This is a genomic window from Polaromonas sp. YR568, from assembly GCF_943369675.1.
Classification (GTDB): Bacteria; Pseudomonadota; Gammaproteobacteria; order Burkholderiales; family Burkholderiaceae_C; genus Polaromonas.
Window position 1 is genome coordinate 1 of sequence record NZ_CALROB020000038.1, and the last position, 50,881, is coordinate 50,881.

At 63.1% G+C, this 50,881-nt stretch carries 54 protein-coding genes and 1 pseudogene; 35 read left to right on the top strand and 20 right to left on the bottom strand.

Annotated features, from left to right (window positions below):
• The 5 genes and pseudogenes from ACLV8F_RS18705 to ACLV8F_RS18725 all read right to left on the bottom strand — a co-directional run.
• A pseudogene (locus ACLV8F_RS18705) lies at positions 1-93 on the bottom strand (tripartite tricarboxylate transporter TctB family protein); the annotation flags it as partial.
• 172 nt (positions 94-265) lie between these two features.
• On the bottom strand, positions 266-2,068 hold the full coding sequence (locus tag ACLV8F_RS18710) for a GspE/PulE family protein (RefSeq protein WP_411885705.1): 1,803 nt from the start codon (positions 2,066-2,068) through the stop codon (positions 266-268).
• A 53-nt stretch (positions 2,069-2,121) separates the two neighbouring features.
• Positions 2,122-2,901 carry a spermidine synthase gene (locus ACLV8F_RS18715; protein ID WP_411885706.1) on the bottom strand — a complete coding sequence of 260 codons (780 nt, stop codon included), beginning with the start codon at positions 2,899-2,901 and terminating at the stop codon, positions 2,122-2,124.
• Complete coding sequence (locus ACLV8F_RS18720) at positions 2,901-3,410, bottom strand: DNA-deoxyinosine glycosylase (protein ID WP_411885707.1); 510 nt, start codon at positions 3,408-3,410, stop codon at positions 2,901-2,903. Before ACLV8F_RS18720 ends, ACLV8F_RS18715 begins: the two co-directional genes overlap by 1 nt.
• Positions 3,407-4,252, bottom strand: a complete 846-nt coding sequence (locus ACLV8F_RS18725; RefSeq protein WP_411885708.1) for a TatD family hydrolase — start codon at positions 4,250-4,252, stop codon at positions 3,407-3,409. The genes ACLV8F_RS18720 and ACLV8F_RS18725 overlap by 4 nt, the downstream gene beginning before the upstream one ends.
• A gap of 218 nt (positions 4,253-4,470) precedes the next feature.
• On the opposite strand from ACLV8F_RS18725, the gene ACLV8F_RS18730 reads away from it, so the two are divergent.
• The 9 genes from ACLV8F_RS18730 (at position 4,471) to ACLV8F_RS18770 (ending at position 14,219) form a co-directional block, all read left to right on the top strand.
• A complete protein-coding gene (locus tag ACLV8F_RS18730; protein WP_411885709.1) occupies positions 4,471-5,547 on the top strand; it encodes an extracellular solute-binding protein in 1,077 nt (358 codons plus the stop codon).
• A gap of 20 nt (positions 5,548-5,567) precedes the next feature.
• Complete coding sequence (locus tag ACLV8F_RS18735; RefSeq protein WP_411885710.1) at positions 5,568-6,668, top strand: ABC transporter ATP-binding protein; 1,101 nt, start codon at positions 5,568-5,570, stop codon at positions 6,666-6,668.
• A 9-nt stretch (positions 6,669-6,677) separates the two neighbouring features.
• Positions 6,678-7,580, top strand: coding sequence for an ABC transporter permease (locus ACLV8F_RS18740; protein WP_411885711.1), 903 nt, complete (start codon positions 6,678-6,680; stop codon positions 7,578-7,580).
• A gap of 118 nt (positions 7,581-7,698) precedes the next feature.
• The gene (locus ACLV8F_RS18745) at positions 7,699-8,559 is read left to right on the top strand and encodes an ABC transporter permease (RefSeq protein ID WP_411885712.1); all 861 of its coding nucleotides are present in this window, start codon (positions 7,699-7,701) and stop codon (positions 8,557-8,559) included.
• Between the two features lie 324 nt (positions 8,560-8,883).
• A complete protein-coding gene (locus ACLV8F_RS18750) occupies positions 8,884-9,822 on the top strand; it encodes a S1C family serine protease (protein WP_411885713.1) in 939 nt (312 codons plus the stop codon).
• A 46-nt stretch (positions 9,823-9,868) separates the two neighbouring features.
• A complete protein-coding gene (locus ACLV8F_RS18755; protein ID WP_411885714.1) occupies positions 9,869-10,885 on the top strand; it encodes an AAA family ATPase in 1,017 nt (338 codons plus the stop codon).
• 128 nt (positions 10,886-11,013) lie between these two features.
• Positions 11,014-11,982 (top strand): DUF58 domain-containing protein, encoded by a 969-nt coding sequence (locus ACLV8F_RS18760; RefSeq protein ID WP_411885715.1) that lies wholly within the window; start codon positions 11,014-11,016, stop codon positions 11,980-11,982.
• Positions 11,983-12,003: 21 nt separating this feature from the next.
• Positions 12,004-13,104, top strand: a complete 1,101-nt coding sequence (locus ACLV8F_RS18765) for a VWA domain-containing protein (RefSeq protein ID WP_411885716.1) — start codon at positions 12,004-12,006, stop codon at positions 13,102-13,104.
• Between the two features lie 446 nt (positions 13,105-13,550).
• Positions 13,551-14,219 (top strand): hypothetical protein, encoded by a 669-nt coding sequence (locus ACLV8F_RS18770; RefSeq protein WP_411885717.1) that lies wholly within the window; start codon positions 13,551-13,553, stop codon positions 14,217-14,219.
• Between the two features lie 68 nt (positions 14,220-14,287).
• On the opposite strand, the gene ACLV8F_RS18775 is transcribed toward ACLV8F_RS18770, so the two are convergent.
• The 4 genes from ACLV8F_RS18775 to ACLV8F_RS18790 all read right to left on the bottom strand — a co-directional run bounded on the left by ACLV8F_RS18775 (position 14,288) and on the right by ACLV8F_RS18790 (position 18,691).
• The gene (locus tag ACLV8F_RS18775) at positions 14,288-15,745 is read right to left on the bottom strand and encodes a hypothetical protein (RefSeq protein WP_411885718.1); all 1,458 of its coding nucleotides are present in this window, start codon (positions 15,743-15,745) and stop codon (positions 14,288-14,290) included.
• 227 nt (positions 15,746-15,972) lie between these two features.
• Positions 15,973-16,419: a response regulator gene (locus tag ACLV8F_RS18780; RefSeq protein WP_411885719.1), complete on the bottom strand. Its 447-nt coding sequence runs from the start codon at positions 16,417-16,419 to the stop codon at positions 15,973-15,975.
• Between the two features lie 177 nt (positions 16,420-16,596).
• Positions 16,597-16,938, bottom strand: a complete 342-nt coding sequence (locus ACLV8F_RS18785; protein WP_411885757.1) for a nuclear transport factor 2 family protein — start codon at positions 16,936-16,938, stop codon at positions 16,597-16,599.
• 124 nt (positions 16,939-17,062) lie between these two features.
• Entirely contained in the window at positions 17,063-18,691 is a 1,629-nt protein-coding gene (locus tag ACLV8F_RS18790) for a Fic family protein (protein WP_411885720.1), read from the bottom strand.
• 306 nt (positions 18,692-18,997) lie between these two features.
• On the opposite strand from ACLV8F_RS18790, the gene ACLV8F_RS18795 reads away from it, so the two are divergent.
• The 3 genes from ACLV8F_RS18795 (at position 18,998) to ACLV8F_RS18805 (ending at position 21,247) form a co-directional block, all read left to right on the top strand.
• Positions 18,998-19,606 (top strand): TetR/AcrR family transcriptional regulator, encoded by a 609-nt coding sequence (locus ACLV8F_RS18795; protein ID WP_411885721.1) that lies wholly within the window; start codon positions 18,998-19,000, stop codon positions 19,604-19,606.
• A gap of 143 nt (positions 19,607-19,749) precedes the next feature.
• A complete protein-coding gene (locus tag ACLV8F_RS18800) occupies positions 19,750-20,454 on the top strand; it encodes an SDR family oxidoreductase (RefSeq protein WP_411885722.1) in 705 nt (234 codons plus the stop codon).
• 106 nt (positions 20,455-20,560) lie between these two features.
• Positions 20,561-21,247 carry a GAF domain-containing protein gene (locus ACLV8F_RS18805; RefSeq protein ID WP_411885723.1) on the top strand — a complete coding sequence of 229 codons (687 nt, stop codon included), beginning with the start codon at positions 20,561-20,563 and terminating at the stop codon, positions 21,245-21,247.
• Between the two features lie 51 nt (positions 21,248-21,298).
• On the opposite strand, the gene ACLV8F_RS18810 is transcribed toward ACLV8F_RS18805, so the two are convergent.
• The 4 genes from ACLV8F_RS18810 to ACLV8F_RS18825 form a co-directional block, all read right to left on the bottom strand.
• Positions 21,299-21,520 (bottom strand): glycine zipper 2TM domain-containing protein, encoded by a 222-nt coding sequence (locus ACLV8F_RS18810; RefSeq protein ID WP_411885724.1) that lies wholly within the window; start codon positions 21,518-21,520, stop codon positions 21,299-21,301.
• 305 nt (positions 21,521-21,825) lie between these two features.
• Entirely contained in the window at positions 21,826-22,758 is a 933-nt protein-coding gene (locus ACLV8F_RS18815) for a hypothetical protein (RefSeq protein ID WP_411885725.1), read from the bottom strand.
• A 68-nt stretch (positions 22,759-22,826) separates the two neighbouring features.
• Entirely contained in the window at positions 22,827-23,204 is a 378-nt protein-coding gene (locus ACLV8F_RS18820; protein WP_411885726.1) for a hypothetical protein, read from the bottom strand.
• Positions 23,205-23,343: 139 nt separating this feature from the next.
• Positions 23,344-23,694 carry a response regulator transcription factor gene (locus ACLV8F_RS18825; RefSeq protein ID WP_411885727.1) on the bottom strand — a complete coding sequence of 117 codons (351 nt, stop codon included), beginning with the start codon at positions 23,692-23,694 and terminating at the stop codon, positions 23,344-23,346.
• Between the two features lie 532 nt (positions 23,695-24,226).
• Between ACLV8F_RS18825 and ACLV8F_RS18830 the strand changes: the two genes are divergently transcribed.
• The 4 genes from ACLV8F_RS18830 to ACLV8F_RS18845 all read left to right on the top strand — a co-directional run bounded on the left by ACLV8F_RS18830 (position 24,227) and on the right by ACLV8F_RS18845 (position 25,969).
• Positions 24,227-24,598 carry a VOC family protein gene (locus ACLV8F_RS18830; RefSeq protein ID WP_411885728.1) on the top strand — a complete coding sequence of 124 codons (372 nt, stop codon included), beginning with the start codon at positions 24,227-24,229 and terminating at the stop codon, positions 24,596-24,598.
• A 138-nt stretch (positions 24,599-24,736) separates the two neighbouring features.
• Positions 24,737-25,081 (top strand): hypothetical protein, encoded by a 345-nt coding sequence (locus ACLV8F_RS18835; protein ID WP_411885729.1) that lies wholly within the window; start codon positions 24,737-24,739, stop codon positions 25,079-25,081.
• Positions 25,082-25,154: 73 nt separating this feature from the next.
• Positions 25,155-25,550, top strand: a complete 396-nt coding sequence (locus ACLV8F_RS18840; RefSeq protein ID WP_411885730.1) for a HEAT repeat domain-containing protein — start codon at positions 25,155-25,157, stop codon at positions 25,548-25,550.
• On the top strand, positions 25,547-25,969 hold the full coding sequence (locus tag ACLV8F_RS18845; RefSeq protein WP_411885731.1) for a hypothetical protein: 423 nt from the start codon (positions 25,547-25,549) through the stop codon (positions 25,967-25,969). The genes ACLV8F_RS18840 and ACLV8F_RS18845 overlap by 4 nt, the downstream gene beginning before the upstream one ends.
• 291 nt (positions 25,970-26,260) lie before the next feature.
• Here ACLV8F_RS18845 and ACLV8F_RS18850 read toward each other — a convergent pair whose 3' ends face one another.
• Genes ACLV8F_RS18850 through ACLV8F_RS18865 form a run of 4 tightly spaced genes read right to left on the bottom strand, consistent with a single transcriptional unit; the run spans position 26,261 to position 29,191 of the window.
• Entirely contained in the window at positions 26,261-27,472 is a 1,212-nt protein-coding gene (locus tag ACLV8F_RS18850; protein ID WP_411885732.1) for a hypothetical protein, read from the bottom strand.
• Between the two features lie 14 nt (positions 27,473-27,486).
• Complete coding sequence (locus tag ACLV8F_RS18855) at positions 27,487-28,245, bottom strand: hypothetical protein (protein ID WP_411885733.1); 759 nt, start codon at positions 28,243-28,245, stop codon at positions 27,487-27,489.
• 34 nt (positions 28,246-28,279) lie between these two features.
• Positions 28,280-28,870: a hypothetical protein gene (locus tag ACLV8F_RS18860; protein WP_411885734.1), complete on the bottom strand. Its 591-nt coding sequence runs from the start codon at positions 28,868-28,870 to the stop codon at positions 28,280-28,282.
• Positions 28,871-28,915: 45 nt separating this feature from the next.
• On the bottom strand, positions 28,916-29,191 hold the full coding sequence (locus ACLV8F_RS18865; protein WP_411885735.1) for a DnaJ domain-containing protein: 276 nt from the start codon (positions 29,189-29,191) through the stop codon (positions 28,916-28,918).
• A gap of 718 nt (positions 29,192-29,909) precedes the next feature.
• On the opposite strand from ACLV8F_RS18865, the gene ACLV8F_RS18870 reads away from it, so the two are divergent.
• From ACLV8F_RS18870 to ACLV8F_RS18885, 4 genes are all read left to right on the top strand, one after another.
• The gene (locus ACLV8F_RS18870) at positions 29,910-30,251 is read left to right on the top strand and encodes a DUF3892 domain-containing protein (RefSeq protein ID WP_411885736.1); all 342 of its coding nucleotides are present in this window, start codon (positions 29,910-29,912) and stop codon (positions 30,249-30,251) included.
• Positions 30,252-30,347: 96 nt separating this feature from the next.
• Complete coding sequence (locus ACLV8F_RS18875) at positions 30,348-30,668, top strand: hypothetical protein (RefSeq protein ID WP_411885737.1); 321 nt, start codon at positions 30,348-30,350, stop codon at positions 30,666-30,668.
• 108 nt (positions 30,669-30,776) lie between these two features.
• Complete coding sequence (locus ACLV8F_RS18880) at positions 30,777-31,526, top strand: hypothetical protein (protein WP_411885738.1); 750 nt, start codon at positions 30,777-30,779, stop codon at positions 31,524-31,526.
• A 25-nt stretch (positions 31,527-31,551) separates the two neighbouring features.
• A complete protein-coding gene (locus ACLV8F_RS18885; RefSeq protein WP_411885739.1) occupies positions 31,552-32,463 on the top strand; it encodes a hypothetical protein in 912 nt (303 codons plus the stop codon).
• Positions 32,464-32,590: 127 nt separating this feature from the next.
• Here ACLV8F_RS18885 and lolD read toward each other — a convergent pair whose 3' ends face one another.
• Positions 32,591-33,388: a lipoprotein-releasing ABC transporter ATP-binding protein LolD gene (gene lolD / locus ACLV8F_RS18890; protein WP_411885740.1), complete on the bottom strand. Its 798-nt coding sequence runs from the start codon at positions 33,386-33,388 to the stop codon at positions 32,591-32,593.
• Between the two features lie 13 nt (positions 33,389-33,401).
• Entirely contained in the window at positions 33,402-34,655 is a 1,254-nt protein-coding gene (locus ACLV8F_RS18895; RefSeq protein WP_411885741.1) for a lipoprotein-releasing ABC transporter permease subunit, read from the bottom strand.
• Between the two features lie 152 nt (positions 34,656-34,807).
• Between ACLV8F_RS18895 and ACLV8F_RS18900 the strand changes: the two genes are divergently transcribed.
• The 3 genes from ACLV8F_RS18900 to ACLV8F_RS18910 all read left to right on the top strand — a co-directional run bounded on the left by ACLV8F_RS18900 (position 34,808) and on the right by ACLV8F_RS18910 (position 38,453).
• Entirely contained in the window at positions 34,808-35,821 is a 1,014-nt protein-coding gene (locus ACLV8F_RS18900; protein ID WP_411885742.1) for a hypothetical protein, read from the top strand.
• Between the two features lie 52 nt (positions 35,822-35,873).
• Positions 35,874-37,664, top strand: a complete 1,791-nt coding sequence (recJ, locus tag ACLV8F_RS18905; RefSeq protein WP_411885743.1) for a single-stranded-DNA-specific exonuclease RecJ — start codon at positions 35,874-35,876, stop codon at positions 37,662-37,664.
• A 240-nt stretch (positions 37,665-37,904) separates the two neighbouring features.
• The gene (locus tag ACLV8F_RS18910; RefSeq protein WP_411885758.1) at positions 37,905-38,453 is read left to right on the top strand and encodes a DUF2325 domain-containing protein; all 549 of its coding nucleotides are present in this window, start codon (positions 37,905-37,907) and stop codon (positions 38,451-38,453) included.
• 1 nt (position 38,454) lies between these two features.
• Here the strand turns inward: ACLV8F_RS18910 and ACLV8F_RS18915 are convergent, their stop codons facing one another.
• Complete coding sequence (locus tag ACLV8F_RS18915; RefSeq protein WP_411885744.1) at positions 38,455-39,123, bottom strand: glutathione S-transferase; 669 nt, start codon at positions 39,121-39,123, stop codon at positions 38,455-38,457.
• 186 nt (positions 39,124-39,309) lie between these two features.
• On the opposite strand from ACLV8F_RS18915, the gene ACLV8F_RS18920 reads away from it, so the two are divergent.
• The 12 genes from ACLV8F_RS18920 (at position 39,310) to ACLV8F_RS18975 (ending at position 50,664) form a co-directional block, all read left to right on the top strand.
• Complete coding sequence (locus ACLV8F_RS18920; RefSeq protein ID WP_411885745.1) at positions 39,310-40,353, top strand: ABC transporter ATP-binding protein; 1,044 nt, start codon at positions 39,310-39,312, stop codon at positions 40,351-40,353.
• 103 nt (positions 40,354-40,456) lie between these two features.
• Positions 40,457-41,761 carry an ABC transporter substrate-binding protein gene (locus ACLV8F_RS18925; protein ID WP_411885746.1) on the top strand — a complete coding sequence of 435 codons (1,305 nt, stop codon included), beginning with the start codon at positions 40,457-40,459 and terminating at the stop codon, positions 41,759-41,761.
• A gap of 152 nt (positions 41,762-41,913) precedes the next feature.
• Complete coding sequence (locus ACLV8F_RS18930) at positions 41,914-42,828, top strand: ABC transporter permease (RefSeq protein ID WP_411885747.1); 915 nt, start codon at positions 41,914-41,916, stop codon at positions 42,826-42,828.
• A complete protein-coding gene (locus ACLV8F_RS18935) occupies positions 42,829-43,713 on the top strand; it encodes an ABC transporter permease (RefSeq protein ID WP_411885748.1) in 885 nt (294 codons plus the stop codon). It abuts the gene before it with no gap.
• Positions 43,710-44,438: a GntR family transcriptional regulator gene (locus ACLV8F_RS18940; protein ID WP_411885749.1), complete on the top strand. Its 729-nt coding sequence runs from the start codon at positions 43,710-43,712 to the stop codon at positions 44,436-44,438. The genes ACLV8F_RS18935 and ACLV8F_RS18940 overlap by 4 nt, the downstream gene beginning before the upstream one ends.
• A 13-nt stretch (positions 44,439-44,451) precedes the next feature.
• Entirely contained in the window at positions 44,452-45,186 is a 735-nt protein-coding gene (locus ACLV8F_RS18945) for an aspartate/glutamate racemase family protein (RefSeq protein WP_411885750.1), read from the top strand.
• A gap of 69 nt (positions 45,187-45,255) precedes the next feature.
• On the top strand, positions 45,256-46,116 hold the full coding sequence (locus ACLV8F_RS18950) for a 3',5'-nucleoside bisphosphate phosphatase (protein WP_411885751.1): 861 nt from the start codon (positions 45,256-45,258) through the stop codon (positions 46,114-46,116).
• Complete coding sequence (locus ACLV8F_RS18955) at positions 46,116-47,021, top strand: DMT family transporter (protein WP_411885752.1); 906 nt, start codon at positions 46,116-46,118, stop codon at positions 47,019-47,021. Before ACLV8F_RS18950 ends, ACLV8F_RS18955 begins: the two co-directional genes overlap by 1 nt.
• Positions 47,022-47,051: 30 nt before the next feature.
• Complete coding sequence (locus tag ACLV8F_RS18960) at positions 47,052-47,687, top strand: L-threonylcarbamoyladenylate synthase (protein ID WP_411885753.1); 636 nt, start codon at positions 47,052-47,054, stop codon at positions 47,685-47,687.
• Positions 47,688-47,928: 241 nt separating this feature from the next.
• Positions 47,929-48,597, top strand: coding sequence for a site-2 protease family protein (locus tag ACLV8F_RS18965; protein ID WP_411885754.1), 669 nt, complete (start codon positions 47,929-47,931; stop codon positions 48,595-48,597).
• Positions 48,597-49,940 carry a tryptophan--tRNA ligase gene (locus tag ACLV8F_RS18970; RefSeq protein WP_411885755.1) on the top strand — a complete coding sequence of 448 codons (1,344 nt, stop codon included), beginning with the start codon at positions 48,597-48,599 and terminating at the stop codon, positions 49,938-49,940. Before ACLV8F_RS18965 ends, ACLV8F_RS18970 begins: the two co-directional genes overlap by 1 nt.
• A 139-nt stretch (positions 49,941-50,079) precedes the next feature.
• Positions 50,080-50,664 carry a LuxR C-terminal-related transcriptional regulator gene (locus tag ACLV8F_RS18975; protein WP_411885756.1) on the top strand — a complete coding sequence of 195 codons (585 nt, stop codon included), beginning with the start codon at positions 50,080-50,082 and terminating at the stop codon, positions 50,662-50,664.
• Positions 50,665-50,881: the final 217 nt, after the last annotated feature.

A 50,881-nucleotide genomic window follows, 5' to 3' on the forward strand; every position in this document is an offset into this window, starting at 1 on the left:
CACGCTGTAGGTGGTCGCACCCCATGCGAACGCCACGCCGACGCCCATGAACATGAGGCCGGAGAAAAAGTCTTTCTGACTCTTGATATTCACGGCTGTCTCCTCAATACATTTAAAAAGAAAGAATCGGTGGATTGTGCATTCAATCCTCCGGGGGCGACATGTGGCTTTCACTTACCTTTCATCGATCTTTCGCTTACCCCTCACTTACATGAAGGCAAGGTGTCGTGAAAAGCAGTGAAAACCCGTAGAGCCGGTGCCTGCTTCAGGACAAGGGCGGGGTCGATGCCAAAACTTCCTCGATGGTCGTCAGCCCTTCGGCCACCTTCAGCGCACCGCCCAGCCGAAGCGGGCGCATGCCTTCGCTGACCGCCTGGCGCCGCAGCGCGTCGATGTTGGGTTCTTTCGAAACCTTTTCCTTGAAACCCTCGGTGACCGTGAGCAGTTCATACAGGCCCATGCGGCCGCGGAATCCCGTCATGCGGCAGTCCACGCAGCCCACCGGTTTGTAGGGCCGGTAGCCGCCGCTGATCTGCCAGGGCTTGACCAGCTCGGCCAGGGTTTCGCGCGAGGCGCTTTCGTCGGGCACGCGGCAGCTGCTGCACAGGGTGCGCACCAGCCGCTGGGCCAGCACACCCAGCACCGTGGCGTTGATCAGGTAGGAAGGAACACCCAGCTCCATCAGGCGCGAGACCGCCGACGGCGCGTCGTTGGTGTGCAGCGTGCTGAAGACCAGGTGGCCGGTGAGCGCCGCCTGCACCGCCATGTCGGCGGTCTGCAGGTCGCGGATTTCGCCGACCATGATGATGTCCGGGTCCTGCCGCATCAGCGCGCGCAGGCCTTCGGGAAAGTCGAAATCCAGGTGCGCCTGCACCTGCGTCTGGTTGAAGGCCGGCTCGATCATTTCGATCGGGTCTTCAATGGTGTTGACGTTGACCTCTTCGGTGGCCAGGCGCTTGAGCGTGGAATACAGCGTGGTGGTCTTGCCGGATCCGGTCGGCCCGGTGACCAGGATGATGCCGTGCGGCCGCTTGACCAGCGCCTCCCAGCGCTCGGCGTCGTGCTGCGCAAAGCCCAGCGCATCAAGGCTCTTGACCGTGCTGTCCGGGTCGAAAATCCGCATCACCATCTTCTCGCCGAAGGCCGTGGGCAAGGTGGACAGGCGCATTTCCACTTCGTCGCCGCGCGGGTTGCGGGTCTTGATGCGGCCGTCCTGCGGGCGGCGCTTTTCGACCACGTCCATGCGGCCCAGCAGCTTTATGCGCGCCGTCATCGCGTTGTGCACGCCCATGGGCAGCTGGTAAACAGGATGCAGCACGCCGTCGATGCGAAAGCGGATCACGCCCTGCTCGCGGCGCGGCTCCAGGTGGATGTCGCTGGCGCGCTGGTCGAAGGCGTATTGCCAGAGCCAGTCCACCACCTGCACCACGCCCTGGTCGTTGGCGTCGAGTTGCTTGTTGCTTTTGTTGAGCTCCACCAGCTGCTCGAAGCTCGCCGTGCCGGAGCCGCCGCCGGCCTTGACCGCGGCCTTGACCGATTTGGCCAGCGCGAAAAATTCGGCGGTGTATTTGGTGATCTCCAGCGGGCTGGCCACCACCAGGCGCACGCTGCGCCTGGCCTGCCGCTCGACTTCCTGCACCCAGTCGGTGACGAAGGGCTCGGAGGTGGCGATCACCACCTCGGTCGGCGTGACCTGCACCGGCAGCACCTTGTGGCGTTCGGCATACACGGCCGACATGGTGTCGGCCACCTTGCCCACGTCCACCTTGAGCGGGTCTATGCGCAGGTAGGCCATGCCCGCGCGGCCGGCCAGCCACTGCGCGATGGTTTCAATGTCCAGGGGTTTGCCGTCGGCCACGCGCGTCATGCCCACGCTGGCCAGCCGTATCAGCGGCGGCTGCGCGCTCTGCACCTGCGAGCAGCGCGCAATCGTGCGCTGCGCTTCGGTGGCGCTGATCACGCCGTCCTCGCTGAGCCACTCCACCAGCGTGCGCCAGTCCAGCGGGCCGCCATGGGCTTTTTTCGGGTGCGGGTCGCGGTGGGGCTTGGGGTGGGGCGCGGCGCTCATGGGTGGCACTGTACCCCATCCTTAGTGGGCCTGGAGCCCTTCAAAGCAAGGCGTCAGGCCGCCGGCTTGAACAGCCGCAACCACTTTTTGGCCGGCAGGTCCCAGCGCGACTCGATCACGCCGGCCTGCTGCAGGAGTTCGGCGCGCTCCGGCCGCGTGGGCTCGCGTTGGGCCAGCACCACGGTGTTGCCTTCGCGCGTCGGCGTGAAGGCCCACACCGCCTCGGGACCGAAAGCTTCGGCGATCTTGGTCAGCGACTGCAGGTAGCTGGAGTCGCGGCCGAAGAGGTTCACCGTCATCACGCCGTCCTCGGCCAGCAGGGCGCGGCAGTCGGCGTAAAAGTCGGCGCTGTCCAGCACCGGTGCGGCGGCTTCATGGTCGTAGAGGTCTACATGGAGCAGGTCCACCGTTTCGTGGTGTTCAGGTTTTTTGATTTCGGCCGCGGCGTCGGCCTCGATGACGTGCAGCCGCAGGTCGTCGCGCGGCAGCTTGAACCAGAGCCGGCAGGCCGTGACCACCTGCGGGTTGATCTCGATGGCCGTGGTCTTCATGCGCAGCTTCTTGTAGCAAAACTTCGTGAGGGCCGCCGAGCCCAGGCCCAGCTGCAGCGCGTGTTTTTTCGGCAGGCCGGCGGCGTCCATGAACAGCAGGCCGGCCATCATGCGCTGCACATATTCGAGCTCGATGTCGTAAGGCGCGTCGCGCAGCATGGAGCCCTGCACCCATTCGGTGCCCAGATGCAGGAAGCGCACGTCGCCGTAGTCGGAGAAATTGACTTCCGGCAATTCCGGTGTTTCCTTCGCCATCTCTTTCGCTGTATCTTTTCTTTGCATCAAACCAGTCCGTGTTTTTCAAAAACTTCGCGCCAGGCCGCGAGTTTGCGCTCAAAGCGCCAGGAGGCATTCGCCGGGCTGGTCGAGGGCAGCTTGTAAACCGGCAAGCCCAGCGCCAGCGTGTGCTTTGAATGCTTGTAACTTTCGCCGCCGTTGTGGGCCACCGCTTCCAGCGCCGGGCACAGGCGCCGCAGGCCGGCCAGGTCGTTGACCTCCGCGTTGCGGATCGCGCTGTCCAGGCTGCCCTCGCGCTCACAGGCCGCGTACACGTCCCACAGGCCCAGGCCTTTGGACAGCAGCCATTCGCTGCGCGCCTTGTAGCCCTCAGGCCCCGCGTCGGCGGGGCCGGGCGGCCACAGCGCCTTGAGGATTTTCCAGAAATGGTTTTGCGGGTGGCCGTAATACTGCTGCGCCGCCAGCGAGGCCGCGCCCGGGAAACTGCCCAGGATCAACAGGCGCGTGTTGCCGGCGACCAGCGGCGCCAGCCCGGTCAGTGGCTCAACTTTCATGCGAACAGCGCCCCGAGTTTGGGCAGCGCCTGCCGCGCATTGGCCGTGGTCGCGGCGGCCAGCGCGTCCACGCTGATGCCGCGCAAGTCCGCCACCTGCTGCGCGATGCGCGGCAGCTCGCCCGGCTCGTTGCGGCCCTGCGGCTTGCCGGCTTCGCGTTCGGCGGCCGTGGTGTAAATCCAGTGCGGCGGGATGTCGGGCGAATCGGTTTCCATCACCAGCGCGTCCAGCGGCAACTCCGTGGCCAGGCGCCGCAACTGCAGCGCCGGCTCAAAGGTCACGGCGCCGCCAAAGCCCAGCTTGAAACCGAGCTTGAGGAATTCGGCCGCCTGCTGCTCGCTGCCGTTGAAGGCATGGCCTATGCCGTGCCAGCCGCCTTCGGGCGCCAGCTCGCGCAGGTGCTTGAGCAGCTTGTCCGCCGAGCGCCGCACATGCAGGATCACCGGCAGGCCGTGCTTGCGCGCCAGCTTGAGCTGCTCGCGGTAAAAATATTCCTGGCGTTCACGCATCGGGCTTTGCGTGAGCGCGGGTACAAAATAATCGAGGCCGATTTCACCGACCGCCACCAGCCGCGGGTCGTCCCGCCTGAGCGTCAGTTCCGCGTCCAGCGCGGCAAGGTCGGCGTCATTGGCCTGCGGCACGCACAGCGGGTGTATGCCCAGCCCGTAGCTGTCCGAAAACCGGTGCGCCAGCAGCCGCACCGCCTCGAAGTTGAAGACGCCCACCGCCGGGATCACGCAATGCGCCACGCCGTTCGCGGCCGCGCGCTCGCGCACCGCGCCCACGTCGGCGGCCAGTTCCCCGGCGTCGAGGTGGCAATGCGTGTCTATCCAGGAGCTCATGCGCTGAAGTGGTGCGGTAAGAAGAAAGAAGCCATGAAGAGCAGGCGGCGGCAAGGAATGCGGGGCTTGCCCGTGTCGCCGCAGATGTTGACACAGAAATGAAATCGGGACACGCTATGCTTTTTCGGCGGACCGCCTGACTCTTCAGGTTTCCGGTCTTTTCAAGTGATCTCCTGTTTCGTCACCCTTGTTCCAACTGACAACCCAAGGAAAGCCAAATGAAATTATCCCGCCTGATGAGCCAGATTCTCGGCGCCGGCCTTGTTGCTTCCAGCCTGAGCGGCGCCGCATGGGCGCAAGACCAGAAGCTGCGCCTGATCACCTGGGCCGACTACGTGCCGGCCGACGTCGTGGCGCAGTTCAAGAAGGAAACCGGCATCGACGTCGAACTGACGCTCTCGAACAACGAGGAAATGATCTCCAAGCTGCGCGCCACGGGCGGTGCCGGCTTCGACCTGGCCCAGCCCTCACAGGACCGCATCACCGGCCCGCAGCAGGAATTCGGCATCTACAAGCCCATGGACCTCAGCAAGATCAAGTCCGAGCTCTTCATTCCCTCCATGCTGGAGGCCACCAAAAAGAACACCACGCTGGACGGCAAGGTCTACGGCCTGCCGCACATCTGGGGCACCGACGGCCTGGTCGTCAACACCAAGCTGGCCAAGATGACGGACTACCCCGACCTCTGCAAGGCCGACGTCAAGGGCAAGACCGCCGTGCGCCTGAAACGCCCCACCCTGCTGGCCTTCGCCTTCGCTTCCGGCAAGGACCCGTTTGCGCTCTACAAGGACCCGAAAGCCTACGGCGCGCTGATGGACGAAGTCGGCAAGACCATGGTCGCCTGCAAGAGCAACATCAAGTTCTACTGGGACAACAAGGACCAGCTGCTCAACGGCATGCGCGCCGGCGAAGTCGTGGGCGCCATGATGTGGGACACCGGCGGCTGGAAGCTCAATGCCGAAAAACCCGAGATCCAGTTCGTCGCGCCCAAGTCCGGCGCGCTCGGCTGGATAGACACCTTCGCCATCCCCGCCAAGGGCCGCAACGATGCCGCCGCCTACGCCTGGATCAACTTCAACATGCGCCCTGAAATCGCCGCCAAGGTCGCGGGCTCGGCCGGCAACTTCACCGCCTCCAAGGGCGCCGACCAGCTGGCCGACCCCAAACTCAAGGCCCAGTTCGCCGCCAGCTTCCCCGAAGCCGCCCTCAAGAACGTGAAGTGGTATCCGGCCGTCCCAGCCGGTATCGAGGACATCGAAGGCCGCGTGCTCGACCGCATTAAAGCAGCGCAGTAAACGCCACCGCCGCGCCCACGGTGCACGCAGACCTGCAAGCCGAGCACGTCGGTAAAACCTACGCCGGCCAGCCCGCCGTGAAGGACCTGTCCTTCACGGTGGAGCGCGGCAGCTTTTTCTCCATCCTCGGCCCCTCGGGCTGCGGCAAGACCACGCTGCTGCGCATGATCGCCGGCTTCCTGTCGCCCGACGCGGGCCAGATCCACATAGGCGGCAAGCCCATGAACGGCGTGCCGCCCAACCAGCGGCCGGTCAACATGGTGTTCCAGCACCTGGCGCTGTTCCCCATGATGTCGGTCGGCGAAAACGTCGGCTACGGCCTGGCGCGGCGCGGCCTCTCGCGCAGCGACATCGCCGCCAAGGTCGGCGCCATGCTCGAACGCGTGAGCCTGCCCGGCATGCAGGACAAGCGCGTCGACCAGCTCTCCGGCGGCCAGCGCCAGCGCGTGGCCATCGCGCGCAGCCTGGTGCTGGAACCCACGCTGCTGCTGCTCGACGAACCTTTGGGCGCGCTCGACCTGAAGCTGCGCGAGCACATGAAGGTCGAGCTCAAGCAGTTGCAGGCCGCCTTCGGCACCACCTTTGTCTACATCACGCACGACCAGTCCGAGGCGCTGGTGCTGTCCGACCACGTGGCCGTGATGAACGCCGGCGGCTTTGAGCAGCTGGGCACGCCGCAAGAGCTGTACTACCAGCCGCAAACGCCCTTTGTCGCGGGCTTTGTGGGCGCCAACAACAAGCTCGCCGGCAGCACCGCCGGCGCGGGCGCCGAAGCCGGCAGCGTGGTGGCCTTGACCACCGGCGAAGGCTTGGCCCTGCGCGCGCGCGCCGCCGGCCGGCTGCAAGCCAACCAGGCGGTTCAGGCCTTTGTGCGGCCCGAAGCCATCAGCCTGGCGCGCGACGCCACCGAGCTGCCGGCCAACCACACGGTCTACGCCGGCCAGGTGGAGAGCCTGCTGTTTGACGGCGCCAACTCGGCCGTGCTGCTGCGTGAGACCGCCAGCCGCACCGAGTTCCGCATCGCGCTGCCGCAGACCGGCCGATTCGCCGACCTGCGCATAGGCGAAACGGTCGCCTTCAGCTTCGACCCCGGGCAGGCCGTCTGCTTCGGCAAGGGCTGAGGCGCAGGCATGCAAGCCGCCGCCGCACTGCCCACCCCCGGCGGCTCCGCGCCGGCCCAGGCCCGGCTGATCCTCTTCCTGCTGCTGGCGCCCGCGCTCATCTGGCTGGTCGGCCTGATCGTGCTGCCGCACATAGACCTGGCCGTGCTCTCGCTGCGCGAACGCATCGCGCCGCGCCAGTACGCGCCCAGCTTCGCGCAGTACCGCACCTTCATCGAAGAGCCTTTGTACTGGCACACCTTTGTGCGCACGGCGCTGATGTCCATCCTGGCCACCGGCATCACGCTGCTGCTGGCCTTCCCGATTGCCTGGACCATCGCCAAGCTGGTGCGCGGGCGCGCCAAGTCGCTGCTGCTGGTGATGTGTTTGATCCCCTTCTGGGTCAGCGAAACCGTGCGCACCCTGGGCTGGATGATTCTGCTGCGCGAATCCGGCGTGCTGCCCGCCGTGCTGGTGCGGCTGGGCATCACCGATGCGCCCGTGGAGCTGCTCTACCGCGACGCCACCATCCTGGTCGGCCTGGTCTACACCTCCATGCTTTTTATGGTGGTGCCGCTGATCAGCGCGCTCGAAAGCCTGGACGACACGCTGATCGAAGCCGCCTACGACCTGGGCGGCAACGGCCCGTCCATCCTGCGCCAGATCGTCATCCCGCACGCCGCGCCCGGCATCCTGGCCGGCTGCATCGTGGTCTTCATGCTGACCCTGGGCAACTACCTCACGCCCACCCTGCTGGGCGGCAAAAATTCGCTGTGGTTCACCGAGCAGATCTACACCCAGTTCATCACGCGCTTCAACTGGGAACAGGGTGCGGCCTTTGGATTTTTGCTGCTGGGTTTGTCCACGGCCATCGTCTGGCTAGGGTTGAAACTTACAGGCCAGAAGTTCGGCGAAGTGATGAGGAAGACATGACGCACCCCCGTTGGCTCTCACTGCGTGTAGCTCCCTCCCCCCTTGCAGGGGGCGACCGCTGCGGCCCGGCAAAGCCGGTTCCGCGCCGTCACTGGCGAAGAGTCAAGGGGAGTTTTAGATGATCGCCTCCCTGCCCCGCCCCGCCTGGCTGCGCGCCGGCACGGTCGTCTACGCGTTGGCGTTTTTCGCCTTCCTGTTTTTGCCGCTGGTGGTGGTCGCCGTGTTCGCCTTCAACGACGCGCCCTACCCGGCGCCGCCCTGGCGCGGCTTCACCCTGGACTGGTTTTTCGGCAGCCGGGCCGGGCGCACGGGCCTCTTTTCCGACGGGCCCATGCTGGCCAGCCTCTGGACCAGCGTGGTGGTGGCCGCCTGGGTCACGCTGCTGGCGGTGCTGGTCGGCACCACCAATGCGTTTTTGATCGAGCGCGCCCGCTTCCCCGGCAAGCAGGCGCTGTCGATGCTGATGCTGGCGCCGCTGGTGATCCCGGGCGTGATTTTGGGCATCTCGGTCCTGGCCTTCGCCAGCCGGCTCGCGCAGTTTGCCGACGACGCCTGGGGCCTGGAGCTCGACTTCCTGCGCCCCGGCCTGCCGCTGGTGGTGATAGGCCAGTTTTCCTACATCGTCTCCATCGCCACGCTGATCATCACCGCGCGCCTGAAACGTTTTGACATCACCCTGGAAGAAGCCGCCTACAACCTGGGCGCCTCGCGCGTAGCGGTCTTCGGCACCATCACCCTGCCCTACCTGAAACCCGCGCTGGTCGGCGCCGCCGCGATCTCGTTCCTGATGTCCTTCGAGAACTTCAACACCACGCTGATGCTGGTCGGCTCCGACGCGCCGCTCACCGTCATGATGTACGGCCGCATGCGCGAAGGCGCCACGCCGGTGCTGAACGCGGTGAGCCTGTTCCTGATGCTGGCGTCGGCGGCGCTGGCGCTGACTTTGCTGCGCAGGCCTGCGGACGGGCCCGGGCGCTAAGGTCTTGCTCCCTCTCCCTCTGGGAGAGGGCGGGGGTGAGGGGGTGCGGCCCGTGCACAAAAGGGAGGCGTATCTACCGCCGCTAGCCCTCACCCCACCCTCTCCCGGAGGGAGAGGGAGTTAAAAACCAGCATGCACCAAACCGGGGTTACCTCGGCCCCACCCGCCGCAACGAGGGTTTACAAAGCCCCCTCACACGCATACCCAAATCCCGTGCATGGATGCACAAATCGTGATACGGTGCAGCTGTGAATCCGGGGTTTGGAACGGCGTTCCAGCCCCCGGTACCAGCCCGGTTTTGACTTAAACCTCAAAGGTGAACGGATGCGCAGGCCAGCCCTTTACAGCAGTTCAAACCGTCCGGCGCCGGGCGCGGGTGATGCGGAGACACCGCAAACGCCTGAACAGGCCGCCATTGCAGGCGACACCCCACCTTCCCGCTTCCCCCGGCTGTCCCGCCTCGCCACCCGCGTGGCGCGCCACCAGCTCTACCTGCTCTGGTCCGTGGTCGGCCTGCTGGCGCTGTTGCTGGCCATCAGTTTCTCCTCGCCGCTGCGCAACCCCGCGCGCAAGCTCACGCAGGAAGACATCAACGCCGCCGTGCTGAAAACGCTGGAGACCACGGTGCTGCCCTCGCCCGGCACCCGGGCTTACGACACCATCATTCCCTCGGTCGTGCGCATCACCGGCACGGGCAAAGACAAGGACGGCAAGGACGACAAGGAGCACACCAGCGTGGGCACCGGCGTCGTCATCGTCGACAAGGGCATCATCCTGACCAACCTGCATGTGGTGCAGGGCGCCCAGACCATCAAGGTCACCTTTGCCGACGGGCTCGAATCCACCGCCAGCATCACCGGCGTGCAGCCTGAAAACGACCTCGCCGTGTTGCAGGCCCACAAAATCCCCGACGACCTGATCGCCGCCACCATGCGCTCCACCGCCGACCTGGCCCCCGGCGACCAGGTCATGGCCGTGGGCTACCCCTTCGGTATAGGCCCCTCGGCCTCGCAGGGCGTGATCTCCGGCCTCAAGCGCAACTTCCGCTCGCCCGAAGGCAAGCAGATGATGAGCAACCTGATCCAGTTCGACGCCGCCGCCAACCCCGGCAACTCCGGCGGCCCGCTGGTCACCATGGACGGCGAGGTCATCGGCATCGTCACCGCCATCTTCAACCCCAACCAGCAGCGCAGCTTTGTCGGCATAGGCTTTGCGGTGCCGATTGAAAACGCCGCCTCGGCCGCCGGCATGCCGCCGTTCTGAACCCGCCTTCCAACACCTTTCGACCTCCCCCAAAGGACTTCACCGCATGGACCAGACCACCTCGCCCCAGAACGCCAACCACGACACCGCCCAGCTCATGGAGCAGATCCTCTACGAGGTCAAGCGTGTGGTCGTCGGGCAGGACCGCTTCCTTGAGCGCGTCATGGTCGCCATCCTGGCCCAGGGCCATTTGCTGGTCGAAGGCGTGCCGGGCCTGGCCAAGACGCTGACCATCAAGACCCTGGCCAACACCGTGCAGGGCAACTTCAAGCGCATCCAGTTCACGCCCGACCTGGTGCCGGCCGACCTGGTCGGCACCCGCATCTACAACCAGAAAACCGGCGAGTTCACCACCTCGCTGGGCCCGGTCTTCACCAACCTGCTGCTGGCCGATGAAATCAACCGCGCGCCCGCCAAGGTGCAAAGCGCGCTGCTGGAAGTGATGCAGGAGCGCCAGGTGACGATTGCCGGCGTCACCCACAAGGTGCCCGAGCCCTTCCTGGTCATGGCCACGCAGAACCCGATTGAAACCGAAGGCACCTACCCGCTGCCCGAGGCCCAGGTCGACCGCTTCATGATGAAGGTGCTGGTCGACTACCCGACCGACGAGGAAGAGTTCGTCATCGTGCAGCGCGTCACCGGCCCGGCCGTCGCCGTGAGCGCCGTCGCCACCACCGAGCAGCTGGCCGCGCTGCAGGCCGAGTGCCGGCGCATCTACGTCGACCCGTCACTCGTGCAATACGCGGTGCGCCTGGTCTCGGCCACACGCACGCCCGTCAAGCACGGCCTGAAGGATTTGCAGCGCTTCATCACCTTCGGCGCCAGCCCGCGCGCCACCATCAACCTGACCGAAGGCGCGCGCGCCCTGGCCATGCTGCGCGGCCGCAGTTACGCCCTGCCCGAAGACATGAGCGACCTGGTGCCCGACGTGCTGCGCCACCGACTGGTGCTGTCGTATGAGGCGCTGTCGGAAGGGCTGACGGCCGACGGCTTGATCGCCAAGATCATGGCCAAGGTTCCACCTCCCGCAAAACCACTCGAGCATGAAAAACTCGCCGCCTAGAAATGAGCCCCCACGCTCCGCCGCTTCGCGGGTCGCTGCCCCCCCGAGGGGGCCGCTGCGCCTGCGGCCCGGCAAAGCCGGTTCCGCGGCCCCGGCTTGCATGAAGCGCCCTCAAATCCGTCGCTGACATGAAAACCTCGCCGCCTGAATCCACAACCAAACCCGCCTCATCAGGGGCAAGCGCGGAGCAGCTGCTCAAGCGCCTCGAGTGGACCGTGCTGCGCCGCCTCGACGGCCTGCTGCAGGGCGATTACCGCACGCTGCTGCGCGGCACCGGCATGGACCTGGCCGACCTGCGTGAATACCAGCACCATGACGACGTGCGCCACATCGACTGGAACGTCACCGCCCGGCTTGAAATACCCCACGTGCGCGTCTTCACCGAAGACCGCGAAATGAGCGCCTGGTTCCTGCTGGACTTGAGCCCCTCCATGGACTTCGGCTCCAGCGAGCAGCGCAAGCGCAATGTCTCGGCCGACTTCGTCGCCGTGCTGGCCCGCATGCTGACGCGCCACGGCAACCGCGTGGGCGCCATGCTCTACGGCTCCGGCGTCGACGCCGTCCTCCCCGCGCGCGGCGGGCGCCACCATGTGCTGCATTTGCTGCACACCCTGCAGTCCAGGCCCGAGGCCACCACGCTGGGCCCCACCCGCCTGCACGAGCTGCTTGAATCCGCCGCCAACCTGGTGCGCCGGCGCTCCACCGTGTTTGTGGTGTCCGACTTCATCAGCGAACCCGGCTGGGAAAAGCCCCTGGGCCAGCTCGCCCGCCGCCACGAAGTCGTCGCCGTGCGCCTGCTCGACCCGCTGGAGCTGGACCTGCCCGACCTGGGCCTGATCCCGATACGCGACGTCGAAACCGGCGAGCAGTTGCTGGTCGACACCCACGACGCCGGCTTCCGCAAACGCTTTGCCGCCATCGCCGCCCAGCGCGAGGCCGACCTGCGGCAATCGCTGGCGCGCGCCGGCGTCGACACGCTCGAACTCTCCACCGACGACAACCTGGTCGACGCCATCATGCGTTTCACCGAACTGCGCAAGCGCCGCAGCCGCGCCTCCGGTGGCGCTTTACCGGCCCACCTGAAGCACGCCGCCTGAGGCCGCCAAGGAAACCTCCCCATGAACTCCCCCGCCTGGCTCAGCTCCTTCATGTCCAAACTGCCCTTGCCGACTTTCCTGTGGCCGGAATTTTTATGGCTGCTGCTGGCCATTCCGCTGCTGGTGCTCATCTACATCTGGCTGCTGCGCCGCAAGAAAAAAATGGCGCTGCGTTACGCCAGCCTGTCCATCGTGCGCGAAGCCATGGGCCGCGGCCAGGGCTTCCGCCGCCATGTGCCGCCCATATTGTTTTTGCTGTCCATCGCCGCCATGCTGATCGCGGCCTCCCGCCCCTTCGCCGTCATCAGCCTGCCGTCGCAACGCGAAACCATCATCCTGGCCATGGACGTCTCAGGCAGCATGCGCGCCGCCGACGTGTTACCGAATCGCCTGGTCGCCGCCCAGAACGCCGCCAAGGCTTTCCTCACGGATCTGCCGCGCAATGTGCGCGTAGGCATCGTCGCCTTCGCCGGCACGGCTTCCGTCGTGCAGCAACCCACCCTGAGCCGCGAAGACCTGGTCGTCGCCATCGACAAGTTCCAGCTGCAACGCGGCACCGCCATCGGCAACGGCATCGTCGTCTCGCTGGCCGAACTGTTCCCCGACGCCGGCATTGACCTGGCCTCCATGCAATACGGCCGCGAGAAACCCCGCGGCACCTCCATAGACCAGGCCCTGAACCCCGACAAGGGCGCGAAGAAAGAGTTCGTGCCTGTCGCCCCGGGCTCCTACACCTCAGGCGCCATCATCCTGCTGACCGACGGCCAGCGCACCACAGGCGTCGATTCCCTGGACGCCGCCAAAGCCGCCGCTGACCGCGGCGTGCGCGTCTACACCGTGGGCGTCGGCACGGTGGACGGCGAAACGATAGGCTTTGAAGGCTGGTCCATGCGCGTCAAGCTCGACGAAGAGACCCTGAAAGGCATCGCCCGCACCACGCAGGCCGAGTACTTCTATGCGGGCACTGCGGCGGACTTGAAGAAGGTTTATGAGACGCTGAGTTCGCGGCTGGCGATTGAGAAAAAAGAAACCGAGATCTCCGGCCTGCTGGCGCTGGTGGCGGCCGCGCTGGCGCTGGTGTCGGCGAGTTTGTCGCTGCTTTGGTTTAACCGGATTCTTTGAGATGAAGCCGAGGCTTCACAACGAGTTACATCGACTAACTCAAGCGTGAGGTTTCGAGAGACATCCGTATGAGTCACGCAACTTACAAATTCAGCATAACCATTAAGTCTGAAGATCTTGCTGTGATTAACTGCTTGCGCGCACTGTCGCAGTATTCACAACGGAGTGGCAACAATCGGATTCCATGGGGTGGCACAAAAGACCAAGACTGGGATCGGGATGGACACACAGTCACATTTCGATTCACGTCATCGGAATATCGATCCGACTTCGCAGCCCAGGTACGAAGACTATTACCAGGACCTCTGTGGTCTGTAGTGCGGGAGAGTAATAACGATCCGGCTCATCCCCAAACATGAACGGGACTTATATCCGTCAAGCGACGCGCAACACAATATCTTTTGCGCGTCACTTTCAGCGTTTGCGCCCAACCGTTAGGCTTCAGCATGGCTGCGTATCGCTTTGAAATCGAGCTCTTCCTGTCCCACTTTCGTGAACAGGCAGCTTCCATCGCGAAAGTAGTAATGCCATTTCATCGGAAGGTGCTTTACGCGGCGGCATTCGATCCGCTGGCCCGAGCAGCGTATGGCACCGTTGGCAGTCATCGCGACCGCTTTGTCCGCCTAATACGCGAACTTGCAAAGTGGTCGGATGCAGATAACGTTAGCCTGCCGCAGCTGCAATTGCGCTTGCGTGAGGCCAAGCGTTACCGATATCGACTCTATCGTGAAACTTCGCGCCGCCTCGATACATGGAATCGAGGAATGCCCAACCCTCTGTCTCAATCACCAAAACTCCCGGAGTTAATCTCTTTTGCAACCACGAGTGAACACATTCATCTAAAAGAAGCGCAGTATGTCCACCTGCTCTACACATACCGAAACAATCTCCTACACGAGTTCCGTGAACCAGGATATGGGACCGACTGGTCAGGCACAAGTAAGGAGCCGTTCTATGGTTCTTCGATCTATGGACCTTGGGAATTGGTGTTACCTGGGATATTCTTCGCCACTCTTTACGAACATGCCCTGCAAGGTCTTGAAGCGCATCTTCTGCAAGAGAAGATCAATCCCTATGACCAATTTCAGTTCGGTTCGCTGTGGAGAAGAAAATAACACCCCATTTCTTGACACCCGACCACTCCTGAGATATGCGGCATAGCGACCAACATATATCGCGTAGATCAAGTTTGATTTTTCTGAGAACTAACCGCAGCGAAAAAATCTTTAGGAGAGCAACACATCGCCATCAGGGTGAAGACAGCAAACACCTCAACACCGATGGGCATATCCAGACTTGAGCGAAGCACCATATCTTCAAACCGTCCTTTTCCGCCATATACACCGTGCCCGATATTTCGCCACATCTCACTCAGCCTTTTTACTGTGTCTGTTGACATCGCCTCAGTTCCCTCCCCCTTAAGCGCCGCAGCAGTTAGATGTGTAATCCAGCCTTTAAAAAACTCCCCTCCCCATTTCTCAAGGTACTTGCTAAGCGCGGGGCTAAGAACGCTTGATTGTTTTTTAATCAAGTTAATCGCCGCGTTAAAGTGCCCCCCACCAAAAAGCCAGTTTCGAATTACTGCCTCACTTCGAGATAAATTTTTCTGCGGCTGACCCCCGTCCATAAGCAAGCTCAGATTCGCAACCTTGTCCAAGAATGCAAAGAATGTGTGCCGCCTTACATAGGGGTTACTCGTTTGCACCAATGCAAGCACGTCCGCAACGATCAAATTGACGTTGGCTGCACACATCAACATCGCTTCCTCATCAAATTCGCCGTCTTCTAGAAAATTCCCCGGATCAGTCGCGTAATCCCATAACCTGTTTGAGCATGCAATAGCGAAGTCAATATAGGCATCCACAACCTTTTTTTGCCACGCGAGCTTTGGAGGCATGGAAACACCGGTGCTTGACAGAGGTGAATGAGAAGGAAACCAGATTTCTAAAGCGTTTTCTCTCATCTGGTGAGGAAAAAACCAATGCTGGGACTTCACCACAAGCAGTTTTGAGTCGAACCTAGAGAAAGGAAGTGCGACTGCAGTCGACCCTAGCACCAATAAGGCATCCACGAGTTGGAGCGGTGCTTGCAAATCGGGGAGTGGACCTCTGACCGTGTCATTTACGCGTTTAGCAGCCTCCGATAGTGAGAGTTTCTTTAAATAGAACAACACCTTACCCAAAGAAATGCGCTTTTGGATTTCCACACTACTCGTCAATGCATATACGCGTTGGACTCCATTGGCTTCCAACCAAGGCACCAGTTTTGTTCGAATAAATTCCAAACGCTTCGATTCAGATTCAAGAAAAAATCGCACCTGCAACTCATACAACTCGCTTAAATACCCGAAATCAGAGAAGAGTGTTATGTGACTTGGCAGAGCCACATACTCACGCGCTTCGTCTTGTAAAACAGCTTTTGTATTGGAAAAAATGTCTTGTGCAAGAGTGGGTGAATCTACATTTAATACTTCACGGGATCGGACAACAAAAGCAGTAGGGGGTGAATCCGCGACTCGGGTGGCGATGAGATCTTGTCCGCTTCTCACGTACTTATAAGGCAGCGCAGATTCCAGAAGTTCAATAACTGCGGAATCGTTCTGGGCCAATGAAAATGCGATGCGAAATGAGTTTGTAGTCATACCATTTAGCACGTTATAACGGGTACAAATTACCGCCTTAGCGGCGGCATCATTATGAGCGCCGCGTCCTTGCTCCGAGTCGACTGCAGCGTGAGTTCAAACACGCCATCCTTTCGTTGGCCGATCAGATTGCCGGCACCTCATTGGCCAGTACATGGCGGGCAGGGTAACTTGGGCGTATTGGGTCAACAACTGGCTACATCGCCCGTACCCAAACACCAAGCCAATCAGTGGCCCACCACCCGAGCCCCCGCAATACTCGCAAACAACGCATCCAGATCCACCGGCTTGACCAGATGCGCGGAGAACGCCGCTTCCGCAGACCGCTTGCGGTCACTCTCCTGCCCATACCCTGAAAGCGCAATCATGGCCGGTGCTTGCGACCCCATGCGCTTGCGCAGTTCGCCGGCGAGTTCATAACCGTCCATGACCTGCAGGCCGATATCGAGGATCGCGATGTCCGGCCCAAAGCCGGGCGCCGCGGCCAGGGCTTCGACGGGGCCGTAGGCGACCAGCACCTCGTGGCCGAACTCCTGCACCAGCGCCCCCAAAGCGTCGGCGGCGTCGGGGTTGTCGTCGACCACCAGTATTTTGGGGGCCGGGCCGCTATCAAGGGACAGCGCGCGTACCTCGTCGCCCGCGTCCTGCGGTTCGACGATGTTGGGAGGGGGCATGGAACTGGCCTGTGCGGTGGTTGCGGGAAACCCGGGAAAGGAACCACCTGGCGGATGGGGGAAGCCCATACTACTGCATTGGCCGAAAGAGGGGCTTGCCCTTGTAATGGGCTGGAAACAGCCTTTGGCGCAGGCCTGTCGGTGTTCTTGCCGCGGCTGTCAGCCGTCCTGCCCAGCCTAAATGACAAAAGCCTGCAGCCCGGCCATCTTCCCGTCCCGAAAGCGCCAGACGTCGCAGTAGTCATGGCGGGTGGCCTTGCCCGCTTCGTCCTTCAAGGTGATCTCGCCGAGCGCCGCGACAAAGTCGTTCTCGGCGATCAGGTGATGGACCTCAAACTTCGGCGGCTCCTGGTATTCGGCCGCCATCCAGTCGCGGACGGCTTGTTTGCCTTTGAGCGTCCTGTCGCCGACGAAGGTCCACTCGGTGTCCTCGGTGCAGAACACCAGGAAGCCTTCGTAATCGCCTTGCAGGATGGCCGCGTTGGCGTTTTGCAGAATTTGTTTGTGGTTCTCTGGCATCGACAAGGCCCCGGTTTGTGTGCTGGTTCCAAAGTCTGCTCGAGTGCGCCCACGGGGCTTTGTCGGTCGCAGGCCGCACGGCTTGTAGGTGACAGGCGTTCGGCGGAGTGCGGCCGGGACGGCATTACATAGAGCCGCCGGCCGGCCTGTACCGGTCGACCACGTCATTCTTCACCGCCCCATCTGCATTGAAGGCCTGCCTGACGGCGCCCACAATGGCTTCCCACACGCCCGCCTGGGCCAGCACCGGCATTTCCTTGGCCAATACATGGCTCAGCTGGTCCTGGTTCTGTTCCATCGACCGCAGAAGCCGGTCGGCCTGGTGGTCGGGCATCTCGACGACTTCCTTGATGGCGGCCCGTGCACGCTGGTGGCTGCGCAGGTATTTCGACTCCTCGCGCATCTGTTCTGTGAGCGTGCGGGCGATCACTTTCGACAGGTACACCACATGCGGCCCCAGGTCGGGATAGCGCCAGGTGGGCCGCGCCAGGTCGTGGGCTTCAAAAACGAAGTTGGAGGTCACGCCATCGGGATAGGTCGTCTGCACCCTGGCAAACTCCACCTGGTCGCGGATGGCCGTCATCAAGGGGCGCGACACACTGTCGAGAATCTGGTCATAGGCGCGCCGCTCGCCCGCATCCGAAGTGATGACCGCCGATACGGGCAGGATCACCGGGTCCGGGACGGCGCCGTCACGGCGCAACACATCGTTGACCAGAAAACGATGGACGCGGCCGTTGCCGTCGGCCATGGGGTGGATGTAGACGAAGGCAAATGCCGCCACCGCGCTGCGCAGGACCGGCGATTGCCCCTGGGAGCGATTCAGAAAAGTCTGCAGGCCGTTCAGCATGTCCTGCAGGTCCACCACGGGCGGCGCCACGTAGTGCACCACCTCCTGGTACCGGACTGTCTCGCCCACAAAGACGGGTGACTGGCGCACGCCGGCCCGCGCCACTGTGGTCATGGGGCCGAGGATTTCCTGCTGCAGTTCCGCCAGGGCGGCATCGCTGAGCGGAAGCGGGCCCTGGCCGGTGCGCCTGGCCATGACATCGGCAAAGCGCTGGATCCGGGTGGCCCGGTCAGCCTCCCCTTCAATGCTGAAGCTGGCTTTGCTTTCACGCAAGGTCATCCAGGCTGCGGCGCGCAACAGCAGTTCTTCGCCGAACTCCGCGGAGAGCGCCCCGAAGAGTGCGGGGATGTCCAATTCCGCGGCGGTATTGACCGCATCCGTCTTGACCACGATGGGGCAAAAAAACCGCGTGCCCGGCAAGTTGTCATTGACTCGCCACCGGGCCACTTTCACCGCCTTGCCGGGGGATGCGGCCAGCAGACTCTTGTCGTCGATCGCATCGACATAGTTGCCCCCCAGGTTCTCCGGGACCTGCAGCTCTTCGCCGGTGAGCCACTCATAGAAAAAAGCGGCACGGCGTGCATACATCCCGGTGGGCTCTCGCAAGACCCACGTCTGTAACGGGGCTGGACCGGTCACCTTAAAAAGCCTGGCCATGAATTCCAGGTGCGGCACTTCATGACGCAGATGGAAATACAAGTGGCCTGCAAATTCCGCAGGGGGACGCATTCTTTCGGGGAAGGTTTCCAGGCGGAAGCCGCCATCTACCCGGGTTGCGCGCCTGTGGCCGATCTGGCTCATGACGGGAAGACGCGCCAGCGGGCGGACGTCAAATTCACCGGCCAGCCAGGCCGCCCCGATCGGGTCGTCGGGGAAGGGATATGGGTCGAAATCGTTCATCATGCTGCGGCTACTAGAGATGCTCAAAAATGATTAGAAATGCGTTCGGTGGGCTTTAGTGGGTTTTGGAGGTTTAATTTTGATTACAAATTTTGATTTTTACCCAAAAACGATTATTTAGCCACATGAAGTTTTGGTGAGTACTGGGGTTTCCGAAGACCTCAGTGGACCGCTCCCCGCTTTTAATCTGCGTCCATCTGCGTAATCTGCGGATGAAATCTTGATCCACAGATTTCGCAGATTTGCGCAGATTGAAGACGGGCTTCGCGCCCTAAAACCCCGCCCATGCATGCTTTTGCCAAAAAATGTATGATGATCGTCATGCGAAACCCACAATCCAACGCAAGAACCGCCGCCAAAGAGGCCTCCCACGACCGCATCGTGTCTGTCGCCGCGCGGGCGATACGCCGCAGCGGCTATGGCGGCACGGGTGTGGCCGACATCATGAAAGAGGCCGGGCTGACGCATGGCGCTTTCTACGCCCACTTTGAGTCGCGCGAGGCCATGCTGGCGGAAGCGGCGACGCGGGCCTGCAGCGAGTCGGCCGCGCGGGTGGCCGGCGGTGTGGCCGCCGTGCCGCCGGAACAGGCTTTGGCCGCCCTGATCGGCGGCTACCTTTCGCGCGAGCATGTGGAGAGCGCCGAGATGGGCTGCCCGCTGGTGGCGCTGGGCTCCGAGACGCCGCGCCAGGCGCCCGAGGTGCGCCGCGCGACCACCCGCCACGTCAAGGAAATGATTGACCTGGTGGCCCGCCAGTCGCCGGACTGGGGCCAGCCCGGCGCGCATGAACGGGCGCTGGTGACGCTCTCGACCATGGTGGGCACCCTGCTGCTGGCGCGCGCGGTGGATGACGCCGCGCTGGCCGACAGCCTGTGCGAGGCTGCGGTGAAGCAGCTTGTGCCCACACTCGCCGCCTGAATCCCCTTTGGCCATGAATTTCCTTTGTTTTTTGCTCGTCCTTAAATATGATGACCGTCATGCGAAAAGGCAAAACCCGGCAATCCGCTGAACCTGTGTGTCCCTAATCCCTTAACCCCTTAACTTTTACCTGGAGTGTGTTTATGAAGATCAAAGATGCTGTTGTCCTCGTCACCGGCGCCAATCGCGGCATTGGCCAGGCGTTCGCGCGTGAGCTGCTGGCCCGCGGCGCGCGCAAGGTGTATGCCGGCGCGCGCGATCCCGCCAGCGTCAAGCTGCCGGGCGTGCAGGCCCTGAAGCTGGACGTGACCAAGCCGGAAGAAGTGGCTGCCGCCGCGGCGCTGGCTTCGGACGTCACGCTGGTCATCAACAATGCCGGCGTCGGCCAGCCCGGCGGTTTCCTGGCTGCCGACAGCGAAGACACCAGCCGCCGCATGCTGGAGACCAACTTCTACGGCGTGCTGCGCATGAGCAAGGCCTTCGCGCCGGTGCTCAAGGCCAACGGCGGCGGCGGGCTGCTGAATGTGCTGTCCATCGTGTCGTGGGTGAACGGCGGGGAACTGGCGGCCTATGCGGCCAGCAAGTCGGCGGCCTGGTCGCTGACGAATTCATTGCGCCATGAACTGGCGGCGCAGAAGACGCAGGTGCTGGGCCTGCACATGGGTTATGTCGATACCGACCTGATCCGCGACTTCGACGTGCCCAAGACCAGCCCCGAGGACATCGTCAAGCCCGCGCTGGACGGGCTGGAAGCCGGCGCCGATGAAGTACTGGCCGACGAGCTGACCCAGCAGGTCAAGGCCGGCCTGACGGCGGCGCGGCCCAGCTACCTGCCGCAGGCGGCCTGAGCTGAAGGCGCACGGTGGGGCGCATAATCGCTCCACCCATCAGCTGCGCCATTGACGCCGTCGCTCCAGAGTTGTTCTGGCTGCTGGACACCCAAAGAGGCGCCCCATGCAACCGCAACCCTTCGCCATCGACATGGCCGGCATCCCGCCGGCCATCCAGCAGGTCATTGCCAACCATTTGCTGAACGAGCGGCCCTCGCGGGCGCCCGACTACAAAGCCGAGGTAGAAGCCACCACCGAAGTCATCAAGGCGCTAAGGGAAAGCCCCACCTCCGTGCTGACCACCCTGTCGCATGCGGTCCAACGGCTGACGGGCGCGGATTCGGCCGGTGTGAGCCTGTCCGGGCGCGACGACGGCAACCGGATACTGCTGTGGCAGGCGGCGGTGGGACTGTTTGAAAAATACCTGGGGAGTGTGGTGCCGCACAGCGAAAGCCCATGCGGATCTGTGCTGGAGACAGACACGCTCACGCTGATGGTCAACCCGGCAAAGGCCTATAAAACCGCCGCGCAAATCGACCCGCCCATGCGGGAGGTGTTGCTGGTGCCCTTCCACGTCGACGGGCGTGTCGCGGGCACGGTGTGGATCATTTCGCAAAGCGCCAAGACCTTTGACGCGGAAGACGCGCGGCTGGCCACCCATATTTCAGAGCTGGCGGCGCTGGCCTACCAGGTGCTGACGCGACTGGGCGACATGGAACTGCTGAGCCGCACGGTGCAACTGGCCGCCGACAGCCACTTCATGCAGCGCCCGCTGGCACCGGCACGCAAAGCCGCATCAACCACTGCCTGACAACACCGCGCCCCGGCGCGCGAACGGGCCGGGGCGCGGGCTGGTCAAGGCTTATTGTTTTGGCTTGCTGACCTGGTTGCCGATCACGCCGCCGACAGCGGCGCCGCCCACAACACCGAGGGTGCTACCGCCGGTCAATACGCCGCCGGCCACACCGCCCACGCCCGCGCCGATGGCGGTGTTACGGTCCTGGGTCGACATGCCGGCGCAACCCGTGAGGGCGGCCAGTGCGATGGCGGCTGCGCAGATTGCGCCTTTTTTGATTCCAATCATTTCGATCTCCTTCAGTAAGTGGATGAAAGTGCTTGAAGAGCAAATGCCTTGATCACACGGGCGATCACGCCATCAGGCCTTCGTCACATCAGCGAATCGCCACCGTTTTTGCGATACACATCACGGCGATGGCTTTCCTTTGCTGGTGTGTCCATGCTAGGGCGCTGCCTGCTTTTACCTGTAGGACGAAGGCGCTACAAAGGTCAGCGCTCCGCCCGATTTCGCAGAGGGAATTTGGTACGCAAAAGCGGGGCCGGGCGCTTGCGCGAGCGCGGCCCCGGCTTTTTGCGTTAAAGGGCTCAGTGCTACAGAAGCGGTGCGTCCGGCCAGTTGCCTGCCTGCGCGCGCAGCAGGTTCGCGTTCGGCGCATGGAGCGCGGGCGCTGGGCCCCGCAGCCGTGGCGCGGCCGTTTCCACACCCGTATTCAAGGCCATCGCCTTGAGCGAACTGCGCGCCTTGTTGATCTTGTCGAGCTGCTCCTGGGCCGCGTCGCGCCTTCTTTCGAAATTGGCGATGAAGCTCTCGAGCTTGGTGAACTCGTCGGCGGTTTTGGAGGCCGCCAGCTGCACGTTGAGCTCCTTCAGGCGGTTGTTGAACACCACGATCTGGTCGAAGTACTGCGTGGCGCTGTCGATGAGGCCGGCCCGCGCGGCCTCTCCTTCGGAAAAATGCACCTCGTAACAGATGTTGAGCTGGTTGATGTACTCGCTGGTGAAGAACTCCGTCGACTTGAAGGTTTCGTTGGAAACGCTCAGGAACAGGTGCAGGCCGGCCAGCACGGGAAAGTGCTCCTGCTTGGCCACACGCTTGGTTTCAGAGACCACGTCGAAGGTGCCCAGGATGGACGCGACGGCGTCAAACACCCTGGCGACAACCAGTTGCTGGTTGGCCACCAGGGCCGCCGCGCCTTCGCCGATCTTGGCGACCACCTTGGGCTCGGCCCCCTTGACGTCTTTCGAGTCCTTGCTCTCGCCGAGCAGCACCTTGGCGACGGCGCCTATGATTTTGTTGATGTTCTCCAGGGACCATTTGCTGGTGTTCTGGAACTCCTGGTATTCGTTGGCCAGGTAGGGGCTGTGGTCGAACTTGGTCTCCTTGTAGTAGGTGTTGATCTGCTCCTTGAGCTTGACGACCAGCTCTTTCTGGATCTTGTCGCCGTCCTGGCGCCGCGCGTTCATGTACTCGCGGAATTTGGCGTCGTTGGCTTCCTTGTCCTTGATGTCGGTTGACTGGCCCATGATGGTTACCCCTTGTGCTGAAAGTTGATGTGAAAAACTGAACTGGATGAAAGCGGCCGCGGCGGGGATCAGCACCCGTAGACGTGGACGGCGTGGCCCTGGTTGACTTTCTCGCAGGCCAGTAGCTGGTTCTTGGGATGGCTGCCCTTGGCATAAATCGTCACATGCCTGCCGTCGCGGTCCAGGTGGCAACCTTTCTGGATCTCGATGTGGTTGCAGGCACGCAGGACATTGATGCCCGTGTCGGTGTCGGTGACGCCGGAATCCTTCCTGCCCTTCAGAAACGTCTCGACCTGCTTTTTGGTATAGGGGCGCGCGCCGCCGGGGTAGTTCAGGTCGTTGTTGTCGCCCTGGTCCCAGCCCGGCTTGAACACCACTTCCTGGGCCGCCATGGCCGGCCCGCAGAGCAGCGCGGCCAGCAGCACCGGCAAAACTTTTTTCATCATCTTGGTTTCTCCCCGAATGCCTACTCTTTAACGTTTTTCGGCAAGCCCGGTTTCATCAGGTATTGATGCAACGCTATGAATGCTAGGCAGCGCACCGCGCGGGAGAAATACTTAAAACAGCGTATCTTTGGGCGCGTGTTCAAGGCGGCCGTTTGCCGCGTATGTGCTGGCGGTGCGTTTGAACGGTATAGGTGCTCAGGCCCAGGTGCCGCGCGATCCGGGCGCTGGTCCAGCCCCGCTGCAACAGGTGAACGATCTCCTGCTCCCTGCAAGTCAGGACGCGTTCGCTGTCGCCGCCTGCATAGCGGGCGAGCTCGCTCACGCGGTTCACGTCCAGCCTGGCATAGATGTGTTCACGGTGTTTGGCGACCGTGGCCGGGCTGATGTGCAGCGCGCGGGCCACCTCCTTGCTTGAACGGCCTTTGAGGAGTTCAAAAAAAATCGCCCGCTGCCTGTCGGTGAGTTGCGGCAATGGCGCATGTCCCGGCATATCGCACCTGGTTCGAAGTTGATCACGCAAGCAAGCGCAACCCGGGGCAAGTCCCGTGACGCGGCTTGGGTGAAGGGTGTCGGCGTGAGAGAGGCGGCATGGCCTCACACTTGCACCAAGTGCGTCACCGCGCCACCCCCTGATCAGGGGAGCGCGGCACAGGCGCGGCGCAGCGCAGAGGTGAAGCAAACGAAATGTTTAGCGCGGCGCTTCATGTATCGGCATACCCCGCGCGCCGGCCTGGCCGGGGTGGCGACGGCTTCAGGAAATCCCTGGAGGGCCATGCGATCAAACGTGCGGAGGCCGATGCGCCGTGCCGGCGGTGTAATCCGCGGCGTAATGGCCTGTAATCTCTTTTGTTGCGTACAGGTCACGCCATGGCCGCGCTCAAAGCATGACACATACGCCCCGCGCCATCAGCGGCCTGCACACCGCGTGGGACAAAGATATCCCGGCGCTTGCGCATGGTGTGCGCCGGGGTTCGACTAACATTCCACGTCAAAACCCAAACCGTGGGCAAGCAACACTTCATATGCAAACACCCCTGGGCACCGTCATCCTCTATGCACGCGACATGAAAAAGTCCGCTGGCTTCTACGCCCGCCATTTCGGTTTCACCACGACCGGTGAAGTCAGCGAGGGCCTGATCGAGCTGCGCGCCCCTGCAAGCGGCGCCGGGATACTGATCCACCAGGCCGCCAAATCCGTGAAGCTTGGACAGGCGGGTGTGAAGCTGGTGTTCCATGTGAAAGACGTCGTGGCCTTTGTGGCCGAAGCAGCGGAGCGGGGCCTCAAGTTCGGCGCCGTCCATGAGGCCAACGGCTATTCATTCGCCAATGCCAAGGACCCGGACGGGAATTCGGTGAGTGTTTCGAGCCGGGCGTATCGCCAGGCCTCCCATTGATTGAATTCTTCAGGGCGGGGTTTTGCGCAGGGAGCGCGAATGAATGATCGCCGGCGACAATTTAATGGGCTGATCCACGCGAGCGCAAAAAAATCAGCCAGTCACCTTTAATCTGGCGAACTGAAATACTTGATCTTTATGGGACCTCATCGCGCCAACATCATCAATACGCTGCAGTTGATCGCAGCGCCGTCGCAGCAACTTGAGTATCAAGAAAAGGCAGCACTGATCAATGTGGCGACAGAACTGGTCAACCAATGGTTTGACGACTTCTACCATCCGGGTGACGCAAAATTTGACGCCGAATTTTCACCGCACGAGCTTGAGGTGTTGGCGGACTTCAACCAGTTCTACGATGTGCGGGTATCGCGGCTTCCCGATCAGCTCTCCGAGATGCTTGAATCACCTGTCTGGCTTGAAGTCATGGCTACAGCGAACGGCATTCTGCGCGCCCACAACTGGCTTGGGGTGAAGGCAGAATGAGCGCAAGCGGTCGCTGAACCGGCGACTCCGGCAAAACCCCGACCAACAGTTCCGCTCCCACGTCAGGTACCCCATGAACCTCAATGACTGGAATGAAATCGTGTCAGGCCTCAGCAACCCTGATGTGCCCACCTGCGTGGAAGCGGCCTCAAAGCTTTATGCCCGCGCGGCGCCGGAAGACATTCCACAGCTGCTGCCACTGCTGGAAAGCGATGATTTTTTTGTGCGCGAAGCGGCGGCATGGCCCCTCGCGGCGCTCGCTGGGCCTGCCGCCCTGCCGCAACTCCTTAAGGCGTACCAGAGAGGCTTCGATGAAGGCCATGACAATGACGGCTTCTCCGCGGCCTTGCTGGAAATCCCGGCGCTGTTTGGCCCGGAGGCCGCGCGCGTGATTGCCGAATTAGCCGAGACCACTGAAGGAGAAATCAGAAGCCACGCGCTGTGGCTGCTGGAGTTTTGCGAAGCATGAACCGCCAATCCATCTGGCTTGCCATGTCCTACGCATGGACCGAAATTGGCCTGGATACCAGCGAATATCCAGGACTAGCCGCCGTGATCGATGCTGCAGAACATGAGCTGGACGCCTTTGATGGGGAGGCTCTGGGAGTTGTATGCGGAGCGTTCGCGCTCAATACGCTGCTGAATCTCGCAACCTTGGGCATGTCAATGCCCGATTGGGGCTACGACGATGAGTACGTTATCAAAAAGGTGCAGAAATGGCGCAATCGCCCGCTGATCCTGAGCCTGCTCAATCCTCTGTGGCTGGCAGGGCATCCGCTAATCACTATTTTGGTCCTTGGTGTCTGGTGGAAATTGCGGAAAGCCGTTGTCGAGAATATAAAAGCCCGCGATGAAAAAGCGGTGCCTGTCAATCAGACGAAGGTTTAGCGCCTCTGAAGCATGCATTCAGTGCCGCTCAACCCCACTCCGACAAGCGCGCCGACACCAGCCCGAACCGCCGCCCGTAGCGCGCGCCCAGCGTCTCGTCATGCGTAACCCGCACAAACGCCGGGCTGAATCGCGCACGAATCGCAGCGTCAAGCTTGGTTGACGGCCGCTGGCCCTCACCCCTGCCCTCTCCCAGGAGGAGAGGGAGCGAAGTCCCGGGGAGCGGGGTGAGAATCCGCCTAAATCGAAGAAAACCCATCAACCCCGCGTTCCCGCCACCGCAGGCCCCCCCTATTGCACATGGCATTCCCGCCGCAGCAAGGCCAGCGCGTCGTGGAGCGCATGGACGGCATCGCTTTGCAGCGTGGCCTGTGCCTCTTCCACAAAGTCGTCCCACAAGCTGGCGTAGGCGTCCTGGTGCTGCACCGGTGCGTGGTCCACGATGTACTGGTGGGCCAGCGCGGGCTTGAAACCGGATTTGCGGATCTTGCGCAGCAGGGTCATGGCGCTTTTTTCGGTCAGCACGGTCTTGGGTGCGGAACCGGCGGCCACGCACAGGAACAGGGTCAACAGCGAACCATCGTCGGCATTGCCGCCGGTCACCTTGCTCCACACGGCGGATGCCTGGCGGTCATGGTGATCGACCTCGTTCAGGCCGTCTTCCACCCAGAAATACCGGCCCATGAAGGCCGGGCTGCGGTCAAACAGCTGGCGCGGCGGCAAGGCCGGATCAAGTATTTTCGGCGCGTCGGCCATCACGGACTGCCGCACCGCCTCCACCACATCCCGCAGGTGGGCGGGCAGCTTTTGCGGAACGGCGAGCGGCAGCGCGGCCGGGGCAGCCGCGTGTTTTTTGCGCAAGGCGGCGATCATTTTTTCGAACGTGACCCAGTCGGGCATCTCGGTGCGGCCTGCCGCCGGCACCAGCAAGGCGGTGCGAATCACCGCTTCGGCATCCTTGCCCGCTTCTTCGAGTTCATCGGCGTCCATGCCCAGCTCGCCGGCCAGCCAGACGGCCGCATCCATCACCTGCGCCACCTGGCTGCGCCTGGCCAGTTCGGCCTGGTAGTCGGCCAGGCTGCGCAGCGACCATTTGGCCAGCTGCGGAATGTGCGCGTCGGTGAAGCCGCCGCGTTCATTCATGCCGAAGTGGCTGTTTTGCGGCATGGCGATCAGGGCCTTGAGCATGTCCGAGCCGCCCTTGGAGCGCGACAGCAGCGAGAAATCGCGCAGCGATTCAGCCGCCTGCCGGAGGTCGCCCTGGCAGGAATTTTCGAGGTACAGGCTGACCAGGTTCACCATGCGGTCGCGGGCTTTTTCAAGGTCCGGGCGCAAAAACTCATTGCCGAAATAACGCGCGATCTGCACCATGCCCTTGGGGCCGTCAACCCGCATGGCTTCGATTTTTTCGGCACCGATGATGCCGTGCTGCACGCCGTACTGCAGCGCCTTCTCAAAAAAGGCGCGCGTATCGTAGAGCGAGAGGGCGGAAGGCGAAGTCATGGGCGTTTGCAAGTTCAGATCGCCGATTCCTCGTCGGACTCGCGCGCCGTCGGTGTGGCCTTGCCGCGGTCGGTGTCGCCGGTCTCGACCTTGCCGTCGTCCTGCACATCGTCGTCGTTCTCATCCTCTTCATCGGAAACCGCCTTGTGGGCACTCGCCTTGGCGCGCAGCACCATCAGCATTTCAATGAACAGGTCCGGCAGTTCGTAACGCAGCAGCCAGGCCAGCTGCATCCAGTCCTGGTCGGCGATCTCCTCCTGCCGGACACGCGGTTTTTCGTAGGCCGAGGCCAGCAGGGCGGACTGCGACAGCATCTTGCCGTACTCGTCGGCCGGCTCAAAGCCGCCGCTGCGCGCAAAGCCCTCGAGGCGGCTCCACTGGTCGGAAAAATAATCGGCGAGGGCTTCGCTGCCGCCTTCCAGGTCGCCGATCGCGGTGAGAAATTCCAGCGGGTCCGCGTCCTCGCGGAAGATCACCGCGTTGACCATGCCGCGCAGGTGCGTGCGGGTCAGGTCCTTGTAGAGTTTTTCAATCACCACGGCGCGGGCAAACTGCGCGGGCGTGACCAGCAGGCCGACCACCGACTCTTTGGAGTTGTCGTACTCGCGAATGACGGCCAGGACGTCCTTGGGCGGCAACTGCTCCAGCACCACCATCAGCGCCGCATCACCTTCGTCGTCGGCCAGCGCCACCAGCGCAGCCTCGGCGCCGACGATGTCGCCGGCCGCAATCAGGCTTTGGGTTTTTGCTATCAGGGCGAGATGTTTCGTCATCGGGGGTTTACCTTCCAGGTCATGCTTGCTTGCGTCAGTCTTTGGCGTCAAAGCCCTGCTGGACCAACCAGTCGGAACCCGCCTCGTGGCGCGCCCGGGCATCGCCGCTTTGCTCACGCTCGTCATCGCCCTCAAACACCACCAGGGTGCCGTCGCCGTTCCCATCGCCGTCTTCGTCTTCGTCGCCATCGCCGTCGTCATCTTCGGCGCTCACGATGGACGCGGCCACCGGCAGGCCCGCCATGTATTCCAGCCCCGCCGTCAGCGTGAGGAACTTCTCCCCGCCGGGCGCCTGCAAAACGATGTGGGCCAGGTCCTGGGCCCAGGGCGCCAACGCAAAGCCGCCCGACAGGCTGCTCCAGGCCGGAAAGCCATCGGCATCGTGGCTGTCGTGACTGAGCAGGTGTTCCATCACGGTTTTTTCCGTGAAATCAAAACCCTGGTGAAACACCACCGCCACCATCTCGGGGCTGGTGTCCATCATCTGGACCAGAAAGGCCATCTCCTGGCGCTTGCCGGCCAGGCGCTGGTGCAGCACGTCGCACCCCTCGGAGTCGAATCGCAGGTCATCCATCTCGGACTGGTAAGCCGAGCGCAGGTCGAGGAAGTACGGGGAGATGCTCATGCTGACAGGTTTTTCATGGGGTGTTCTTCTTGGGGCCGGCAAGGGTCACAGGAGCGGGTTGAAATAATCGGCCCAGATGGCACGCGCCGTGTCTATCGGGCTGTCCAGCAGGTTGCGCCGGCGGTTGTCGTCATAGGCCTGGCGCTTGTCCGCATCCGACAGCACCTCATAGGCCTGCTGCACCAGCCTGAAACGCCCGGGCGCCTCGGGGTCGGCATTTTTGTCCGGATGCCAGAAGGAAGCCTTCTGGCGAAAGGCTTTTTTGACATCGGCCAGCGTTGCGGCGCTGTCCAGCCCGAGGGCGGTGTAATGGTCAGTCATGCGAGGGTGCTGTGTCCTGGACCGGAGGCAGGGAACTGCACGGCATGTTGAAAGACTCACGAAGTGAGGGGATACGCCTGCGCGCGGGGCGGAGGGATCAAGGATTATGCCTGTCTGGTGCCATTCAGGCCGGCGGCCGGTAAATGGCCTTGTACCGTATTTCAGGACATCAGCAGCATCAGCTTACCGGTGGTGGCGCGGCTTGCCATACAGGACGAAGCTATTGAGAGGCCCTCTTGGGGACTACTTTTAAAGCTGCCGGCTTGTTTACCGGGTTGTCCACAAGTAACGAACAACGACGATGGCACAGCAATCATGGGCTTCTCAGCCTTAAAAACGATGGGGATCCGCATAAATAAAGGCCCCGCAGCCGTACTTGCAATGCCGAAGCGGCTTTTGAAATGATCAAAGCAGTCAACTATCCACAAGGGGGCGATACACTACCTATAGTGTGTTGTATTCCGCTCGCACCCTAGGTATAGTGTCTAAGCCCTAATTGGATTTTGTAGAGTTAGGGTGACCAAAACGACAAAAGCCAAGGTGGTTCAGACCTTGGCTTTTGCGCCCAAACCGTTGAACAGCTCGGGATGGGTCAGATCATTGAAGATCGCTGACGCATGGTGATTCTGACAGATTTGAGGTTGGCCAGCTGCTCTTTTTGAAACGAAAAACATCCCGTTCGTAGTTTCTCTTTTTGGCCATTGGCCAGGAGCCTGTCATGACAATCGACGTTGAAATCAAATATGTCACCAAAAACCCACGCATGGATCCGCATTTGGCTATCCAAAGAGTGGGGGGCGTTAACCTCGACGGCCGAGTGTGGAGCCTCACCCTCCCGGAAGCGGTAAACGGCGCACGAAATGGAACCTACCATTTCTGGGCCGCCGGGGCGGGGGGAAGCCCATCCGCATGGGTTGAGCCACAGATCAGCGCATCTGGGAACTGGTATCTCAAAACAGTTGCTGACGGCATTTTCGCTGACAACCTGCTCAGTCTCCCTGATTTTCCTGGTGCGCCCGCAAACGTGCTTGCTCAACTAGCTGCAGGCTTGCGGATTTAGCGAAGGTACGGCCTCTGATGGCCGCGCTTATTTCGCATGCAAAAAACCTATCCCCTCGCGGATAGGTTCCCCTCATATTAAGCAATGGAGAGTGCCATGTTAAAGATTACCGGACTCAATGAGCTTTCGAAAAAACTTGATCGCCTAGCTAACAATGCAAAAAAGCTGAACGGGCAACATCGTATCCCCGTCAGCGAGTTACTGACCCCTGCATTTGTGTCTAGTCACACCAAATTTTCGAATGCACAGGAACTGTTTGATGCAAGCGGATTTAAGGTCGAAAAAGAAGGTGATTTTGCCGCTATACCCGATGATCAATGGGATACGTTCATTCGCTCAATCTCTTCATTTCCCGACTGGAAGGCAATGATGGGCGCTGCCGCTGGAGAATGGGCAAAGAGGCGCCTAGCTCTATAAGAGTTCCCAGTGCCGCACATAAAACGTTGTTAAAAATGCCCCTTCGCCATTCTCTTTTTAATCGCGAATGGAGCGTATTGTTGGTGTCACTATAAAGAGGAGGCGCATATGGTTCTACCCATAGAGGAGCGAGCTAAATTCTTTGTTTTCGTGATTGAATCGCCGTCTGCCGCTGATCTGTATAACCGTCGTAGCGAAGGCGAATTGATTCGACGAGCGGTTGAACTGAACAGAATTCCTTGCCAAGTACGAACAGCAATATCGTTGCAGATACTGGAAGCTTGCCTTGTGGTGGGGCTATCAGAGGCAATGCGGGCATTTCCTGGGTACATTCCTTTGCTCCATATCAGTGCACATGGAGATGAAGATGGCATTCAACTCTCTGATGGACACATCATTAATTGGAATGCCCTTCAATCTTTGTTGCGCCCAATTAATCAAGCGTTAAATGGAACTCTTATAGTCTGCATGTCTAGCTGCTCGGGTTACATGGGGGTTCGCATGGCTATGTGCGAGCTCGAAGGACCTCTTCCGTACTATGCTCTTATAGGCTGCGGTGGCGCGCCAACTTGGTCTGACACTGCTGTCGCGTTTGCGACGCTTTACCATCAGTTGCATATCGGGGAACACATTGATACAGCCGTCCAGGCGATGCGAGTAGCTTCTGGAAATTCTCAGTTCTGGATACAACACGCTGAAACCTCTCGTCGGGGATATATTGAGCACCTCACTCGCAACACCGAAGTTGAAACAGTTCAAACAAATCTCGAAAAACTTGAAGAGGTCGCTCTTAACGCGGATCAGGAGGAAGTGAAAATTGTCAAAACCACCAACGCTGTCAAGGCTTTCGTTTCGTGATGCTTTCGCTTCCTAGGGGTCCTTAATGTCCTCAATAGAAACGCTCTTAACAGCATTTTCCGACGCATACAGTTGGTTAAAGTGGGAAGACATTAAAGCATTCGCTAATTCAAACTTCACCACTGCACTTCTCGGCTCTATGGCAGGTGCGTATTTTGGTGCTCATGCAGCACAAACGATTGCCGAAAGAAGCAAAGCTCGCGATGAATTGCTAAAAGAAATTCGTGCGACTAACGCAGCGATCATGCAAAGCTTTGGCATCTGCAACACTCTCTTAGCATTCAAAGGGCAGCACGCAAAAAGGTTGAAAGATGACTTTGATGCCAATCTAGGCCGGGTACAAGAGCATGAACGTCAACTCAGGGCGGGTGAGCTACCCCCCGACGCTCGTTTAAAACTGGTGTTTGACCTAATGTTTCTGCAGCCATTAGATCTACCCGCCGACACGTTACAAAAGCATGCATCGGAAAAAATAACCCTGAATGGTCGACCATCAAGCCTAGTGGCAGCTGTTGCAACAGCGTGCAATTCGCTTCGTTTTTCGACAGAGCAGCGCAATCAAATTCTGGCGGGCTATAGACAAACAAACGCGGAAGCCGATCCTGATTTTGCAAACCGGTATCTAGGCCTAGAGATCACGCCTCGCCGCGTTGATCGCGTGTATGCAGACACCTTGAAGGCCATCTACGATCAAACCGACGATGGCATTTTTTTTAGTCACCTGCTATGCAGTGACCTTGCAGTCCACGGCGAATCTCTTTTGGTCATGTATAGGAAAAAAGGCGGAACTGATGCGCCAAACATTAACAAGGTCGACTTTGAGATTGCCCACACTCGAGGGCTAATGCCGAATGCGGACAACTATCCTGACTGGACAACAGCATTTCCTCAGAAAAAAGAACTCGATCGCGCATCAACTGCTAACCTCGCCAGCTAGGTTCGCCGGCGTCAGTTTGATAATTGAGCCACTCAGGATAAACGTCGTCGCCCACCAGGCGCCCTGGTTTCGCCGCGTTGATGGCCGCTAAGCTCGATCAGCACGGAAACTTATGGGGAAAAGCATCTCAACCCCACTCCGACAACCGCCCCGACACCAGCCTGAACCGCCGCCCGCAGCGCGCGGCCAGCGTTTCGTCATGCGTGACTAGCACAAAGGCCGTGCCGAAGTCGCGCGCCAGCTGCAGCATCAGTTCAAACACGCCATCGGCGGTCGACCTGTCCAGGTTGCCGGTCGGCTCATCAGCGAGCACGCAGGCCGGCTGGGTGACCAGCGCACGCGCGATCGCGACACGCTGGCGTTCGCCGCCTGAGAGTTCAGCGGGGCGGTGGTGGATGCGGTCCTTGAGGCCGACGGCCGCCAGCATGTCGGTGGCGATGCGGGCTGATTCGGCGGGGGCCTGGCGGCGTATCCACAAGGGCATGGCGACGTTGTCGAGGGCGCTGAATTCGGGCAGCAGGTGGTGGAACTGGTAGACAAAACCGAGGTGCTTGTTGCGCAGGTCGCCTTGTTGCTGGGGTGACAGGGCCGACATGGTCTGGCCCTTCAATTCCACTTCGCCGCTGGTGGGCGCGTCGAGGCCGCCCATCAGGTGCAGCAGCGTGCTTTTGCCGGAGCCGGAAGCGCCGACGATGGCCAGGGTTTCGCCGGCGTGGACTTGCAGGTCCACGCCGTGCAGGACCGTGAGGTCGATCATGCCTTCGTGGAAGCGTTTGGTGAGGGCGCTGGCTTTCAGGACGACTTCGCCTGTGTTGTTCGACGGCCGCTGGCCCTCACCCCTGCCCTCTCCCAGGGGGAGAGGGAGTGAAGATTCAGGCACAGCCTGAGGGAGTGAAGACCCGGAAGCGGGGAGCGTTGCGGTCATATCGTTTTTAAGCTCACTCATAACGCAGGGCCTCGGCTGGGTTCACCCGGCTGGCGCGCCAGCTGGGGTAGATGGTGGCCAGGAAGGCGAGCACCAGGGAGATGACGGCGATGGGCATGATGTCGGCGTATTGCGGTTCGCTGGGCATGCGGCTGATCAGGTAGATGTCTTTGGGCAAAAAGCTGGCGTTGAGCGCGCGCTCTATGGCCGGCACGATGACGTCGATGTTGAAAGCGATGCCCAGGCCCAGCAGCAGGCCGGAGAGCGTGCCGATGACGCCGACCAGGGCGCCCTGCACCATGAAGATTTTCATGATGCTTTGCGGGCTGGCGCCCAGGGTGCGCAGGATGGCGATGTCGGCGCGTTTGTCGGTGACCGTCATCACCAGCGTGCTGACGAGGTTGAAGGCGGCGACGGCGACGATGAGCGTGAGGATGATGAACATCATGCGTTTTTCAAGCTGCACGGCGGCGAACCAGGTCTTGTTCTGGCGCGTCCAGTCGCGGATCAGCAGGTCGCCGCTGAGCGTGCGCGACAGCTGCAGCGCCACTTCGCGGGCCTCGTGCAAATCCTTCAGGCGTATGCGTATGCCGGTCGGGCCTTCGAGGCGGAAGATTTTCGCGGCATCGTCCTGGTGCATCATGACCAGGGCCGAGTCGTATTCAAAGTGGCCGGAGTCGAAGGTGCCGACCACCGTCATCTGCTTCAGGCGCGGCACCACGCCAGCCGGAGTGACCTGGCCGCTGGGTGCGATCAGGGTGACGGTGTCGCCTTCGCGCACGCCCATGGCGCGGGCCAGCTCGCCGCCCAGCACCACGCCGAAGGCGCCGGGCACCAGCTTGGCCAGCGTGGGCGCCGAGGTCACAGCGAGGTCGGTGACCTGGCCTTCGAGCGCCGGGTCTATGCCGCGCACCAGCGTGCCCTTCATGTCTTCACCGCGCGCCAGCAGGGCCTGGGCGGCGATAAAGGTGGCGGCGCCGGTGACTTCGGGGTTGGCCTTGATTTCGGCCAGGGTTTTGGCGGGGTCGGGCAGCGCGACGCCGTTGGGCGCGAAGACCTCGATGTGGGAGATGACGCCCAGCATGCGGTCGCGCACTTCCTTCTGGAAGCCGTTCATCACGCTGAGCACGATGATGAGGGCCGCGACGCCGAGGGCGATGCCCAGCATGGACACGCCCGAGATAAAGGAGATAAAGCCGTTGCGCCGGGTGGCGCGGCCGGCGCGCGTGTAGCGCCAGCCGAGGATCAGTTCATAGGGGATTTGCATGGTCAGCCTGGCAGCCGTGGCTGGCCGCTTGTGGCCAACCCGAACGGATTTTTGTACATGGATGTTTCTCGCCTTCAAAACTGGACCGCGGGAGGCCGCCTGCGGCGCCCGCGATTTGGACGCCCAATTGTGGCATCCCGGACAATAGCCCCATGTCAGCCAATTCCCCCACTCCTTTCACCGGCCCGCAGCTGCTGCTTCCCTTCGCGGCCTGCGCCGCGGAGGCTTGGCAGCCCACGATGAAGGCCTTGCCGGCTGAAGGCACGCGCAACCTGGCGCAGCTGCTCAAGGGCATGGAGTCAGTGCACACTGATGAAGCGGATGCCCACACGCTGTCGCCCCCGCATGAGCGGGCCCTGGGCCGGGCGCTGGGCATCGCGGATTCCGCCACGCCGGACGGGCTGATTCCGTGGGCGGCGCGCGATGCGGCGCAACACATGCCGGGCGCCGGCGGCAAGGCCTGGGCCTGGATCACGCCCTGCCACTGGGCCATGGGCCGCGAGCACGCCACGCTGACGGACCCGGCCGCGCTGGGCCTGCAGGAAGGTGAATCACGCGCCCTGCTGTCGGCCATGCAGCCTTATTTTGTCGACGACGGCATCACCCTGAATTACGTACCTGCGCTGGGGCCGGCGCGCTGGCTGGCCGAGGGCGAGCTGTTCCGCGGCCTGCCGACCGCCTCACTGGACCGGGTGCTGGGCCGCAATGTGGACCCCTGGCTGCCCAAGCAGGACAAGCAGGACCCCAAGGGCACGGCGCGCAAAATGAAGCTGCTGCAAAACGAGATGCAGATGCTGCTGTACACCCATGCGCTCAACGACGAGCGCGCGGCGCGGCGGCTGTTGCCGGTGAATTCCTTCTGGCTCAGCGGCACGGGTGCGCTGGCGGCCGGCTACGCCGCCGGCGAGGTGCCTGCCGCGCCGCGCAGCCTGGCGCAGGCCGTGTTTGCCGATGACTGGGCGGCCTATGCCCAGGCCTGGGCCGCGCTGGATGCGAACGAAGTCGCCGCCCTGCTGGCGCGCCAGCGCGCGGGCGAGGCCGTGCGGCTGACGCTGTGCGGCGAGCGCGGCGCAACAACTTTTGAAACCGGCCATGATGGCTTCTTCGCCAGGATCGCCAGCGCGCTGTCCCCTACCCCTTTGCTGAAAGTGCTGGAGCCGCTGTAAAACCCGCGGCGCCCGGCACACCCTCATATATATAGAGAGTTTTGACCCCTTCATGAAAATCCAGGTACGCGAAGTCCCGCCGCGCAGCGTCTGGGCGCTGCAGCAGGCCGGCATCCACCCGCTGCTGGCGCAGCTGTATGCGGCGCGGGGCGTGCATTCCGTCGACGAACTCGACGACGGCCTGGGCCGGCTGCTGCCGCCTTCGTCGCTGCGCGGCGCGCTGGAAGCGGCGAAGCTGCTGGCCGACGTGATGGCCGCCGGCAAAAAGATCTGCGTGGTGGCCGATTACGACTGCGACGGCGCCACCGCCTGCGCCGTGGCGCTGCGCGGCCTGAAACTGCTGGGCGCGCAACACGTGACTTACCTGGTGCCGGACCGCGTGACCGATGGCTACGGCCTGACGCCGCCGATTGCCGAGCGCGTGAAGGCCGGCGGCGCCGACCTGCTGGTGACGGTGGACAACGGCATCGCCAGCATGGACGGCGTGGCGCGTGCCCGCGCGCTGGGCATGCAGGTGCTGGTGACCGACCATCATTTGCCGGCACTCAAGGACGGCCTGGTGGTGCTGCCCGAGGCCGACGTGATCGTGAACCCGAACCAGCCCGGCTGCAGCTTTGAGAGCAAATCGATTGCCGGCGTGGGCGTGATGTTTTATGTGCTGCTGGCGCTGCGGGCAGAGCTGCGCGCGCGCGGGCACTACACCGTTCGCCCTGAGCTTGTCGAAGGGCAGGCTTCGACCCTTCGACAAGCTCAGGACAGGCCAAGCTCAGCCCGAACGGAACCAAGACTGGATTCTCTATTACCGCTGGTCGCCCTGGGCACCGTCGCCGACGTGGTGAAGCTGGACGCGAACAACCGCCGCCTGGTGGCGCAGGGCTTGAAGCGCATACGCGCGGGGCATTTGCCGGCGGGCGTGGCCGGCCTGTTCACGGCGGCGGGCCGGCAGGCGCCCGCGGCCACCACCTTTGACTTTGCGTTTGCGCTGGGCCCGCGCATCAACGCCGCGGGCCGGCTCAGCGACATGACGCTGGGCATTGAATGCCTGCTGACCGACGACGCGGCGCGCGGCGAGGAACTGGCCAAAACACTGGACGGCATCAACCGCGAGCGCCGCGACATCGAGGCCGGCATGCGCGAGCAGGCGCAGTTGGCGGCCGACGCGATGATCGACGAGGACGAGGAGCCGCCGCCGGCGATCGCGATCTTTGACCCGGAATTCCACGAGGGCGTGGTCGGCATCGTGGCCTCGCGCGTGAAAGACAAGCTGCACCGGCCGACCTTTGTGTTTGCCGCCAGCCAGGCGCCGGGCAAGGAGCATGAGCTCAAGGGCTCGGGCCGGTCGATTCCGGGTTTTCATTTGCGCGATGCGCTGGACCTGATGACCAAGCGCCACCCGGGCGTGATGCTGCGCTTCGGCGGCCACGCGATGGCAGCGGGCTGCACCATCGCCGAGGAGAACTTCGAGCTCTTCGAGCAGGCGCTGCAGCAGGTGGCGCATGAATGGCTGGACGCCGCGACGCTGACGCGCCGCATGGACACCGACGGCCCGCTGGCGCCCGAATACCGGCGCGCCGACCTGGTCGACACGCTGCACAAGGAAGTCTGGGGCCAGGGTTTTGCGGCGCCGACCTTCAGCGAAATCGTGGAAGTGGTGTCGCAGCGCCTGGTCGGCGAAAAACACCTGGCGCTCAAACTCAAGCACCAGGGCCAGCCGGTGGACGGCATCTGGTTCGGCCACACCGAGGCGCTGCCGGCGCGCGTCAAGCTGGCCTTCCGGCTGGACGCGGACGAGTGGCAGGGCGTGAAGCGGGTGCGTTTTCTGGTCGAAGGCGCGGAAATCTGAGCTTTTTCGGGGTACACATCTTTACGACAAATGAGAGCCATTCTCATTTAAGATGGGCTTCGCCCTGTGTTTCGGGGCTTTTTCCAACTTCCGGAGCCCGAGATGAAAGTACGCCATCCCCTGCCCGGCCTGGACCGCGAGCACCGCGCCCTGCTTGCCCAGTACGGGGAAATCCAGACCCGCTGCAGCGCGGTGATTGCCGCGCAGGCCGCGGAAATCACGCGCCTGAAAGCCCAGGCGGTGCGCCTGCGCGCGGCGGCCCTGCTGCGCGAGACCGCCTTGGCCTGGGAGCGCGAGGACAGGCAGGCGGTCGAGGCGGCCATCCCCGGTTTGCCCAAGCGGCTGACGCTGGCGCGGCGGGTTGAATCGCTGGCGCGGCGGGTGCAGGACCTGATGCGCGAGCTGATGCGTGAACGCCTGGGCTGGAACAAACACGGCGCGGCCTTGCCGCCGGCGCCGGAAAGCGCCCCCGACGCACTCGGCGACCTGCGCGAAAAATCCGTGCTCTGCGTCGGCGAGGACGGCCCCGGCACCAGCGCCACGCAGCGCGTGATTGAAATGGCGGGCGGCCGCTTTATGCACCACGGCGGCGAGGACGAACAGGACGGCCCGGCCCTGGAAGCCAGCCTCGTCGCCGCCGACCTGGTGATCTGCCAGACCGGCTGCGTGAGCCACGACGCCTACTGGCGTGTGCAGGACCACTGCCGGCGCACCGGCAAACAGTGTGTGCTGGTCGAGCAGCCGCAGGCGCTGCAGTTTGTGCGAAGCCGGGAAGCCACGAAGGTCTGACTTACTGCAGCCCGAACTCACCGCCGCGCTCGATCGCGCGCTGGTAGGCGGGCCGCGCGTGGATGCGCGCCAGGAAATCCATCAGCCGCGGCCGGCTTTCGTTGAGCCCGCCGCGCGCGGCGGCGGCTTCGAGCGGGAAGCTCATCTGGATGTCGGCGCCGCTGAAATCGCTGCCGGCAAACCAGCCGCCCTGGGGCAGCGACATCTCGAGGAAATCCAGGTGCTGCCTGAGCTGCGGCTCGATGAAGGTTTTTTTGACCTTGCCGGCAATCGCGCGGGCAATCGGCTTGGCGAAGAAGGGCATGGGCGAGTTCTCGACCTTGTCGAACACCAGCTTGAGCAGCAGCGGCGGCATGGCCGAGCCTTCGGCGTAATGCATCCAGTAGGTGTAGCGCAGGTGGTCGCCCGTGCCGGCCGCGGGCGCCAAGCGGCCGGCGCCGTAGCGGGCTACGAGGTATTCAATGATGGCGCCCGATTCGGCCAGCGTGAGTTCGCCGTCGGTGATGACCGGCGACTTGCCCAGCGGGTGCACGGCGCGCAGCGAGGGCGGCGCCAGCATGGTTTTGGGGTCGCGCTGGTAGCGCTGGATCTCATAGGGCAGGCCCAACTCCTCCATGAGCCAGAGTATGCGTTGCGAGCGGGAGTTGTTGAGGTGGTGCAGGGTGATCATGGTGAGGCCATGGTAGGCCATCCCGCGCCGGCCTGAAGCCGCCGCCGCGACAGCCGCGGCGCGCACCGCCGCCGGGGGCCCTGCACCCCGCAGGGGCGGCCCAGGCACCACAAACAGGCGTTTTGTACACAATCTGCCCAACCATCGCATACAAAAGCTGGCACAGGCCTTGCACTCAAGGCAGGCATGAACGCCCTTGCCAGTACCGAACCCGCCGCCATTGAAGCCGTTGCGCTGACCAAACGCTATGGGCCGCAAGACAAGCCGGCGGTGGACGGCATCAACCTGCGCATTGCCAGCGGCAGTTACTGCTGCCTGCTGGGGCCCTCGGGCTGCGGCAAAAGCACGACGCTGCGCATGATGGCGGGCCACGAGTCCGTCACCAGCGGCGACATCCTGCTGGAAAACCGCAACATCACCGACCTGCCGGCCGCGGGCCGCGGCACGGCCATGATGTTCCAGAGCTTCGCGCTGTTCCCGCACCTGTCGGCGCTGGACAACGTGGCCTTCAGCCTCAAGATGAAAGGCGTGGACAAGGCCGCGCGCCGCAAGCAGGCCGGCGACCTGCTGGAGCGCGTCGCCATGGGCCACCTGGCCGAACGCAAGCCGGCGGAACTGTCGGGCGGGCAGCAGCAACGCGTGGCGCTGGCGCGCGCGCTGATCACGCAGCCGCGCGTGCTGCTGCTGGACGAGCCGCTGTCGGCGCTGGACCCGTTTTTGCGCATCCAGATGCGCGCCGAACTGCGGCGCTGGCAGAAGGAGCTGGGCCTGACCTTTATCCACGTCACGCATTCGCAGGAAGAAGCGATGGCGCTGGCCGACACCATGGTGGTGATGAACCACGGGCTCATAGAGCAAGTGGGCTCGCCGCACGAAATCTACAACCGGCCCGCGAGTGAGTTCGTCGCGCGCTTCATGGGCGGGCACAACGTGCTGGACACGCCGGCCGGCCGTATCGGCGTGCGCACCGACCACATGAACATCACCCCGGCCGGCCAGGCCGCGCCCGACGCGGCGCACAACCGTCGCGCAGTGGTCACCGACGTCGAATACCAGGGCACCTACGTGCTGCTGGGCCTGCAGAACCCCGGCGTTTCGCTGAGCGCCAGCACCACGGCCGAGCTGTCGGTGATGGTGTCGGAAGCGGCATTCGCGGCGCGGCCCTATGCACCCGGCGACAGCGTGCAGCTGTCGTGGGCGCCCGAGGCGGCGCACTCGCTGCAGGCCTGACAAATGACTGCGACCAGCCTTCATTTCTTGCCCCCTCTCCCAAAGGGAGAGGGGCAATACCCAAGATCACTTTTCCTCAACCGCTTCACCAGGAGTTTTCACCATGTCCGACGCTCTTCCTGATCCACAAGCTCCCCACGGCATCGCCGCCGACACACCGGCAGGCGGCGTGGCCCGCCGTTCGCTGCTCAAAGGCACGGCCGGCATCCTGGCCACGGGCATGTTTCCCGCCGTGCATGCGCAGGAAAAAATCGTGCTGCGCTACCTGGGCACCGCGGTGAACCAGGACAAGGCGATTGCCGAGAAATTCAAGGCCGACACCGGCATCACCATCCAGTACGTGGCCGTCACCACCGACGACGTGACCAAACGCGCGGTGACCGCGCCCAACAGCTTCGACCTGATAGACACCGAGTACTTCTCGCTCAAGAAGATCGTGCCCACCGGCAACCTCAAGGGCATAGACACGAAGAAGATCAAGAACGCCGACAAGATCACCACGCTGTTCACCACCGGCACCGTGGCCGGCAAGGCCGTGGGCGACCAGGGCACGGCGCCCAAGAAGGTGATTTACCTCGAAGGCGAAAAGAGCAAGGTCTTCGCCAGGAGCCCGACGCAGTTCATGTCGCTGATCCCCACGGTCTACAACGCCGACACGCTGGGCATACGCCCCGACCTGATCAAGCGCCCCATCAACTCCTGGGCCGAGCTGCTGAACCCCGAGTTCAAGGGCAAGGCCGCGATCCTGAACATCCCGTCCATCGGCATCATGGACGCGGCCATGGTGGTGGAGGCCAAGGGCATCTACAAATACCCGGACAAGGGCAACATGACGAAGAAGGAGATCGACCTGACGATCGCCACGCTGATCGAGGCCAAGAAGGCCGGCCAGTTCCGCGCGCTGTGGAAGGACTTCAACGAGTCGGTCAATCTGATGGCCTCGGGCGAGGTGGTTATCCAGTCCATGTGGAGCCCGGCCGTGACGGCCGTGCGCACCAAGGGCATCGCCTGCAACTTCCAGCCGCTGAAAGAAGGCTACCGCGCCTGGGCCGCCGGCTTCGGCCTGCCGGCCACGCTGTCGGGCAAGAAGCTGGACGGCGCTTATGAATTCATCAACTGGTTCCTCGACGGCTGGGCCGGCGCCTACCTGAACCGCCAGGGTTACTACAGCGCCGTGCTGGAAACCGCCAAGGCCAAGATGGAAGCCTACGAGTGGGCCTACTGGATGGAGGGCAAACCGGCGTCGCAAGACATCAAGAGCCCCACCGGCGACGTGCTGGCCAAGGCCGGCGCGGTGCGCGACGGCGGCAGCTACGAGGCGCGCATGGGCGGGATTGCCTGCTGGAATGCGGTGATGGATGAGAACAATTACATGGTTCAAAAATGGAATGAGTTCGTAGCGGCATAAATAAGTACCCCCCTGTGGTCGCTCACTTCGTGTAGCGGCCTCTCCCCTGCAGGGGACGACCGCTGCGGCCTGGCAAAGCCAGTTCCGCGCCGTCACTGGAACGGGCTTTGCTTTGTCTGCCCTGAGCGGTTCATTTTTAACTTTGGATATTCATGAGTGCTCCTGCTGTCGCTGCACATTCCGCCCCGGCCAAGGCGCCTGGGCGGGCGCTGGCCGCCTGGTGGCAGGCGCTGCCGCTGACGGCGGTGTTTGTGCTGTTCTTCCTGGTCCCGCTGGCGCTGGTGTTGACGGTGAGCTTCTGGGACTTCAATGAATATGAGCTGCTGCCGGGCTTCACGCTGAAGAACTACTTTGCCATCTTCGACGGCTGCGGCAAGACGTCGGAACTCTGCGTCACCTTCAAGACCTACCTGTCGACTTTCAAGTTCAGCTTCCTGGTCTGGCTGATCACGCTGGTGACGGGCTTTACGGTCTCTTATTTCCTGGCCTTCCACGTGCGTTCGCAAGGCGTGCAGACCCTGCTCTTCGTGCTGTGCACCATCCCGTTCTGGACGTCCAACGTGATCCGCATGATCTCGTGGGTGCCGCTGCTGGGGCGCAACGGCTTGGTCAATCAGAGCCTGGTGGGCATGGGCGTGGTGAACCAGCCGGTGGAGTGGCTGCTGTTCTCGGACTTTTCGGTGGTGCTGGCCTTTGTGCACCTCTACACGATGTTCATGATCGTGCCCATTTTCAACTCAATGATGCGCATAGACCGCAGCCTGATCGAGGCCGCCAACGACAGCGGCGCCTCGGCCTGGCAGACGCTGTGGAACGTCATCGTGCCGCTGTCGCGCACGGGCATCATCATCGGCTCCATCTTCGTCATCACCATCGTGATGGGCGACTTCGTGACCATAGGCGTGATGGGCGGCCAGCAGATCGCCTCCATCGGCAAGGTCATCCAGGTGCAGACGTCCTACCTGCAGTTCCCGCTGGCGGCGGCCAATGCGGTGATCCTGCTGGCGCTGGTGCTGATGATCATCTGGGCGCTGACGCGGCTGGTCGACATCCGGAAGGAACTCTGAATGCGCAGCGACCGACACAGCACGGGCTTCTGGTTTCTCGCCGCGTTCTTCACGCTGTTCGTGCTCTTCCTCTACGGGCCGATGTTCATCATCGTGCTGCTGAGCTTCCAGGGCCCGGAAGGCGGGCTGACCTTTCCGCTGCGCGGCGTCTCGCTGCACTGGTTCCACAAGCTGGCCGAGGGGCTGGGTGTGGTCGATATCGGCGCGGCGCTGAAACGCTCGCTGGCGCTGGGCCTGGCGGTGACCGTGTTCACGGTGCTGCTGTCGGTGCTGGCCGGGCTGGCCTTCCGCAAAAAACTCGCGGGCGGCAACACCCTGTTTTTTGTGGTGGTGGCCAGCCTGATCATGCCGTCCATCATCGTCTCGCTGGGCATAGGCCTGGAATTCCGGCTGCTGGACAGCGGCATCAAGAAAGTGCTGGAGCTGCTGGGCATGTCCGGCGCGCTGGAGGAATACGGCACGGCGCTGGGCCTGTTCACCTCGGCGCTGGGCGCGCACCTGACCTGGACGCTGCCCTTCGGCCTGCTCATCATGTTCGCCGTGTTCAACCGCTTCAACCCGGCTTACGAAGAAGCCGCGCGCGACCTGGGCGCCACGCCGTGGCAGGGCTTTCGCCACGTGGTGCTGCCGCTGATCGCGCCCTCGGTGATCGGCATAGGCATGTTTGGTTTTACGCTGAGCTGGGACGAGATCGCCCGCACCTCGCAGGCCATAGGCGACGTCAACACATTGCCGCTGGAACTGCAGGGCCTGACGACCACCGTGACCACGCCGTCTATCTATGCGCTGGGCACCGTCACCACCGTGGTGTCGCTGGGGGTGATGGCCCTGGCCATGGGCCTGGCCTGGTGGCTGGGCAAGCGGCAGAAAAAAGGAAAACGATGATTCCGCCGAATCCGGTGAACGCGGCGCCCTCGGCGCCCCCGAGCGACGGCGAGATGTACGAGCGCGTGGTCTCGGCCATCCTCGACCACCGCCTACCGCCCGGCACCCGGCTGGGCGAAGACAAGCTGGCCGGCGCCTTCGGCGTTTCGCGCACGCGCATACGCCCGGTGCTGATGCGGCTGGCCAATGAGCAGGTGGTCACGCTCATCCCGAATCGCGGCGCCACCGTCGCCCAGCCGACCGAGCAGGAAGCGCGCGAGGTCTTCGAGGTGCGCCGGCTCATCGAGCCCACGCTGGTGGAGCTCTTCATCGCCAAGGCCAACGAGGCCGACATGCAGCAGCTCAAGCGCTGCATCGACGACGAGGAAGCGGCGCGCCTGGCCGGCGACATGCACCGCGCGATCCGGCTGTCGGGCGACTTCCACCTGCAGATCGCCGAGTGCGCCGGCCACCAGACGCTGGGCCGCATCCTGCGCGAACTGACCTCGCGCACCTCGCTGATCCTGATGACTTACAGCACGGCCCGCAAGGACAGCCGCGACGAAGCCGCCGCCTGCGGCTGCCGCGAACACCGCGTGCTGCTGGATGCGATACGCCTGCGCGACCCGCGGGAAGCGGCGCGCCACATGCGCGAGCACCTGACGCGGCTGGAGTCGCAGCTGCAGTTCACGCCGCCCGCGGGCGAGGCGCCGGATTTGTCGAGCCTGTTTTCAGGCTCTATGTAGGGCGCGGCGAGACATGCGAAGGCTTCTCGTCATAAATCCCAATACTTCGGCCTCGGTCAGCGCGCTGCTGCAAACCCATGTGCAAGCCGCCGCCGGGCTGCATGTGCAGGTCAGCACCGTCACCGCGCGTTTCGGCGCGCCCTATATTTCGGACGAAGCCGGTTACGCGGTGGCTTCGCATGCCACGCTGGATGCCTGGGCGGCAGCGCTGGCCGGCGCGCAGGAAGCGCCCGACGCGGTGCTGATAGGCTGTTTCGGCGACCCCGGCCTGCTGGCGCTGCGCGAGAGCAGCCCGGTGCCGGTCACCGGGCTGGCCGAGGCGGCCTTCATCGAGGCGGCGCGCCACGGCCGTTTTGCCATCGTCACCGGGGGTGAGCGCTGGGGGCCGATGCTGCAGCGGCTGGCGCAGGCGCTGGGCCATGCGCCTTCGCTGGCCGGCATCCACACCGTCGCGCCGACGGGCGCGCAGCTGGCCGCCGACCCGGCCGCCGCGCGCACCCTGCTGGCCCAGGCCTGCCGCGACGCGGTGCGCCAGCTGGGCGCGCAGGCGGTGATATTGGGCGGCGCGGGCCTGGCGGGCATGGCCGCGGCCCTGCAGCCCGGGGTGGGCGTGCCGCTCATCGACAGCGTGCTCGCCGGCGCCCACTGGGCCCTGCGCAGCCACGCGCCGCCGCCGCAGCGCGCCAAGCCGGGCTTTGACGTGCCCTGGGAAAACCTGTCGCCGGAGCTGACCGCCCTGGGCCTGTAGCCCGAGCAGCTTCGCAGGGATATGTGAGCGCGCACTGCAGCGCAAAGGCATAAAGCCTAAAATGGCCTTGTGACTGCCCATAACATCCTGAATGCCGACTTGCATTGCCACTCTGTGGTCTCGGACGGCACGCTGACACCCGAGGCGCTGGCCGAACGGGCCAAGGCCAACGGGGTGGAACTCTGGGCCCTGACCGACCATGACGAAATCGGCGGCCAGCACCGCGCCGCGGCGGCCGCCAAGGCCCAGGGCATGCATTACCTCACCGGCACTGAAGTCTCCGTCACCTTTGCCGGGCAGACCGTTCACATCGTGGGGCTGGGCTTTGACGCCGACGACCCGGCCATGCAGCAGGGCCTGCGCAACACGCGCGGCGGGCGCGAGCAGCGCGCCATGGAAATGTCGGACTCGCTGGCCAAGGTGGGCATCAAGGGCGCATATGAAGGCGCGCTGAAGTTCGTCGGCAACCCCGAACTGATTTCGCGCACGCACTTCGCGCGCTTCCTGGTCGAGACCGGCGTGTGCCGCGAAACGCCCGAAGTCTTCCGCAAATATCTGACCGAAGGCAAGCCCGGCTACGTGCCGCACCGCTGGGCCAACCTGCGCGACGCCGTGACCTGGATCACCGAGGCCCAGGGCATCGCGGTGATCGCCCACCCGGGCCGCTACAAGTTCACCCCCAACGAGGAATACGCCTTGTTCACCGAGTTCAAGTCCCACGGCGGGCGCGGTGTGGAGGTCGTGACAGGCAGCCACACGCCGCAGGAATACCTCAAGTACGCCGAAACGGCGAAAGAATTCGGCCTGGCCGCCTCGCGCGGCAGCGACTTCCACAGCCCCGACGAGAGCCACACCGACCTGGGCACTTTGCCCTTCCTGCCCGGCGAGCTGACCCCCGTGTGGGAACTGCTGGCGGACCGCATCCAGTGATGGCCGGCCCCGCCAGAAACACCGCCCACGCCCCGACCGGCATCGCGCTCCTGGTGGCCGCCGTCGCCTGCTTCGCGGTGCTGGACACCACCACCAAGTTCATTTCCACCAGCGTGCCGGTGCTGATGGCGCTGTGGTTCCGTTATGCCTTCCAGGCCGTCGCCACCACGATTGCCGTGCTGCCTTCGCGCGGCATGTCGCTGTTCAAGACCGCGCACCCCAAATTCCAGTTTTTGCGCGGCCTGCTGCTGTTGTGCACCAGCCTGTTCGCCTTCTTCAGCCTCAAGTACATGCCGGTGGGCGAATTCACCGCCATCGTGATGATCACGCCGCTGGTGATCACGATGCTGGCCTCGCTGTCGCTGGGCGAGCGGGTGTCCTGGCTGCGCTGGACGCTGGTGGTGGGCGGCTTCATCGGCACGCTGATCATCATCCGGCCCAGCCGCGACGACTTCAACTGGACCATGCTGCTGCCGCTGGGGCTGGTGATCTGCAATGCCTGGTTCCAGATTTTGACGAGCCGGCTGGCGCGCACCGAAGACCCCTTCACCATGCATTTCTACACCGGCTGGGTGGGCACGCTGGCCGCCTCGCTGGCGCTGCCTTTTGCCTGGGCCTGGCTGGACTCCTGGACGCTGTGGGCCGGCCTGGCGCTGATGGGTTTCATGGGCACGGTCGGCCATTTCATGATGATCCTGGCCTACGGCCGCGCGCCGGTCTCCACGCTCACGCCCTTCCTCTATGCGCAGATCGGCTTTGCCATGCTGGGCGGCTGGATCGCGTTTTCGCACGTGCCCGACCAGTGGTCCATGCTGGGCATCGTGATGATCGCCATCTGCGGCGCGGCCGGCGCCTGGCTGGCCGTGCGGCAAAGCCGGGTCGCCATCGAGCCGGTCGAGTCTTGAATCTGGCGGATCAAGAAGCATCTAAGACGCATGGCCCAGTTTTTTGAAGTCCACCCCGAAAACCCGCACACCCGGCTGCTCAAGCAGGCGGTGGCGCTGCTGGCGCGCGGCGGCATCGCGGCCGTGCCGACCGATTCGAGCTACGCGCTGGTCTGCCACCTCGACGACAAGGCGGCCGCCGACAGCCTGCGCCGCATACGCGGCGTGGACGACAAGCACCACCTGACCCTGCTGTGCCGCGACCTCAGCGAGCTGGCCAATTACGCGCGCGTCGACAACAGGCAGTTCCGCCTGCTCAAGGCCGCCACGCCCGGGCCCTACACCTTCATCCTGGAAGCCAGCAAGGAAGTGCCGCGCCGCGTGAGCCACCCGTCGCGCAAGACCATAGGCCTGCGCGTGCCCGAGCACAAGGTGCTGCAGGCGCTGCTCGAATTGCACGGCGCGCCGCTGCTGGCCACCACGCTCATTCCGCCTAACGAAACGCAGCCGCTCAACGACGCCCAGGAAATCCGCGAACGGATGGAGCATGAACTGGCCGCCGTGATCGATGCCGGCGCCTGCCCGCAGGAAGCCACCACGGTGATAGACCTGACGGCCATGGGTACCGGTGGCGAACCCGTCGTGGTGCGTCAGGGCCGGGGTGACCTGGCTGCACTGGGCCTTTAGCGGGCCGAACGGAATCCGGTCAGGCGCCTCTCCCTCCCCTTCAAGCAGGGGCCGCGGAACCGGCTTTGCCGGGCCGCAGGCGCAGCGCCCCCGAGGGGCTGGAGCCCGCGGCTCCAGGCCTGCCTGCGCAGGCTTGGACGGGCGACAGAGGCGAAGCGTCTCGCAAGCCGCGGCCTGCAGGGCCTCGCGCATTACACGGAGCCGAAGGCGAAGTGAAAAGCGTGGGGGCGATAATCTCTCTATGGATATCGCCAACCTGATTCAAACCGTCGCCATCTACGCGCTGCCGGTGCTGTTCGCCATCACCGTGCACGAGGCCGCGCACGGCTACGTCGCCCGTTATTTCGGAGACAACACGGCCTGGATGATGGGCCGCGTGACGCTCAACCCGATCAAGCACATAGACCCCATAGGCACCATCCTGATGCCCTTGCTGCTGTACTTTGCCACTGCGGGGACCTTCCTCTTCGGTTATGCCAAGCCGGTGCCTGTGCAGTTCGGCAACCTGCGCAACCCCAAGCGCGACATGATCTGGGTGGCCCTGGCCGGCCCGGGCGCCAACCTGATCCAGGCCTTGCTGTGGGGCGTGCTGTTTTACTTTCTCGCGGGCGCCGGTGTGAGCGAGCCCTTCTTCATCAAGATGTGCCAGGCCGGCATCCTGGTCAACGTGGTGATGTTCGTCTTCAACCTGTTCCCGTTGCCGCCGCTGGACGGCGGCCGCGTGCTGGTCGGCCTGCTGCCGTACAAGCAGGCCGTGCTGGTCTCGCGCATCGAGCCCTGGGGCTTTTTTATCGTGATGGCGCTGGTGATTTCAGGTGTCATCAGCAACCTCTGGATGCGCCCCCTGATGGACGTAACCTACTCCGTGATCCAAACCGTTTTGACGCCGCTGGCGATGCTGGTGAAATGATGACCCAAGAACCCAAAGCCGGCGCTGCCGCACCGTCCCCCACCCGCTTCCTCACCGGCATCACCACCACCGGCACGCCCCACCTCGGCAACTATGTAGGCTCGATCCGGCCCTCGGTACAGGCCAGCTTTCGCGCCGACGTGCGCAGCTTTTATTTCCTGGCCGACTATCACGCGCTGATCAAGTGCGACGAGCCGGCGCGCATCCAGCAGTCCACACTGGAGATCGCCGCCAGCTGGCTGGCCGCCGGCCTGGACCCGGAGCGCGTCACCTTCTACCGCCAGTCCGACATCCCCGAGATTCCCGAGCTGACCTGGCTGCTGACCTGTGTGACGGGCAAAGGCGTGCTCAACCGAGCCCATGCCTACAAGGCCTCGGTCGACAAGAACGAGGCCGCCGGCAGCGACCCGGACGCCGACGTGACCGCCGGGCTCTTCATGTACCCGGTGCTGATGGGCGCGGACATCCTGCTGTTCAAGACCCACAAGGTGCCGGTGGGGCGCGACCAGATCCAGCACATCGAGATGGCGCGCGACATGGCGCAGCGCTACAACCACCTCTACGGTGAGCACCTGGTGCTGCCCGAGGCGGTGATCGAGGAATCGGTCGCGCTGCTGCCCGGCCTGGACGGGCGCAAGATGAGCAAGAGCTACGACAACACCATCCCGCTGTTCACGCCGCGCGAGCAGATGCGCAAGCTGATCGCCGGCATCGTCACCGACTCGCGCGCGCCCGGCGAGCCCAAGGACACCGAAGGCTCGGCCCTGTTCCAGATCTACCAGGCCTTTGCCAGCGCCGAAGAAACCGAGGCGTTGCGCAAGGCTTACGCCGATGGCATCGCCTGGGGCGACGCCAAGCAGATGCTGTTCGAACGCGTGGACCGCGAAGTCGCGCCCATGCGCGAGCGCTACCACGCGCTGATGGCCGACCCCGGCACCATCGAGGCCATCCTGCAGGCCGGCGCGCTGAAGGCCCGCGCCGAGGCCACGCCTTTCATGGGCGAGCTGCGGCAGGCCGTGGGCCTGCGCAACCTGGGCGCCCGCCCGGCCGCGCCGGCCAAGGCCAAGACGGCCAAAACCGCCGCGCCGGCCTTCAAGCAATACCGCGAAAAGGACGGCCTCTTTTACTTCAAGCTGCAGGACGCCGAGGCCCGCGTGCTGCTGCAAAGCCAGGGTTTCGAGTCGCCCCGGGAAGCCGCGCAGATGATTGCGGCGCTGCAAAAAGACGGCCCGCCGGCCCTGGCGGCGCTGCAGGCCCAAGGCCAGGTCCAACCCCTGCCCGGCGTTGAGCCCGGCGACGTCGCGGCGGCCCTGAAGTTTTTCGCTGAAGTGTCCGCTTCCTGAACATAAGTTCATGTGTTGTTGTTTTTTTGGATCAGCGTTCTGAAAAAATACCGGTTCTTCCAGTTTATTTATGCCCCAAAGTTGACACACAGCAGTTATGCTCAATAGCTAATCGGAACAATACTTCAGACGTCAATTAATGAGTATTTTTGTAATAGATGACCATCCGCTCATGCGGGAAGCCGTTGTCATGTTGATTCGCCGCCTGAGCAGCAAGGCCACCGTCACCGAGCTTGACCGGCTTGCCGCCGTCATGCCCGCCGTGCAGGAATTGGGCGTTCCCGAGCTTATTTGCCTGGATTTGCGCCTGCCCGACACCAACGGTGTCTCCGGCGTGCGCGAACTCAAGCACCAATTCCCCAACGTGCCCCTGGTGGTTCTGTCGGCCGCCCCGGCCCAGGACTACGAAGACCTTTCCATCGAGGCGGGTGCGGACGCCTACATCCAGAAGTCAGCAGGCGCCACCGAGATCTCCAACGTCCTGCGCGTCTTCCTGAGCGAAGAACTGGACCCGGAACCCAGCACCCCGACCGAAAAATTGTCCAAGCGGCAAAAGCAGCTGCTGGTGATGCTCGACAAGGGCATGAGCAACCGCGACATTGCAGAAGAGTTGCAGATCAGCGAGCACACGGTCAAGGTTCACCTGTGGCGCCTGTTCCGCCGCCTGAACGTCAAGAGCCGATCCCAGGCGAGTCACCTGGCCCGAACACAGGGCCTGCTCTAAACAAAAAAAGGACACGCTGCGTGTCCTTTTTTCTTCCAGTCTCCGGTTCCCGCTCCCGATCCCGCTTGCCCCTTGTGGATGCGCCGAGGAGCGCAGGTTCAGGCGGATCAGGGATCGCGTTGTTTGAGCGAAGCGAGTTTAGCGAGACCCCGCCTGAACCGAGCACCGCAGGTTGCCCCGGAGCGAAGCGCAGGGGACGCAGGAGCCAGGGTCGCCT

What these genes read in the sequence shown, in the direction of transcription:
- ACLV8F_RS18745 (WP_411885712.1), top strand. Translation starts at nt 7,699, where the DNA reads ATGATCGCCTCCCTGCCCCGCCCCGCCTGGCTGCGCGCCGGCACGGTC.
- recJ (WP_411885743.1), top strand. Translation starts at nt 35,874, where the DNA reads ATGAAAATCCAGGTACGCGAAGTCCCGCCGCGCAGCGTCTGGGCGCTG.
- ACLV8F_RS18895 (WP_411885741.1), bottom strand. Translation starts at nt 34,655, where the DNA reads ATGCAAATCCCCTATGAACTGATCCTCGGCTGGCGCTACACGCGCGCC.
- ACLV8F_RS18900 (WP_411885742.1), top strand. Translation starts at nt 34,808, where the DNA reads ATGTCAGCCAATTCCCCCACTCCTTTCACCGGCCCGCAGCTGCTGCTT.
- ACLV8F_RS18880 (WP_411885738.1), top strand. Translation starts at nt 30,777, where the DNA reads ATGGTTCTACCCATAGAGGAGCGAGCTAAATTCTTTGTTTTCGTGATT.
- ACLV8F_RS18935 (WP_411885748.1), top strand. Translation starts at nt 42,829, where the DNA reads ATGCGCAGCGACCGACACAGCACGGGCTTCTGGTTTCTCGCCGCGTTC.
- ACLV8F_RS18815 (WP_411885725.1), bottom strand. Translation starts at nt 22,758, where the DNA reads ATGGGCCAGTCAACCGACATCAAGGACAAGGAAGCCAACGACGCCAAA.
- ACLV8F_RS18875 (WP_411885737.1), top strand. Translation starts at nt 30,348, where the DNA reads ATGTTAAAGATTACCGGACTCAATGAGCTTTCGAAAAAACTTGATCGC.
- ACLV8F_RS18945 (WP_411885750.1), top strand. Translation starts at nt 44,452, where the DNA reads ATGCGAAGGCTTCTCGTCATAAATCCCAATACTTCGGCCTCGGTCAGC.
- ACLV8F_RS18975 (WP_411885756.1), top strand. Translation starts at nt 50,080, where the DNA reads ATGAGTATTTTTGTAATAGATGACCATCCGCTCATGCGGGAAGCCGTT.
- ACLV8F_RS18855 (WP_411885733.1), bottom strand. Translation starts at nt 28,245, where the DNA reads ATGACGAAACATCTCGCCCTGATAGCAAAAACCCAAAGCCTGATTGCG.
- ACLV8F_RS18850 (WP_411885732.1), bottom strand. Translation starts at nt 27,472, where the DNA reads ATGACTTCGCCTTCCGCCCTCTCGCTCTACGATACGCGCGCCTTTTTT.
- ACLV8F_RS18770 (WP_411885717.1), top strand. Translation starts at nt 13,551, where the DNA reads ATGGCTGCGTATCGCTTTGAAATCGAGCTCTTCCTGTCCCACTTTCGT.
- ACLV8F_RS18965 (WP_411885754.1), top strand. Translation starts at nt 47,929, where the DNA reads ATGGATATCGCCAACCTGATTCAAACCGTCGCCATCTACGCGCTGCCG.
- ACLV8F_RS18820 (WP_411885726.1), bottom strand. Translation starts at nt 23,204, where the DNA reads ATGATGAAAAAAGTTTTGCCGGTGCTGCTGGCCGCGCTGCTCTGCGGG.
- ACLV8F_RS18760 (WP_411885715.1), top strand. Translation starts at nt 11,014, where the DNA reads ATGAAAACCTCGCCGCCTGAATCCACAACCAAACCCGCCTCATCAGGG.
- ACLV8F_RS18805 (WP_411885723.1), top strand. Translation starts at nt 20,561, where the DNA reads ATGCAACCGCAACCCTTCGCCATCGACATGGCCGGCATCCCGCCGGCC.
- ACLV8F_RS18920 (WP_411885745.1), top strand. Translation starts at nt 39,310, where the DNA reads ATGAACGCCCTTGCCAGTACCGAACCCGCCGCCATTGAAGCCGTTGCG.
- ACLV8F_RS18960 (WP_411885753.1), top strand. Translation starts at nt 47,052, where the DNA reads ATGGCCCAGTTTTTTGAAGTCCACCCCGAAAACCCGCACACCCGGCTG.
- ACLV8F_RS18725 (WP_411885708.1), bottom strand. Translation starts at nt 4,252, where the DNA reads ATGAGCTCCTGGATAGACACGCATTGCCACCTCGACGCCGGGGAACTG.
- ACLV8F_RS18845 (WP_411885731.1), top strand. Translation starts at nt 25,547, where the DNA reads ATGAACCGCCAATCCATCTGGCTTGCCATGTCCTACGCATGGACCGAA.
- ACLV8F_RS18940 (WP_411885749.1), top strand. Translation starts at nt 43,710, where the DNA reads ATGATTCCGCCGAATCCGGTGAACGCGGCGCCCTCGGCGCCCCCGAGC.
- ACLV8F_RS18780 (WP_411885719.1), bottom strand. Translation starts at nt 16,419, where the DNA reads ATGCCCCCTCCCAACATCGTCGAACCGCAGGACGCGGGCGACGAGGTA.
- ACLV8F_RS18825 (WP_411885727.1), bottom strand. Translation starts at nt 23,694, where the DNA reads ATGCCGGGACATGCGCCATTGCCGCAACTCACCGACAGGCAGCGGGCG.
- ACLV8F_RS18800 (WP_411885722.1), top strand. Translation starts at nt 19,750, where the DNA reads ATGAAGATCAAAGATGCTGTTGTCCTCGTCACCGGCGCCAATCGCGGC.
- ACLV8F_RS18860 (WP_411885734.1), bottom strand. Translation starts at nt 28,870, where the DNA reads ATGAGCATCTCCCCGTACTTCCTCGACCTGCGCTCGGCTTACCAGTCC.
- ACLV8F_RS18915 (WP_411885744.1), bottom strand. Translation starts at nt 39,123, where the DNA reads ATGATCACCCTGCACCACCTCAACAACTCCCGCTCGCAACGCATACTC.
- ACLV8F_RS18925 (WP_411885746.1), top strand. Translation starts at nt 40,457, where the DNA reads ATGTCCGACGCTCTTCCTGATCCACAAGCTCCCCACGGCATCGCCGCC.
- ACLV8F_RS18715 (WP_411885706.1), bottom strand. Translation starts at nt 2,901, where the DNA reads ATGCAAAGAAAAGATACAGCGAAAGAGATGGCGAAGGAAACACCGGAA.
- ACLV8F_RS18795 (WP_411885721.1), top strand. Translation starts at nt 18,998, where the DNA reads ATGATGATCGTCATGCGAAACCCACAATCCAACGCAAGAACCGCCGCC.
- ACLV8F_RS18755 (WP_411885714.1), top strand. Translation starts at nt 9,869, where the DNA reads ATGGACCAGACCACCTCGCCCCAGAACGCCAACCACGACACCGCCCAG.
- ACLV8F_RS18720 (WP_411885707.1), bottom strand. Translation starts at nt 3,410, where the DNA reads ATGAAAGTTGAGCCACTGACCGGGCTGGCGCCGCTGGTCGCCGGCAAC.
- ACLV8F_RS18740 (WP_411885711.1), top strand. Translation starts at nt 6,678, where the DNA reads ATGCAAGCCGCCGCCGCACTGCCCACCCCCGGCGGCTCCGCGCCGGCC.
- ACLV8F_RS18865 (WP_411885735.1), bottom strand. Translation starts at nt 29,191, where the DNA reads ATGACTGACCATTACACCGCCCTCGGGCTGGACAGCGCCGCAACGCTG.
- ACLV8F_RS18810 (WP_411885724.1), bottom strand. Translation starts at nt 21,520, where the DNA reads ATGATTGGAATCAAAAAAGGCGCAATCTGCGCAGCCGCCATCGCACTG.
- ACLV8F_RS18765 (WP_411885716.1), top strand. Translation starts at nt 12,004, where the DNA reads ATGAACTCCCCCGCCTGGCTCAGCTCCTTCATGTCCAAACTGCCCTTG.
- ACLV8F_RS18970 (WP_411885755.1), top strand. Translation starts at nt 48,597, where the DNA reads ATGACCCAAGAACCCAAAGCCGGCGCTGCCGCACCGTCCCCCACCCGC.
- ACLV8F_RS18790 (WP_411885720.1), bottom strand. Translation starts at nt 18,691, where the DNA reads ATGATGAACGATTTCGACCCATATCCCTTCCCCGACGACCCGATCGGG.
- ACLV8F_RS18835 (WP_411885729.1), top strand. Translation starts at nt 24,737, where the DNA reads ATGGGACCTCATCGCGCCAACATCATCAATACGCTGCAGTTGATCGCA.
- ACLV8F_RS18930 (WP_411885747.1), top strand. Translation starts at nt 41,914, where the DNA reads ATGAGTGCTCCTGCTGTCGCTGCACATTCCGCCCCGGCCAAGGCGCCT.
- ACLV8F_RS18785 (WP_411885757.1), bottom strand. Translation starts at nt 16,938, where the DNA reads ATGCCAGAGAACCACAAACAAATTCTGCAAAACGCCAACGCGGCCATC.
- ACLV8F_RS18830 (WP_411885728.1), top strand. Translation starts at nt 24,227, where the DNA reads ATGCAAACACCCCTGGGCACCGTCATCCTCTATGCACGCGACATGAAA.
- ACLV8F_RS18775 (WP_411885718.1), bottom strand. Translation starts at nt 15,745, where the DNA reads ATGACTACAAACTCATTTCGCATCGCATTTTCATTGGCCCAGAACGAT.
- ACLV8F_RS18885 (WP_411885739.1), top strand. Translation starts at nt 31,552, where the DNA reads ATGTCCTCAATAGAAACGCTCTTAACAGCATTTTCCGACGCATACAGT.
- ACLV8F_RS18710 (WP_411885705.1), bottom strand. Translation starts at nt 2,068, where the DNA reads ATGAGCGCCGCGCCCCACCCCAAGCCCCACCGCGACCCGCACCCGAAA.
- ACLV8F_RS18870 (WP_411885736.1), top strand. Translation starts at nt 29,910, where the DNA reads ATGACAATCGACGTTGAAATCAAATATGTCACCAAAAACCCACGCATG.
- lolD (WP_411885740.1), bottom strand. Translation starts at nt 33,388, where the DNA reads ATGACCGCAACGCTCCCCGCTTCCGGGTCTTCACTCCCTCAGGCTGTG.
- ACLV8F_RS18750 (WP_411885713.1), top strand. Translation starts at nt 8,884, where the DNA reads ATGCGCAGGCCAGCCCTTTACAGCAGTTCAAACCGTCCGGCGCCGGGC.
- ACLV8F_RS18840 (WP_411885730.1), top strand. Translation starts at nt 25,155, where the DNA reads ATGAACCTCAATGACTGGAATGAAATCGTGTCAGGCCTCAGCAACCCT.
- ACLV8F_RS18730 (WP_411885709.1), top strand. Translation starts at nt 4,471, where the DNA reads ATGAAATTATCCCGCCTGATGAGCCAGATTCTCGGCGCCGGCCTTGTT.
- ACLV8F_RS18955 (WP_411885752.1), top strand. Translation starts at nt 46,116, where the DNA reads ATGGCCGGCCCCGCCAGAAACACCGCCCACGCCCCGACCGGCATCGCG.